The organism is Pseudomonas sp. BIC9C, from assembly GCF_034541995.1.
GTDB classification, from domain to species: domain Bacteria; phylum Pseudomonadota; class Gammaproteobacteria; order Pseudomonadales; family Pseudomonadaceae; genus Aquipseudomonas; species Aquipseudomonas fluorescens_CC.
Map to the genome: position 1 here is coordinate 460,413 of NZ_JAWDGM010000003.1, position 57,671 is coordinate 518,083.

Below are 57,671 nucleotides of genomic sequence, written 5' to 3' on the forward strand. Positions count from 1 at the left end.
GCGGGCCACCGGTTTCGACCCGGTTGCAGCTGAAGGTGGTTCGGCTGCCGTTGAAGCCGTTGGCGCTGCTCACGACGCTGGTATCTCCAGCTTCGTTGGCGAAGAGCTGGCCAAGTCCGATCGTCCGGAACTGACCGCTGCCAAGATCGTCGTTTCCGGCGGCCGCGGCATGCAGAACGGCGACAACTTCAAACACCTGTACGCCCTGGCCGACAAGCTGGGCGCTGCCGTGGGTGCTTCCCGCGCCGCGGTCGACGCAGGTTTTGTACCGAACGACATGCAGGTCGGTCAAACCGGCAAGATCGTTGCTCCACAGCTGTACATCGCCGTCGGTATCTCCGGCGCGATCCAGCACCTGGCCGGCATGAAAGACTCCAAAGTGATCGTTGCGATCAACAAGGACGAAGAAGCGCCGATCTTCCAGGTGGCCGATTACGGCCTGGTGGCGGACCTGTTCGAAGCCATCCCTGAGCTGGAGAAGCTGGTCTAATCCGGCTGCTTCACTTATAAAGAGCCCGGCCTTTTGGCCGGGCTTTTTTTTGCCCTTCATTCTGTAGGAGCGAGCTTGCTCGCGATGAACTCAAATGCGCCGCGTTTTTCCAGAATGAACGCGTCATCGTTAACGTACATCGCGAGCAGGCTCGCTCCTACAGGGGGCATAACCGGGTATTAATCGAGTGTGAAGCCATGGATCTGCGCTGTGTGTGGAGCTTGCTGGGATTGACGCTATTGCCGTCGCTGTCTTTCGCCGCAGGCAAATGCGAACGCCTTGTGGTAACCGGCAGTCCGGACGCGCCGCCGTACCTGTGGCAAGACCCGCAGAATCCCGGACACCTGATCGGTGCCAGCGCCGATTTGCTTCAGCAAGTGGCGGGAGAGTTAGGGCTCAAGGTCGAACTGCTTTATGCCGGCAAACGCGCCCAGGCCCTGGACGAAGTGCGCAGCGGGCGCATGGACATGCTGGCGGACGCAGCATTGACGGTCAGCGAGCTGGAAACCCTGGATTACATCCATCCACCCTTGCTGGAAAACGACTATCTGGTCTGGACGCTCAAGGACTCGACGCTGGTCTACAACCAGGTGCAGGACCTGCACGGCCATCCCGGAGCCGTGTCGGAAAAGGCCCGATTGACTCCGCAATTCAGCACCTTTGCCGGACAGCAGTTAACCCTCGTACGCACGTCCAGCCTGACCCAGGCCTTTCAGAAACTGCTGTTGGGTGAGGTCGAATTCGTACTCGCAGGACGTTACTCGGGCATGGCGACCGCACAGACGCTGGGCATGGCCGGTGATTTGGTCGCTCGCTCGCAACCGGTCGACAAGCCTGGCCTGTACCTGGCGATTTCCCATGACTCGGCCTGCAACGATCCGTGGTTGCGCGGACAGTTGGCCAAAAAGATGACAGAATTGCCCGCGTCCGGACTGACGGAAGCCGTGCTGATGCGCAATATCGAGCGTTGGAAGGCACAGCGCTCACAACCGCAGCAACCCTCGCAACAACCCGTCAGTACCCCAAAACAGTAGGGATATTTAGTGAGTATTCGACCTCTTTTCGCTGCCATGGCCTTTGTGCTCCTGGCCGGTTGTGCAACCGATCCTGCGCCGAATGAACAGATTCGCCTGACCGAACAGGCACTCGAACAGGCCAAGGCCGTGGGCGCCACCGCCGACGATGTGCCGGAAATGAAATTGGCCGAAGACAAGTTCAGCCGCGCCAAGGGCAACATGACTGACCAATCCTTCAAAAACGCACGCATGCGGGCCGAGCAGGCCGAGCTCGATGCGCGTCTGGCTGAAGCCAAGGTGTTGACGGCCAAGAGCGAGGAACAGTTGAACGTGCTTAACGCCCGCATCGCCCGCCTGCGCAAGCAACTGGGAGATGCCGAATGAGCCTCAAGAGCAAAGCCATCGGCGGTTTGATCCTGGCCGGCTGCGCTGTGCTGTCCGGTTGCGTCAGCCAGCACAGCGAGAGCGCGTTGCAACAGGCTGGAGCCGACTTTCAGAAGGTCAAGGAAGACTCCAATGTGCTGCGAATCGCCCCCAAGGACGTGATTCGTGCCGGTGAGTCCCTGGCCCGCGCCGATCGTCTGTCCAGCTATTGGGGCAGTGGTTCGGACGTGGTGCATTACGCCTACCTGAGCCAGCGCTACAGCGCCATTGCCCGGGAGCACACCAATCAGTCGCTTAACGAGGAGCAAGCGGCAAAACTCGAACTGGAACGGCAGCGCCTGCAACTGGCACTGCGTGAATCCAAACTTTTCAGCGTGCAGCAGCAAGGCAAATGGCTTGAAGAGCAGATCCTGGCATTGACGACCGCCCAGACCGACCGCGGTCTGGTGATGACATTGGGCGACATGCTGTTCGACACGGGCGAAGCGGAATTGAAACCGTCGGCCAACCGTGTGGTGTTGAAGATCGTGCAGTTCCTGCAACTCAACCCCAAGCGTGTGGTACGCATCGAAGGTTATACGGACAGTACCGGGGGCAAACAGGAAAACCTCAAGCTGTCCCGCGACCGCGCACAATCGGTGGCTGACGTGCTGATGGACCTGGGCATCGACGACAAGCGCATCCAGGTCGAGGGTTATGGTGACGAATATCCGGTGGACGCGAATGCGTCTGAACGGGGGCGAGCGCAGAATCGTCGGGTGGAAATTGTGTTTTCCGACGAAAAGGGACAGCTCGGCGCTGCCCGCTAGGGGTTGCGTCGCTGGAAAACCCGGGCTGCCATGCAGCGCCGGGTTTTTTTTGCCTGCCGATTACCGCACAAAACAGTACAGATTTTGCTGACACTGCACTGTACGGTCGACTATTGTGGCAACTGTCCCCGTACACTTCTAAACTGTTCCGGTATTGTTTCACACAAGAATAAAATGCCCGTGAAATCGAGTGCTGCGTCATGACCAATCTTTTGCTCTATCAACGTATTGCTCAACAACTGGCCGAAGACATCCGCCGTGGGGTCTATCAGCCGGGAGAGCGCGTGCCTTCGGTGCGCAAGATGAGCTCGCAGCTCAATGTCAGCCATGCGACGGTGTTGCAGGCGTATGCCAATCTCGAAGATCAGGGGCTGATCCGCGCCCGGCCGCAGTCGGGTTACTACGTGCACCAGACGCCGGCACTCACCGCACCGACGCCGGACATCGCCCGGGTCGAGCGCCCCGGCCTGGTCACCCGCAGCAGCATCATTCAACAGGTCCTGGTCGAGTCCCGTCGTGAAGGCGTGTTCCCACTGGGCGCCGCAGTGCCCAGTGTCGACTATTTGCCGGTACGGGCACTGCATCAGCAATTGGCCAAAGTCACCCGTTTCCATAGCCCGCGGGCCTTCAGTTACATGTTCAGCCCCGGATTCGAGCCGTTGCGCCGACAGGTGGCGATCCGCATGCGCGATGCCGGTGTGGTGGTCGATCCGTCGGAGGTGGTGATCACGCACGGCTGTGTCGATGCGCTGCAGATGTCTTTGCGCGTGCTGACCCGTCCGGGCGATCTGATTGCGGCCGAGTCGCCGACTTATTACGGGTTGCTGCAATTGGCCGATCTCTTGGGCCTCAAGGTCATCGAGATCCCCAGTGATCCAGCCACGGGCATGAGTCTGGAAGCCTTGCAACTGGCAGCCAACCAATGGTCGATCAAGGCGTTGGTGCTGACCACCCGACTGAGTAATCCATTGGGCGGCACCATGCCTGAAGAGCGGCAGAAACAACTGCTGCGCCTGGCGTCGGACTTCGATATCCAGATTGTCGAAGACGATATCTACGGTGAACTGATGTTCGAGCAGGGGCGCACCAAGTCCCTCAAGGCCTACGATCGGCTGGACCGGGTGATCTATTGCTCAAGTTTCTCTAAAACCCTGTCGCCGGGAGTGAGGATCGGCTGGATGATTGCCGGCAAGTATCAGCAGGAAATCCAGCGCTTGCAGACCTTCAGTACGCATTCTGCGTGCAGCGTGACCCAGATGGGTATCGCCGCTTACCTGGAAAATGGCGGGTACGATCGGCATCTGCGCTTCATCCGCCAGGAATACCGCAAGAACCTCAGTGCCTTCCAGTTGGCGGTGCAGCAGTATTTCCCGGAAGGCACGCAGATGACCCGGCCTACCGGCGGTTTCATTCTGTGGGTCAGTCTGCCGGGGCGGGTCAACACCCAGGAGTTGCACGTGCGGGCCTTGCAGCAGGGCATCAGTATTGCGCCGGGACTGATCTTCAGTAATACCGAGCAATTCAATCACTGCATTCGCCTCAATTGCGGCACACCATGGAACCGCGAAGCCGAGCGTGCGTTGATGACCCTGGGCATGCTGGCCACCCAACTCTGCCAGGAGATGGCAGGCGGTTTGTAACAGGCTGCTACTGTGCTTGTCTTGTGGGCTGCAACAGGCGAGCATAGGCACCTCTGCCGTTTGCACCCACTGTGGGATACATGAAACCGATTTTTCCTGCCGCCTGGCTATTGCTCTGCCTGTTTGCGAGTATTCAGCCGGCATCCGTCGTTGCCGCCACCGAGCAGGAACAGGCTACCGGCAGTTTTCACGTAGCACCGATAAAAGCCGAACCTGCAAAAAAAGCCTCATCGGCCAAAAAACCGGCGGCGTCCGCGAAAAAACATCCACCCATTGCCTCCAAATCGAAACCGGCCAGCGAAGTGGTAAAGACTGAGCTTCCATCCGCCAAGCTGGACCTGAGCTTGCCCAAGGATATGGTTCAAGAACTGAAGCCGGTCGGGACGGTACCGTTGACCACGCGCGAACCGCTGTTGCCCCAGATGTTCGGTGACAAAAGCGCCAGCAGTCCGTTCCAGCTCAACGGACGTCTGCTCAGCAATGAAATGCAGCTGCAACTGCGCAATGAAGAGCGCCGCGAGGTTGAAGGCGCAGCACTGGATTTCGAGTTCAAACAGTAAGTCGTCAAGATCCGCGAGCCGCGGGGCAGACACTTTGTCGGAGACTGCCCGGTCATGCTCGTTTGCGTTGAAAAACCCGCTCGCAGGTAATTTAAAACAACTGTTTTAGCGGGTACTCTGTGCCCCGTCCTTTAACACATTGCTCGTCGCGAGGAGCTTGTCGTCATGAAATGCCGTGAGGGCTGTGGCGCGTGTTGCATTGCCCCTTCCATCAGTTCACCGATTCCCGGTATGCCCAATGGCAAAGCGGCGGGGCAGCGTTGCCTGCAACTTTCCGCGGATAACCTGTGCAGCATTTTCGGCCAACCGGAACGGCCGGCGGTGTGTTCCGCCTTCGAGGCCGACCCCGAGGTGTGCGGGAGCAGCAGCGAGGAAGCCATTCGGCTGATCGGCTGGTGGGAGCAAATGACGGCGGCGTGATGTGTTCTACGAACGGAACTTCAACAATAAGGAATAAGACTATGGGTTCGCTGCATCGTATTGCTGTGCTGTGTGGTTTGACGGTTGTGCTGGCTACCTCGGCGGCCCAGGCCGAAGACTGGAAAGTCAAAAAAGACGAAGACGGCATCAAGATCTCCCTGAGTGAAGTGGCCGGGTCCGACTACAAGGCCTACCAGGGCGTCACGCTGATGAAGACCACCGTGGCCAAGCTGCGTGCGTTGCAGGACGACGTGTCTGGAGCCTGCGCCTGGATTCACGAATGCAAAACCCAGAAGCTGCTCAAGCACGAAGGTAACCAGAGCTGGACCTACACTCAGTTCAACACTCCGTGGCCGGTTACTCCGCGCGATTCGGTGCTGCACGTCACCACCACCGAAGGTGCCGACGGCAGCCTGACCCGCAAGCTCGAAGGCGTACCGACATATATTCCTGAAGAAAAAGGTTTCGTCCGGGTCGCCAAGGTCGACGGTTTCTGGAAGTTCGTACCCAAGGGCGACCAGATCGAAGTGACCTATCAGGTGCACACCGAACCGGGCGGCAGCGTACCGTCGATGGTGGCCAACAAGTTCGTGGTGGACGCCCCGTTCAATACCTTGAAAGCCCTCAAGGAACGCGCCGAGAAGTAACGGTGTCGCTTTTTTGAGGTAACTTCGTAACGCCCCGACTCGATCGGGGCGTTTGCGTTTTTTGACCGGTGCGCAGGCTTTAATTTGTTTCCGGATATGCGTTGCACGAAATTTTCACCAACTCTCCAAGACAATTCGCCGGCTCTCCCGTAACGCGCTGCGTATTGCTGAATTCAGGATGAAAGAGTCGGGATGAGGGTAGTTATCAATGGCAATGCTGCCGTTGATCGTGCAACATTTGCGCACCGCGCAAACCCCAAGGCCTTGTACGGGCCGAAAAGAGGGCAAGGCGCAGCTGTATTTTTGAAACTTCAACTTCCAATGGGTCCTAAAACGACATGGCAATCCCGGACGCCCTGAATCAGCAGCGAGCCTCTAGTCGCCTGCTGCAACCGACCGTCAAATCGCATCTGGCCTACACGCTGTTGTGTGCCCTGGTCATGATGGTCATGTTCAGCCTGCTGCGCGTCGCGCTGCTGGTTTACAACCGCTCGATGATCCTCGACACCCCGGCCTCTACCTTCCTCGAGGCATTCGCCAACGGCCTGCGTTTCGACGTGCGTCTGGTGGTCTATCTGAGCATTCCGTTGCTGCTGGCATTGTTCAGCGCCCGGGCCATGGCCGCACGCGGGCTGTTCCGTCTCTGGCTGACGATCGTCTCCAGCATCGCGCTGTTCCTGGGCCTGATGGAAATGGACTTCTACCGTGAGTTCCACCAGCGCCTCAACGGCCTGGTCTTCCAGTACGTCAAGGAAGATCCGAAAACCGTGATGAGCATGCTCTGGTACGGTTTCCCGGTGGTTCGCTACCTGCTGGCATGGGCCGTGGGTACCTGGATCCTGAGCCTGGCATTCAAGGGCGCCGACCGTGCGACCCGTCCCCGTGGCCCGTTCAGTGGTGGCAGCATCGGCACGCGCCAGGTTGCACCGTGGTACGCGCGTATCGCGGTATTCGTGGTGTGCCTGCTGATCTGCGTGGTCGCCGCTCGAGGCACTTTGCGTCAAGGCCCGCCATTGCGTTGGGGTGACGTCTACACCACCAACTCGAACTTCGCCAACCAGTTGGGCCTCAACGGCACCCTGCAGTTGATTGCCGCAGCGAAGAGCCGGATGTCCGAAGAACGCGACAACATCTGGAAGGCCACCCTGCCTCAAGAGCAAGCCCAGCAAGTTGTGCGTGACATGCTGGTGTTGCCCGACGAGAAGCTGGTCGAAGCCGACATCGCCGCCGTACGTCGTGACTACACGCCGCCGGCCGACAAGACCCTGCCGATCAAGAACGTCGTCGTGATCCTGATGGAAAGCATGGCCGGTCACTCGGTGGGTGCCTTGGGCGGGCCGGGCAACATCACGCCGTACCTCGACAAATTGTCGAAGGAAGGCTTGCTGTTCGACCGCTTCTTCTCCAACGGTACCCATACCCACCAGGGTATGTTCGCCACCATGGGGTGCTTCCCGAACCTGCCGGGTTTCGAATACCTGATGCAGACCCCGGAAGGCAGCCACAAGTTGTCTGGCCTGCCGCAGTTGCTCAGTGCCCGCCACTATGACGACGTGTACGTCTACAACGGCGATTTCGCCTGGGACAACCAGTCGGGTTTCTTCAGCAACCAGGGCATGACCAACTTCATCGGCCGTAACGACTTCGTTAACCCGGTGTTCTCCGACCCGACCTGGGGCGTGTCCGACCAGGATATGTTCGATCGCGGCCTGCAAGAGCTCAAGGCGCGGGAAAACGGCAAGCCGTTCTATGCCTTGCTGCAAACCCTGTCCAACCACACGCCATACGCCTTGCCGACGCCATTGCCGGTCGAGCGCGTGACCAATCGCGGCAGCCTGAACGAGCATTTGACCGCCATGCGTTATGCGGACTGGGCTCTGGGCCAGTTCTTTGAAAAGGCCCGCAAGGAGCCGTATTTCAAGGAAACCCTGTTTGTCATCGTCGGTGACCACGGTTTCGGCAACGAGCAGCAGATCACTGAAATGGACCTGGGCCGCTTCAACGTGCCGATGTTGATGATCGCGCCGGGCATCCAGGAGAAATTCGGCCAGCGCGACCACACCGTGGGCACCCAGATCGACATCGTACCGACCATCATGGGGCGTCTGGGCGGTGAAGTTCGCCAGCAATGCTGGGGCCGCGACCTGCTCAACCTGCCTGAAGGCGATAAGGGTATTGGTGTGATCAAACCTTCGGGTAACGAACAGACCACGGCCATCCTCAGCGACGACCGGATCCTTGTGTTGCCGAAGGAAAAGGACATGGCGCCAAAGTTGTACCAGTACGAAATGGGCGCTACGCCGCACGCCGAGATCATCGTGGATGCACCAGGTACCGCCGAGTTGAAACTCAAGCTCGAAGCGTTCCTGCAAACAGCGACCAAGAGCCTGCTGGACAACACCGCCGGTGTAGTTCACGGCACACCGAACTAAGTATTCAGTCAAGTCTTGCTGCCTGACCTCAGGCAACAAAAAACCAGAATCCGATGCCTGCACAGGCATCGGATTTTTTTATGCCTGCCGGGTGGCGATATACCGCACCCAAGGGCAATACCTGTCAACTCTGACAGTAGACAGCCTTGGGGTTTGGGGATTTCATACAGGTGCTTCGGGTACCTGATCCAGCGTTTGCAACCGCGACGTTGAGAGCGGGCAGCGTTGCAAGGATGAGTGTCTGTCAGTTCCTGTCTCTATGGCTTTCGTGCCATGTCTTGGTCATGCAGTGGAACCGCATTGGAAGACATTCCAATAGAAACACCGGGGTTGGCTTTGGCTCTTTTTTGGCCAGCCACTTCGGTTCAGGTGGTTCGCCGCAGGACACTGAATCAGCAGATTTGTCCAACGGGTGAAACACTTGACTGACGATTGAGGCTTGCTTCATGAATAAGTCTGTCGGTGTGCTTCGTTTGCTGTGTCTAGCGGGTCTGGTGGCGCTCGCTGCTGTCATCGCTTTAGTGGTGTTCACCAGAACATCAGAGTCAGCTCCCTCACCTCAGTCCTGTACTGCACCCGCTTATGCAAAGGACACGCCCTATGAACAAGGGCAACAGGTACAGCACGCCGGCCGACAGTTTGAGTGCTGGAAAGATGACGAGGCACCGCTTGGCGTTGGCAGTTGGCAATGGTGCCGGCAAGCGATCTATGAGCCACTCCTTCCAACCAACCACTGGAAAGACGCGTGGAAGGACCTCGGCGAATGCGGTGGCTTCGAGGGCAATCGCTTGACGCTGAGTTTTTCCACCCTCAGCGGCAAAGCCCCCCTGAAACCGGCAGTGCCCGGCGTCGCTCGCGCTGATCAGAGGGTCACCGGGACTTTGCGCTGCAAAGCCGAAGAGATTGCGATCAGCGCGAAGGCCAACGAGACGATCCACCTCGATAATCTGAAAGCTTGCGACTACCAACTGGTGATGAACAGCGCTGATGGATACATCCCGCTGAACACCCCGCGCATTGTGTCGTTCAAGGAGGCGCAGGGGACGGAGCAAACCGTGACGGTGAAGTATCGGCCTCCGGTGGATGTGAGCAAACTCAGTGGTTTGCCGGGGATAAAAATCGAGCTGTTTGCCGAGGGGCTTATTCAGCCCAGGCAGATGGCCATGGGCAAGAACGTATTGTATGTCGGCTCCAGCGCAATCCCTTCGTACGTCTATGACGGAAAAATCGGCGACATGATCTACGCGTTGCCACTGGATGGGGCGGGTAAACCGACGGGCATTCATGTCATTGCCAGCGGTCTGGAAGAGCCTCACGGCGTGGCGTATCGCGACGGTGATCTGTATTACTCGACCACGGGTGGTCTGTATCGCTTGCGTAACGCGGACGATCATTACAAAGACCCGAAACCCGAACGGGTTTTCAAATTTCCGGCAGACGACAACCTGTTTCCCTTGCCTCCTCTGTCGTCCGGCTCGAACACTCGCATCTGGCACATGAAACACCCCTTGCGCTTCAATCCGCTCGATCCATCGGACAAGTGGCTTTATACGGCGGTCGGCATTCCGTGCAACTTGTGCATGATTCCTGCCGACAAGCGCTATGGGACGGTCTTGCGCTACTCCCTGGAAACGGGGGCGTCCGAGATTCTGGCCACGGGGGTGCGTAACTCTGTCGGCTTCGACTGGAACCCCAAGGACGGCAAAATATGGTTCAGCGACAATAATCGCCAAGGCTTCCCCAACCCTGACGAGGTCAATTTTGTCCGGGGCCCCGGGTTGCATTTCGGCGTGCCTTACCGGTTTGGCAAGGACACGCCCGGATTCACCCGGGAGGAGTTCCTGAACCCGGGTGTGATCCAGCCACCGCTGGTGCCCGGTGCCATTGTGTCCGACAAGTCGCTCGAGCAGATCAACCCCGCTGATTATGTGCCGGCAGCTTTTGAGTCGGGCACCAACACGGCGCCGCTCGGGGTCAAGTTCTGGTCAGGTTACCCGGCCGATGCGGATACCCAACGTTTGCTGGTTGCCGTGCATGGCGCTGGCTCCACCGTCCGTCCAGGCATGGACATACAAATGCTGACCATCCAGGGCGGTACGCGCGTGGTCAACCAGATCCCGCTGATCAATGGATTTGTGCAGGACCCGGATCGATTTGATGTCTATTGCCTGGATAACTCGTGCATTGGGCGCCCCGTCGAGTTTCTTGAGCTGGCGGATGGCAGCCTGCTGATCAGCGACGACGTCGCCGGGGTCATCTATCGCGTGCGCTATGACGCAACCGGGTTGCCGCAGACCGAATTGGCGTTACGTCCAATGCAGTCGCCCCCTGGCCTGGAAAACGAGATGATCAGTGGTTACCTGATTGCCCCCGACGGCAATAGCCGGCTGGTGCAAGTGTCGTGGAATCCGGCAGACAATGAGTCCACGCTGTTTCTCAAAGGACTGGCGTATGGTGAGTACCAGTTGCGCCTCAATGACGTGAAAAACTGGATTCCTGAGGTTCGCAACACCTCCGTTACGCTATCGCAAACCAGCAAGAGTCAGACCATCAACCTGCGTTACCGCGAGCGGCCGATCAAGCTTGAAGTCAAGATCACGATCCAGGCACCGGCTAAACCTGCTTCAGTCACCGATGGCCAATGGCACATCAGCCTGGTCAATGAGGCCCGGAGCAATGCCGAGCCACAGGTCATAAACATTCCATGGGGCGAGAGTACGACGCAGCTCCTTGACTACGGCAAGTACAAGGTTATCTACCCGTTTTACTCGAAGGAAAAACCGGAACCGGAACTGGAGCCGGTGGTGATCGATGAGTCCAGTCAGGACCGGCAGCTACCCCTCATAACTTACCAACATGTTGAGAGCCTGGGCGAGTCGGTCCTGGCGTGGGCCTGTACCAAGTGCCATGCGGTCGAGTACTTCAACAGCGCGAGTAAGGCCTTGCTCTGGAGCGTGGCGGGTCGGGAAGCGTTGGTCAAACAAATCAAGACCATGCCGGTTTCAGGGCATTGCGACACCACCTGTGCGACTGAAATCAGTAATCACTTGTTCGATGTCGTCTGGAAACCTTACCTGGATCAGGGCGAATCCTATGGCGCGCGACAGTTGCGATTGCTGACGCCAAGTGAGTATGCCGCCAGTGTCCGGGACATTCTGGGTGTCGAAGTCAATCCTGAGAAGCTGCCGGCCGACAAGTCGGAAAAAGACTTCAAATACCCAGGGGAAGCGAACATGGGCGTTCTGCAGGCAGAGGACGTCAAACTGTTTTACGACATGGCATTGTCGGTGGCAGAAAAGGTTTCGCCATCGCGGTTGAGCGCGCTGGCAACCTCCCGGACAGGCACCGATCTGGTCACGTCCCTGGGCTATCAGTTGTTCCGACGGCCTGTGACTGACGCCGAGCGTTTGCGTTACCAGAAAATACATGATGAGCAAGGGGCTCCGGCTGTGATTGCGGCTCTATTGCTGTCGCCGCATTTTCTCTATCGCTCGGAGTTGGGAGTGGAGTCAGCATCGGCAAGCAAGGTGTATCAGCTCACACCGTTCGAGGTAGCAACGGCACTCTCCTACGGGTTCCTGGGCACGACGCCGGATGTAGAACTGTTGGCCAAAGCGCAGCGCAATGAACTGCAGACCTCACAACAGATCTCGGCGGAAATTCAGCGAATGCTGCAAACGGACCGTGGCATCGAACAGTTCAACCGCTTCGTCAGCTACTACATCAAAACCGCACGCGGCGTTCAGGAAAAACCGGGACTGACCAAGCCAATGATCGAGCTCATGGCGCAGGAGCAGTATCTGTTGAGCAAAAGCATGCTGCTGGATTCAGGCACCCTGAGTAAGTTGTTCAACCCCGGTTACACCTACCTGAATCAGGAACTGGCTGCGCATTACGGCATCAGCAGTGTCACGGGCAGCACGATGCAAAAGGTCACGGTGGACGAAAAACGGGGCGGGTTGCTGCATCTGGGTCTGACCCAGGCTGCCACCTCAGACCTGGTGAGCACCTCATTGGTCAAGCGTGGAATCATGATTCGCGAGCAGATGTTCTGCCGTGAGTTCGGTACCCCGGTGGAAGCCGATCCGACAGAACCGGTTTATCCGTCTCGTGCCATTACCACCCGTGAGCATTGGGATCTGGTCAACGGCGAGCAGGCTTCAGGGGGACGCTGCTGGCAATGCCATCAATACATGAACGACACCGGGTCGTCGATGGAGCATTACGACGCGGCCGGTCGTTATCGCACTCAGGAAAAGGCCCACAACTACCACCAGTATCCGCAGATGTTGCCGATCAAGGCCTCCGGTCCGTTCATCAGTTTGGCCGGCACCGAGCAGATCGATGACGTCCGGGATGTCGCCAGAATTGTCCCACGCAACCCGGCATCACAGTTCTGCATGGCCGACAGCTACTTCCGTTTTGTGTTCGGCAACAAATCGGATGAAGCGACCTCCGGGACAGTGAAGGCGATTGCCGATGGCTTGAAAACTTCAGGCTCCCTGGCAGAGATGTTGCGAACCCTGGGGACTTCCAAGGCGTTCATCTACAAAACCGAGAGGAACTGATCATGGGCATTTTGAAAAGTCGTCGGCGTTTTCTCGCGGGCCTGGCTGCGGCAGGTGTCTACGGTCCCTTGACTCAATTCGGTCTGGCGCGCATGGCATTGGCCGGGCAAACCCAGCAAGCCCGGTTGAAAATTGTGTTTGTGGTGGTGCCCGATGGACTGGCGGTGGATTCCTACAATGGCGGTCCATTTGGTGATGGGCGCGGATTGTGGCATCCCACTGCACAGGGGATGGATACCACGGCTTTTACATTGAATGAAGTCAGTGCAGAGCTGGCCGCCTACCGCAACCAATCGCTGTACCTGCGCGGGATTATTTTGGGGCCGGGGAACTTGGGTCATAGTGGCTGGAACTGGGTATTGCGTGATAGCGCACAGAGTCAATCGTCTATTGACGTGTTGCTGGGGCAAGTGCTGCCGGGCACTGAGCCGTCCCACCGAAGTCTGTTTGCCGGCCCCCACGCCGGAATCGATGGAACGCCCTGGTTTGTGTCGTTTCAGGGAAGTACGATTCGTACCCCTTACCGTGACCCAATGCTGATGGCTGAATCGTTGTTCAAGTCGCCCGCTCAGACTCGGAGCGCACTACAGCCTGGGGCCGGTGCGCTGCTGGAGGCATCCCTGGTGGATATCCAGGAAGTCAGAGGCAGACTCTCCGCCGGTGAGCGGCAAAAGCTTGATACCCATCTCGACTCGGTGGAGCAGGTCATCAAGGACCTGGAGGAAACACGGCCGCCGGTGGGGGCATGTGAGCCTGTGACACTCGAGCCCCTGGATTACAGATCGGCAATGCACCGCACCCGCATTCAGGCTGATCACCACAAAGTGGTGGCCACTGCCTTGGGGTGCGGGATAACCCGAGTCGCCACCCTTCAGATCGGGCGCTCGGCAGAGTCGCTCAATATCGTTGATGTCAGTCCCGACAGTAATCCCCACGAGTGTGCTCACCGTGGCTCCGGGGAAGAATTCTGGAGGGGAACACGGCAATGGTACGTTAGGCAGGTCAAACTGTTTATGGATGAACTGGCCCGGTACCAGGACCCGCACGTGCCCAGTGACAATCTGCTCCAACATACACTCGTCGTACTCACCAGCGAGATGGCCGATGGAGCCCCTGAGCACACGGTCGATATGCCAATGGTACTGATGGGAGGGGCGAGTGGGCTGCTCAAAAGCGGGGACGGTGCAGGGCGGTATTTCAATATCACGCCGCAAGCCGATCGTCAGCACCACACGGGGAACCCGGTGATCGGCAAGAGTTTCGTCGACATCCAGCGTGTCTGGGCAACCGTTGCCAAGGCCGCCGGAACCAGCGTGCCTTATGGCGGCAATATCGATCCCCTCAGCGGGATATTCACTAACGTATGAATCAAAACAACGATGCCAGTCGGATTGACTGACTGGCATCGTCTTTTTCGCTGGTTCCTGTCTGCTTCTCAGACCTTCATAACTTGCCGAGCAACAACAGGATCAGTATCACCACCAACACCACGCCAAGGATTCCGGATGGGCCATAACCCCAACTTCTGGAGTGCGGGAAGACCGGCAAACCACCGATCAGTAACAGGATCAGAATGATGATCAGTATTGTGCCCATGTCTGTTTCCTTGTCGAAAATGCAGTGGATTGACCATGCCAATCAAGGTCAGCGGGAATGAAGTAAATTCGAGCTGCTTAAAAAGTCTGACTCTCGCGCTCGCAGGATAATTCCAGATTTTTTTCAAGTATTTCGAACAGGTCTTTAACTTCTTGTTGTTGCATTAGTTACTTCAGACGCTCCCGTGGTTTGCTCGGGCCATTCAGCAATCTGATGGAGCGTGGGTCGGGCAATGTCCTTCGCTACACTCGATGCATCTTCCGAGAACAACAAGGCTGTTTGCTATGCAAAATCGCATGATGATCACTGGTGCAGGCTCTGGCCTGGGTCGCGAAATCGCGCTGCGCTGGGCGCGTGAAGGCTGGCAACTGGCCTTGTCGGACGTCAGCGAGCCCGGCTTGCAGGAAACCCTCAAGCTGGTTCGCGAGGCCGGTGGTGATGGTTTTATCCAGCGCTGCGACGTGCGCGATTACAGCCAGCTGACGGCGTTCGCCCAGGCCTGCGAAGTCAAGCTCGGCGGCATCGATGTCATCGTCAACAACGCGGGTGTAGCCTCTGGCGGCTTCTTCAGTGAGTTGTCCCTGGAGGACTGGGACTGGCAGATCGCGATCAACCTGATGGGCGTGGTCAAGGGCTGCAAGGCTTTCCTGCCGCTGCTGGAGAAAAGCAAAGGCAAGATCATCAACATCGCGTCCATGGCCGCGCTGATGCAAGGCCCGGCGATGAGCAACTACAACGTGGCCAAGGCGGGCGTGGTGGCACTGTCCGAAAGCCTGCTGATCGAGCTGGCGCATCAGGAAGTGGGTGTGCATGTGGTGTGTCCGTCGTTCTTCCAGACCAACCTGCTGGACTCGTTTCGCGGCCCGACACCGGCCATGAAAGCCCAGGTCGGCAAGTTGCTGGAGGGCTCGCCGATCAGCGCCGCCGATATCGCCGACTACATCTACCGGCAGGTCGCGGCCGGCGAGTTCATGATCCTGCCCCACGAACAGGGCCGCATGGCCTGGGCGATCAAGCAGAAGAACCCGCAGCTGCTCTACAACGAAATGACCGCCATGGCCGACAAAATGCGCGCCAAGGCCAGGCAATCCGCAAGCTGATCTTGCTCACAGGCAACGCTGTGGTTAGGGTGGCCGCCATCGGCCATCCTCGCGAGACGCTTGCATGCTCAATTACCTGTGGTTTTTCCTCGCCGCGCTGTTTGAAATTGCCGGTTGCTTTGCCTTCTGGATGTGGCTGCGCCAGGGTAAAAGCATGTGGTGGGTGGTGCCGGCGCTCCTCAGCCTGACCCTGTTCGCCCTGTTGCTGACCCGTATCGAGGCCACCTACGCCGGCCGCGCCTACGCCGCTTATGGCGGCATCTACATCATTGCGTCCATCGGCTGGTTGGCCGTGGTCGAGCGAATTCGTCCTCTGGGGTCGGACTGGCTCGGCGTGGCGCTGTGTGTGCTCGGCGCAAGTATCATCCTGTTCGGGCCGCGATTTTCCGCGTCCTGACGGATCGTCCCTACAATCATCCGGCCTGTCAGACCTCTCCGTAAGCATGGTGTGTCGTGGCTGTCAGTCCGGACTGGTTTACTGCCGCAGCATTGCAGGCCTGCGGCAGGCCGCGCAACTTCAAGGGCCAGAAAAAAACTGGCGAAAACCAAGGGACGCTGAAGGCCTCAGTCAAACAGGTGCTTGGGCACGTCGTGCTTGAGCATCAGTTGGCATTGCTCGCTTTCCGGGTCGAAGACAATCAGTGCCTGCCCCTTGGTCAAGGCCTGGCGCACGCGCAACACACGGGTTTCCAGTGGCGTGTCGTCACCATTGTCCGTCCCGTCGCGGGTCACGAAATCCTCGATCAGGCGGGTAAGGGTGTCGACTTGAAGTTGGTCGTAGGGGATCAGCATAGGCACCTCGGTTCAATCAATGGCGCGATGCTACGGCGATTGGGTGATTGCGACTAGCCTGAGGCGAAAGTGTGGTCAATCAGGCCCCGTCGCGAGCAGGCTCGCTCCCACAGTTGATCGGGTTCTTCCATAGGAATGCGGGCAAATGTGGGAGCGAGCCTGCTCGCGATGGCAATCGCCCGGTCAGTAAAAATCCTAAGGTCAACTCTCCGACTGTTGCCCCACCAGGCTGTCCACCGACGGCACCCATGTATCGCTTTCCATCTGGGGCTCGTGTTCGAGCTGATGGTTGAAGCGGTCCAGTGACTCGACGGCGGTATCGACTACTTGCCCCGGATCAGGCGCCGCAAGGCAAACCGATTGGGATGACAGGCTTCGGCCACGCTTCTGGGCAACGGCAGGGGCTCATTGTCCAGCCACGCCGCCAGCAGTTCCCCGGACAATGGCGCCGTGATCAATCCGCGCGAACCGTGCCCGCTGTTGACGTATAAACCGTCGAGCCATGGGCATGCGACGTTGGGCACCTGCCGCGCATCCTTGCCCAGCGCGGCATAGGCTTCCGTGAACGACTGCGCGTCGGCCAACGGGCCGACGATCGGCAGGTAGTCAGGGCTGGTGCAGCGAAAGGCGGCGCGACCCCGGAGGCTTTCAGGGTCGAGGCGGTCGATCGCCAGGCGGGTGACCAGATCGTGGGAAATCTCTTCGAGCATGGCCAGGTTGCCCAGGTGTTCTGTGGTGGTCGGCGTCAGGTCATCGCTCTTGAAATCGAAACTGGCCCCCAAGGTGTGTTCGCCCAAACGGGCGGGGGCGACATAGCCTTCGGCACAGACCACCGTGCCCAGGGCCCGACTTTGCGGGGTTTGCGCCAGGCGGGTGATTTGCCCGCGGATACGCTTGAGCGGCAACCCGGCACTTTCGGGAAAACGCTGGATATCGGCGGCACCGGCGAGCACCACGACCGGTGCGCTGGCGAGCAAGCGCTCGCCATCCCAGGCCTGCCACTGGCCATCGGCCTTGCGCAGTTCGAGCACATCGCGATGTACATGCAGTTGAACGTTTGCATGAGCGGCTTGCCATTGGCACAACGCCGGTGGATGCACCCAGCCGCCTTCGGGATAGAACAGGCCGCCGTGCGCCAGCCCGATTCCGGCCACCGCCTGTGCCTCAGGTTGATCCAGCAGGTGCAGCAAGTCCGGCGCAAACGCTGCCGTCAATTGCAATTGGCGTTCGGTTTCCTTGGCGTTGAATGCCAGTTGCAGCACACCGCAATCATCCCAGTCGCTGCCACGCTGCAAGTGTTCGAGCAGTCTGCGGGTGTAGCCAAAACCGCTGACGATCATTTGCGACAGCGCCGTGCCATGGGCCGATAACTTCAGGTAGAGCACACCCTGTGGGTTGCCCGAGGCTTCCCGGGCAATGGCGTCGCGGCGTTCCAGCAATGTCACTTGCCAGCCCCGCGCGGCGAGGCTGGCGGCGCTGGCACAACCGGCCAGCCCGGCACCGATCACCAGTGCCTGACGCTCGCCGGTCAGCGGTGCAGGTCGGGCAAACCAGGGTTTGTCGGGCGCCGGGGCGGCCACGTCTTGGGGCCAGCCGAGGAACTCGCCGCGCAGGATTTCCCATTTGTGGCCGATGCCGGGGGTGCGTTTCATCTTGAAGCCGGCGGCGTTGAGCAGGCGTCGCACCCAACCCGTGCTGGTGAAGGTGCTGATGGATGCACCGGGCGCGGCCAGGCGCGCCAGTTCGGCAAACAGTTCGGCGGTCCACATGTCGGGGTTTTTCGCCGGAGCGAAACCGTCGAGGAACCAGGCGTCGATTCGGGCATCGAGTTGGGGCAGTTGTTCCAGCGCATCGCCGATCAGCAGGGTCAGGGTGACGCGGCCGTTGTCCAGCGTCAGGCGCTGAAATCCCTGATGGATCGCCACGTACTGCGCCAGCAATTGATCGGCAAACACCTTGAGTTCCGGCCACAGCGCCAGGGCACGTTGCAGGTCGGCCGGGCTCAACGGGTATTTTTCGACGCTGACAAAATGCAGCCGAGCCCCGGCCGCCGCGTGTTGCTCGAACACCTGCCACGCACACAGGAAATTCAGCCCGGTGCCGAACCCCGTTTCACCGATGACCAGCCGCCCCCCCTCGGGCAAGGCCGCAAAGCGTTCGGCCAAGCGGTTCTGCTCGATAAAGACATAGCGGGTTTCGTCCAGCCCCGACTGGTCGGAAAAATAAACATCGTCGAACACTCGCGAATACGGGCGACCTTGGTCGTCCCAGTCGAGCTGGGCGTGGGGCAATACAGGTTTCATGGCAGGCTCTGTAACGGCAAGGTCGCCATTCTAGCCGATCGACGGCGTGGTCAAGCTCTTTGTGGCGAGGGCGACCCTCAGGAAAATCTCTGCTGGCCTTCAGTTCAATCCGCTAGGCTTGCTCACATCTGGAAGGGAGCCGCTCATGTTTGAATCTGCCGAAATCGATCACGCCATCGACAAAGACACCTATGACGCCGAAGAACCGGCCCTGCGCGAAGCGTTGCTCGAAGCGCAATTCGAGTTGCAGCAGCAACGCCGGTTTCCGGTGATCGTTTTGATCAACGGTATCGAAGGCGCCGGCAAGGGCGAGACGATCAAGTTACTCAACGAGTGGATGGACCCGCGCTTGATCGAGGTCCGCACGTTTGATCAGCAAACCGACGAAGAGCTGGCGCGGCCACCGGCCTGGCGTTACTGGCGGATGCTCCCGGCCAAGGGCCGCATGGGGATTTTCTTCGGCAACTGGTACAGCCAGATGCTGCAGGGACGGGTCCATGGCGAGTTCAAGGATCCACGACTCGACCAGGCGATCAATGCCGCCGAGCGCCTGGAAAAAATGCTGTGCGATGAAGGTGCGCTGATCTTCAAGTTCTGGTTTCACCTCTCCAAGAAGCAAATGAAGGCACGCCTCAAGGCGCTGGCCGACGACCCGTTGCACAGTTGGCGCATCAGCCCGCTGGACTGGCAGCAGTCGCGAACCTACGACAAATTCGTGAAGTACGGCGAACGCGTCCTGCGCCGTACCAGTCGCGACTATGCACCGTGGCATGTGATCGCCGGGGCGGATGCACATTATCGGAGTCTGGCCGTGGGGCGGATTCTGCTGGAGGGGCTGCACGGCGCATTGCAGCGGCCGACGATCCATCCGGAAAAGGTCAGCGCCGCGCCAGTGATCCCCAGTGTCGATCAGGTGAACCTGCTTGACAGCCTGGACCTGACCCGGCAGCTGGACAAGGAAGATTACGAAGAACAGCTGATCACCGAACAGGCGCGGTTTTCCGGGTTGATGCGTGACAAACGCATGCGCCGCCATGCGCTGGTGGCGGTGTTCGAGGGCAACGACGCGGCCGGCAAGGGCGGGGCGATTCGCCGGGTAGCGGCAGCGCTTGATCCGCGCCAGTACAGCATCGTGCCGATTGCCGCTCCCACCGAGGAAGAGCGGGCGCAACCGTATCTGTGGCGTTTCTGGCGACACCTTCCGGCCCGGGGCAAGTTCACCGTGTTTGACCGCTCCTGGTATGGCCGGGTGTTGGTGGAGCGCATCGAAGGTTTTTGCAGTCCGGCAGACTGGCTGCGCGCCTACAGCGAGATCAACGATTTTGAAGAACAGGTTACCGACGCCGGAGTGATCGTGGTCAAGTTCTGGCTGGCCATCGACAAACAGACGCAACTGGAGCGCTTCCAGGAACGCGAGGAAATCCCCTTCAAGCGCTTCAAGATCACCGAGGACGACTGGCGCAACCGTGAAAAGTGGGACGACTATCGTGCGGCGGTCGGCGACATGGTCGACCGCACCAGCACCGAGATTGCGCCATGGACTCTGGTGGAAGCCAACGACAAGCGTTGGGCGCGGGTCAAGGTCTTGCGCACCATCAACCGGGCACTGGAGGAGGCTTTCGAAAAGTCCGACCGACGTGAACGCAAGAAGTACAAGGGTAAGAATTGAGGCGATGGTTACGCATACGCGGGGTGAATGATTGTCGCAGTCGGTAATTGGGTCGGCTTATGCTCGGTCCACTCTCAACCGATAACAACAATGAGGTATGCCATGCGTGAAGTGGTGATCGTCGACAGCGTGCGGACCGGCCTGGCCAAATCCTTTCGCGGTAAATTCAATATGACCCGCCCGGACGACATGGCGGCCCATTGTGTGAACGCGCTGTTGGCGCGCACCGGTATCGACCCTGCCAGCGTCGAGGACTGCATTGTCGGCGCCGGCTCCAACGAAGGCGCACAGGGCTTCAACATCGGTCGCAACGTCGCGGTGCTGTCGCGCCTGGGCATCGGCACGGCCGGCATGACCCTCAATCGTTTCTGCTCCTCGGGCTTGCAGGCGATTGCCATTGCCGCGAACCAGATCGCCTCGGGTTGCAGTGACATCATCGTCGCCGGTGGCGTTGAGTCCATCAGCCTGACCATGAAAAGCGTCAACACCGATAACCTGATCAATCCGCTGCTCAAGGAGCAGGTGCCGGGCATCTACTTCCCAATGGGCCAGACCGCCGAGGTCGTTGCCCGTCGCTACAACGTCAGTCGCGAAGAACAGGATCTGTATGCCCTGCAAAGCCAGCAACGCACCGCCCAGGCGCAGGCTGCCGGCCTGTTCAGCGACGAAATCGTGCCGATGGCGGTGAAATACCAAGTCGAGGACAAGGCCACGGGACAAGTGCAGATTCTCGACGGCGTTGTCGATCGCGACGATTGCAACCGCCCTGATACCACCCTGGAAAGCCTGGCCGGGTTGAAACCGGTGTTCGCCGACGATGGCTCGGTAACGGCCGGCAACTCCTCGCAGCTGTCGGACGGCGCGTCCATGACCCTGGTGATGAGCCTGGAGAAAGCCCTGGAACTGGGGCTCAAGCCGAAAGCGTTCTTCCGCGGCTTTACCGTGGCCGGTTGCGCGCCGGACGAGATGGGCATCGGCCCGGTGTTTTCGGTACCGAAATTGCTCAAGGCCAAGGGCTTGCGGATTGACGACATCGACCTGTGGGAACTCAACGAGGCATTCGCCTCGCAGTGCCTGTACAGCCGCAACCGGCTGGAAATCGACAACGCCCGGTACAACGTCAACGGCGGCTCGATTTCCATCGGTCACCCGTTCGGCATGACCGGATCGCGCCAGGTCGGGCATCTGGTTCGCGAATTGCAGCGACGCAATCTGCGCTACGGCATCGTCACCATGTGCGTGGGCGGCGGGATGGGGGCAACCGGGTTGTTTGAAGCAGTGCGGTAAGCCTCGATATTTCTCGTGCCAGCAAGATAGCCATCGCGAGCAAGCTCGCTCCCACAGTGTTCAACTGCGATCACAAATGTTGTGTACGCCACCAAACCTGTGGGAGCGACGGTGCGGCGATCCGACCTGCTCGCGATGGGCGCACCTCGGTTGTAAAAATCCCCTCAAAGATTACGACCCACACAGTTTCATTCGCGGCCAGACCGAAACTGTCCCTGTGTACGCCACCGCTGCGGGCCTAGAATGACGGCTCCTGTACTTTGGCATTGGGGTTCACATGCACGTTTCATCGGGTCGCTGGGTCTACGGTCTGTTCCTGGCCTTGTTGACCGCGTTGTTGTGGGGAATCCTGCCGATCAAGCTCAAGCAGGTATTGCTGGTGATGGACCCGGTGACGGTGACCTGGTTTCGCCTGATGGTGTCCGGCGGCTGTCTGTTCATTTACCTGGCTGCGACGAAACGCCTGCCCAGCCGTAAAGTACTTGGCCCGCGTGGGGGCTGGCTGGTGCTGATGGCGGTGCTTGGCCTGGTGGGCAATTACGTGTTGTATCTGATGGGGCTCAACCTGCTCAGCGCCGGCACGGCGCAACTGGTGGTGCAGATGGGGCCGATCATGCTGCTGATTGCCAGCGTGTTTGTGTTCAAGGAACGCTTCAGCCTGGGGCAGGGGATTGGCCTGTTGGTGCTGCTGATCGGTTTTGCGCTGTTTTTCAACCAGCGCTTGAGCGAACTGCTCACATCGTTGACCGATTACACCGCCGGCGTGCTGCTGGTGCTGCTGGCGTCCACGGTCTGGACCTTCTATGCCCTGGGGCAGAAGCAATTGCTGACGGTGTGGAATTCGCTGCAGGTGATGATGGTGATCTACCTGTTTTGCGCGCTGCTGTTAACGCCGTGGGTGCATCCGCTCGAAGCCTTGCAATTGAACCCGTTGCAGGGTTGGTTGCTGCTGGCGTGCTGCCTCAACACCCTGATTGCCTATGGCGCGTTTGCCGAGGCCCTGGCCCATTGGGAAGCCTCCCGGGTCAGCGCGACGCTGGCCATCACGCCGTTGGTGACCTTTGCGGCGGTTGCCATGGCTGCATGGCTGTGGCCTGACTATGTGCACGCCGAGACGGTCAATGGTTTGGGTTACGGCGGTGCGGTGCTGGTGGTGCTGGGGTCGGCGCTGGTGGCGTTGGGGCCGTCGTTGATTGCCGGGTTGAAGGCGCGGAAGGTGCGGATGGCAGCCAGTTAGACCGCGTCATCGTTCATCGCGGGCAAGCCACGCCCCACAGGTTCTGAGTCGTTCGTTAATTTTGTGGACGACGCAAAACCTGTGGGAGCGGGCTTGCCCGCGATGACGGACTATCAGGCGCTACAGACTCAGCCCTTGGCGCCAGCCTCCAGCATGTTCTGCGGCCTTACCCACGCATCGAACTCTTCGTCGGTCAGATACCCGAGCTGCAACGCCGCCTCGCGCAAGGTCAGTCCTTCGTTGTAGGCCTTCTTGGCGATCTCCGCCGATTTGTCATAGCCGATGTGCGGGTTGAGCGCCGTTACCAGCATCAGGCCACGCTCCAGGTGTTCAGCCATTTTTTCCGCATCCGGCTCCAGACCGGCCACGCAATGCTGCTGGAAGTTGCTGCAGCCATCACCCAGCAAACGGATCGATTGCAGCAGGTTATGGATAATCACCGGTTTGAACACGTTCAGCTGCAAGTGGCCTTGACTGGCTGCAAAGCCGATGGCGACGTCGTTGCCCAGTACCTGGCAGGCCAGCATCGACAAGGCTTCGCACTGGGTCGGGTTGACCTTGCCCGGCATGATCGAACTCCCGGGCTCATTGGCCGGCAGCTTGACTTCGGCGAAGCCGGCGCGCGGACCGGAGCCCAGCAGGCGCAGGTCATTGGCGATTTTCATCAGGGTCACGGCGAGGGTTTTCAGCGCGCCGGACAGCGTGGTCAAAGGCTCATGGCCGGCCAGTGCGGCGAACTTGTTCGGCGCGGTGATAAAGGGCAAACCGGAGAGGGCGGCCAGTTCTGCAGCGATGGCTTCACCGAAGCCGTGGGGTGAATTCAGCCCCGTGCCGACCGCCGTTCCGCCCTGGGCCAGCTCGCAGACCGCGGGCAGTGCGCTGCGGATCGCCCGCTCGGCGTAATCGAGTTGCGCGATGAAGGCCGAGATTTCCTGGCCGAAGCTGATCGGTGTCGCATCCATCATGTGGGTGCGGCCGGTCTTGACCAGTTTCATATGGCGGGCGGACAGCTCGGCCAGCCCGCCGGACAGTTCGCTGATCGCCGGCAGCAAGTGCTGTTGCACGGCCTGGGCGGCCGCGATATGCATGGCGGTGGGGAAACAGTCGTTGGAGCTCTGGGAGCGATTGACGTGATCGTTGGGGTGCACCGGGGACTTGCCGCCGCGCGGGTTGCCGGCCAGCTCGTTGGCACGACCGGCGATCACTTCGTTGACGTTCATGTTGCTCTGGGTGCCGCTGCCGGTTTGCCAGACTACCAGCGGAAACTGGTCATCGTGGTCGCCGGCGAGCACTTCGTCGGCCGCCTGCTCGATCAGACGGGCGATATCGGCGGGTACGTCGCCGTTGCGATCATTGACCCGTGCCGCGGCTTTCTTGATCAGCGCCAGGGCATGCAACACGGCCAGCGGCATGCGTTCGTTGCCAATGGCGAAGTTGACCAGCGAGCGTTGCGTCTGAGCGCCCCAATAGGCTTCATCCGGGACTTCAACCTCGCCGAGGCTGTCGGTTTCGATACGGCTCATCTTGCTCACTCCTGTAGGTCCGATTGCGCAGTTTAGGCCGTGCTCGACGACCGTGGTTCCATCAGTCTGGATTTGACCATTCAACCCCTCTAAATCAGGCGCGACAAGGCTTGGGGTTGAGCGACACACTTTTTTAGGCGCAGAATGGACGCCCTTGGGGTCTTACCTCGCCAGCTAGAAAAGGAAACTCGATGACTCGTCTTCGTGCCATCTGTACCGCCGTTGCTTTGGTCTGCGCCAGCGGCCAGGTTCTTGCCGACACCGCCAGCCATAACGCCAGTGCCGAGGCTTTCCTGACCATGGCGCACGCTGACAAACTGGGCACCCCGGTGTACATGCAAGTACAGCAGATGTTTGCCCAGCGTTTCGAACAGAGCAAAGCGCCTGAGTCGAAAAAAGCCTTGCTGGAAACCTACCAGGCCAAGGCGAAGGCCGCTCTGGACCAGGCCATTGGCTGGAACAAGCTGAAACCGGACATGGTCAACCTCTACACCACCAACTTCACCGAGTCCGAGCTCAAGGACCTGGTGGCGTTCTATCAGTCGCCACTGGGCAAGAAAGTCCTGGAAAAAATGCCCCAGCTGACCCAGCAATCGGCCCAGATGACCCAGGCCAAGCTGGAAAGCGCGGTGCCTGTGGTCAACAAGCTACTGGCTGACATGACCGCCGAGCTGACGCCGAAAGACGCGGCCGCTCCAGCCAAGAAAAAGCCTTAAACGGAGTTCGGTATGACCATGCAACAACGCATCGAATCGACGCTGGCCTTGCTTGAGCCGGAGCATCTGCAAGTGCTGGATGAGAGCCATATGCATAGCCGTGGGTTACAGACCCACTTCAAGGCTGTGGTCGTCAGCACACAGTTCGAAGGCCTGAACCGGGTCAAGCGCCACCAGAAAGTCTACGCCACGCTCGGCGAGCTGATGGGCGAGTTCCATGCGTTGGCGCTGCATACCTACACGCCGGAGGAATGGGCCCGGATCGACGCCGCCCCGGCCTCGCCGACCTGTGCTGGCGGCAGCAAGCACTAAACCCCGGTTTTTTGCTAGAATCCGCAACGCGCCGCTAACCCGGCGCGTTTTTTTTTCGCATCCGGTTCACCCCTTACGAGGGTAGCCACCTGGAGATTTACCCATGACACAACAGATTGTCGTGGCGGCACTGTATAAGTTCGTCACCCTGGAAGATTACGTCACCCTGCGCGAGCCACTGCTGCAGGCGATGGTCGACAACGGCATCAAAGGCACGCTGCTGATTGCCGAAGAAGGCATCAACGGCACCGTGTCCGGTAGCCGCGAAGGCATTGACGGGCTGATGGCCTGGCTCAAGAACGACCCGCGCATGGACGATATCGACCATAAAGAGTCGTACTGCGACGAGCAGCCGTTCTACCGCACCAAAGTCAAACTCAAGAAAGAAATCGTCACCCTCGGGGTGGAAGGCGTGGACCCGAACAAAAAGGTCGGCACCTACGTTGATCCGCAAGACTGGAACGCGCTGATCAGCGACCCGGAAGTGCTGTTGATCGACACGCGTAACGATTATGAAGTCTCGATCGGTACCTTCGAAGGCGCCATCGACCCGAAAACCACCAGTTTTCGCGAATTTCCGGACTATATCAAAGCCAACTTCGACCCGGCCGTGCACAAGAAGGTCGCGATGTTCTGCACCGGCGGCATCCGTTGCGAGAAAGCGTCGAGCTACATGCTCAGTGAGGGTTTTGGTGAGGTCTACCACCTCAAGGGCGGCATCCTGAAGTACCTCGAAGAGGTGCCGCAGGAAGAAACCAAATGGCAGGGCGACTGCTTTGTGTTCGACAACCGCGTAACGGTTCGCCATGACCTGAGCGAAGGCGACTACGATCAATGTCATGCCTGCCGCACACCGGTCAGCGTCGAAGACCGCGCGTCAGAGCATTACGTGGCCGGCATCAGTTGCCCGCATTGCTGGGATAAGCTGAGCGAGAAGACCCGTCGCAGCGCCATCGACCGGCAGAAGCAGATCGAACTGGCCAAGGCTCGTAACCAGCCTCACCCGATCGGCTACAACTATAAGCAAGCATCCTCCGAGGCCTGAACCATGTCTGCACGTCTGCTCTATGTGATGGACCCGATGTGTTCCTGGTGCTGGGGGTTTGCCCCGGTGGCCAACGCACTGGTCAAGCAGGCGCAAGCCGCAGGCGTGGATGTGCACTTGATTGTGGGCGGTTTGCGCACTGGCAGCGGTGCAGCGCTGGAACCGTCTACCCGTCGCTATATCCTTGAACATTGGCAGGCAGTCACCGAGGCCACCGGGCAGCCGTTCAAGCTCGAAGGCGCGTTGCCCGACGGTTTTGTCTATGACACCGAACCTGCCTGCCGGGCATTGGTGACGGCCCGCAGCCTGGCGCCGGATTGCGCGTGGAAACTGCTCGGGCTGATTCAGCACGCGTTTTATGCCCAAGGTCGCGACGTCACGCAGGCCAGCGTGTTGGTGGAACTGGCGGAGCAGGCCGGTTTGCCACGCATCGAGTTCGCCGGTGCGTTCGATCGGGCCGATATGCACGCGGCCACTGCTGCCGATTTCACCTGGGTCCAGGACCTGGGCATTGCCGGTTTCCCCACACTGCTGGCTGAACGTAACGGCCAACTGGCGTTGCTGACCAATGGCTATCAGCCTTTGAGCGAGTTGACCCCGCTGCTCGGCCGCTGGCTGGAGCGTGCTGCCTGTGCATGATCTGCCCGAGGATGTCGCTACCGCTAAACGTGTCGACCGCCTGAGCTGGGCGGAAATCCGTCGCCTGGCCCTGCATCACAAGAAATCCCTGTGGATCGCCAACGGCGTGGCCGTGCTGGCGACCTTGTGCAGCGTGCCGATTCCCTTGCTCCTGCCGTTGCTGGTGGACGAGGTATTGCTGGGGCACGGTGATGCCGCGCTGAAGATCATGAACCACGCGCTGCCTGAAGGCTGGCAGAAAGCCGCGGGCTACATCGGCCTGATGTTGCTGGTGACCTTGACCCTGCGTTGCACGGCGTTGCTGTTCAACGTGGTGCAGGCGAAATTGTTCGCCGGGTTGGCCAAGGACATCGTCTACCGCATTCGCATACGCCTGATCGAACGGCTCAAGCGTATCTCGCTGGGTGAATACGAAAGCCTGGGCAGCGGCACGGTGACCACGCATCTGGTCACCGACCTCGACACGCTGGACAAATTCGTCGGTGAAACCCTCAGCCGTTTCCTTGTGGCCATGCTGACCCTGGTCGGCACTGCCGGCATTCTGATGTGGATGCACTGGAAGCTGGCGTTGCTGATTCTGTTGTTCAACCCGTTGGTGATCTACGCCACGGTGCAGTTGGGCAAGCGGGTCAAGCACCTGAAGAAGCTCGAGAACGACAGCACTTCGCGCTTTACCCAGGCGCTGACCGAAACGCTGGATGCCATCCAGGAAGTTCGCGCCGGCAACCGCCAGGGGTTTTTCCTCGGCCGCCTGGGCCAGCGTGCCCGGGATGTGCGCGATTACGCGGTGAATTCGCAGTGGAAAACCGACGCATCGAACCGGGCCAGCGGATTGCTGTTCCAGTTCGGCATCGATATTTTCCGGGCTGCGGCCATGCTCACGGTGTTGTTCTCCGACCTGTCCATCGGCCAGATGCTCGCGGTGTTCAGCTACCTGTGGTTCATGATCGGTCCGGTGGAACAACTGCTGAACCTGCAATATGCCTACTACGCTGCCGGCGGTGCGCTGTCGCGGATCAACGAACTGCTGTCCCGCGCCGACGAACCCGAGTACCCGGGCGGAGTCGACCCGTTCAACGGTCGCGAAACCGTCGGGATCGAGGTTCAGGGATTGAGCTTCGGCTACGGTGACGAACTGGTGCTGAGCCAGATGAATCTCTCCATCGCCCCCGGCGAAAAAGTCGCGATCGTCGGTGCCAGCGGCGGCGGCAAGAGCACACTGGTGCAACTGCTGTTGGGCTTGTACACGCCATTGGCCGGCACCATTCGTTTCGGTGGTTCAACCCAGCAAGAGATCGGCCTGGAAACCGTGCGGGAAAATGTCGCCGTGGTCCTGCAACATCCGGCCCTGTTCAACGACACCATCCGGGCCAACCTGACCATGGGCCGTGAGCGCAGTGACGAGGCCTGCTGGCAGGCGCTGGAAATCGCCCAACTGCACAACACGGTCCGGGATTTGCCCAACGGCCTGGACAGCATCGTCGGTCGCTCCGGCGTGCGCTTGTCCGGCGGGCAGCGCCAGCGCCTGGCCATTGCGCGGATGGTGCTGGCCGAACCGAAAGTGGTGATCCTCGATGAAGCGACTTCGGCGCTGGATGCCGCCACCGAGTACAACCTGCACCAGGCACTGGCGCGGTTCCTGAGCAACCGCACCACATTGATCATTGCTCACCGTCTTTCGGCGGTAAAACAGGCCGACCGTGTGCTGGTATTCGACGGCGGGCAGATCGCAGAGGATGGTGATCATCAGCAACTGATTGCCGACGGTGGTCTGTACGCCAAGCTTTACGGTCATTTGCAGCGAATGTAGCAAGACGACATCAAGGTTGCAGGGCGCCACTTCAAAACTATAAAAAACATTATCGCGACCGAATTCGATGGCCGCGATACTCCCTCCGGGCATAGCTTGTCGCTTGCCGGGACCGAAATCGCAACCTAGTCTAGCTAAAGCGATTTCGTCCGGAAGACGAGCTAGCGGTGCTAAATCAAGGGACCTCATGAATCAAACGCGGACTCTCGGAACGCCACGGTTGTTGGGCATCGTCTGGCCATTTATCGCCGTTGTGTTGTTTCAAGCCTTATTGGGTGGCGTTAGCCTTTATGTGCTGTCGGCGGTTCGCGGCTATGTTGCGGGCGAAAGCCTCTGGTCCAAGGGCCAGAAAGACGCCATCTATTACCTCAATCTCTACGCCGACAGCGCCGACGAAGCGATTTTTCATAAATACCAGAACGCCATTTCCGTGCCTCAGGGCGGGCATGAGTTGCGTGTGGCGCTGGATAATCAGCCGCCGGACATCGAGGCCGCACGTGTGGCGATCCTCAAGGGCGGCAATCATCCTGACGATGTCGCCAGTCTGATTTGGCTGTACCTCAACTTTCGTCACTTCAGTTACCTCGAAAAAGCCATCGACCTCTGGACCGTGGGTGATGCCTATCTGGTCCAGCTCGATGACATAGCACGGGAAATGCATCAGCACATCACCTCCAGCCCGGCCTCCGGTGCGGATGTGCAGCGCTGGAAGGAGCAGATTTTCGCCATCAATGACGGCGTGACGCCGGCAGCGAAAGCGTTCAGCGATGCCCTGGGCGAAGGTTCGCGGGTGATTCTGCGTCTGTTGTTGGTGACGAATCTGGCCACCGCCCTGGGCCTGATTGCATTGGCCTTGATGCGCACTCATAAGCTGCTCAAGCAGCGCCATGCCTTCGCCGATGCGCTGCAACTGGAGAAGGAGCGGGCGCAGATCACCCTGCAATCAATTGGTGACGGAGTGATCACCACGGACGTTTCCGGTGCGATTGCCTACATGAATCCGGCGGCCGAGGCGTTGACCCACTGGAAGGCCGAGCAGGCGACAGGATTGCCGCTGGCGGCGCTGTTCAACCTGCTGGATGAAAATGCGCAGACCGATGGTTTCACCCTGATCGAGCATATTCTCAGCGGCCAGCTCAGTGGCGGCAGTGAGCACTCCAGGCTGATTCAACGCCTGGACGGCAGCACGGTGTCGGTCACATTGGTGGGCGCGCCAATCCGCAATGCCGGTAAAGTCAGCGGGACGGTGCTGGTGCTGCATGACATGACCCAGGAGCGGCAATACATCGCCAATCTGTCGTGGCAGGCGACCCACGATGCCTTGACCGGCCTCGCTAACCGCCGCGAATTCGAATATCGCCTGGAACAGGCGCTGCACAACCTGACCCGCTACTCGGGTCGCCATGCCCTGATGTTCCTCGATCTGGATCAATTCAAACTGGTCAACGATACCTGCGGCCACGCGGCGGGCGATGAACTGTTGCGGCATATCTGTGCCTTGTTGCAGTCGGGGCTGCGTGAAGGCGATACCCTGGCGCGCCTTGGCGGCGACGAGTTCGGCATCCTGCTGGAGAACTGTGCACCGGAAGCGGCGGAGAAAATTGCCGAGAGCCTGCGCCAGACTGTGCAGAATCTGCATTTCGTCTGGAAGGGCCGGCCTTTCGTCACCACTGTCAGTATCGGGCTGGTCCATGTCGCACAGAATCCGACGACGCTCGAAGCCTCGCTGCGTGCTGCCGACATGGCATGCTACATGGCCAAGGAAAAGGGCCGGAACCGGGTCCAGGTCTATCATCCGGATGACTCGGAGTTGTCCCTGCGTTTCGGCGAAATGGCCTGGGTGCAGCGTTTGCACATGGCGCTTGAGGAGGACCGCTTTTGCCTGTACGCCCAGGAAATCGCCCCCTTGGGTCATATCGGTCAGGACGGCGGGCACATTGAAATTCTTCTGCGGTTGCATGATGAAGCCGGGCGGATGATCTTGCCCGACAGCTTCATTCCGGCCGCTGAACGCTATGGCCTGATGAGCTCGCTTGATCGTTGGGTTGTGCAAAACGTGTTCAAGATCATTGCCCAATGCCGAGCCGAGCAAGGTCATGGGCCGTTGGCCATGTGTGCGATCAATCTGTCAGGCACGACGATCGGGGATGAGGCATTCCTGGACTTCCTGCGCGAACAGTTTGTGACGTATTCGATTCCGCCTGAAATGATTTGTTTTGAAATTACTGAGACCAGTGCTATTTCAAATCTTGGCAGCGCCATTCGATTCATTAATGAACTCAAAGGCTTGGGATGCCATTTTTCACTGGACGATTTTTGTGCCGGAATGTCCTCATTCGCCTACCTGAAACATTTGCCTGTAGACTTCCTGAAGATCGACGGGAGTTTCGTCAAGGATATGCTGGACGACCCGATTAACCGCGCCATGGTCGAAGTGATCAATCACATCGGCCATGTGATGGGTAAGCGCACGATTGCCGAGTTTGTCGAAACGCCCCAGATCGAGCAGGCATTGCTGGAAATCGGGGTGGATTACGCTCAAGGGTATGTGATTGAACGCCCGCATCTGTTTACCAGCGATAGCTTGCTAAGTCGTCCTGCCAGGCCTCAGCCTCTGTTGTTCAGGGCACCTGGCACGTTCCGTTGAAACTCCTGTCGGTCTTACAATCACAATCCAAAGGAGCTCGACAGTGATCGACACATTCAACCGAACCGGACCGCTCATGGAAGCTGCAAGTTACCCTGCCTGGGCCCAGCGCCTGATCCAGGACTGCAGCGAGAGCAAGCGCCGGGTTGTCGAACACGAACTGTACCAACGCATGCGAGACAACAGACTCAGTGCGAAGACCATGCGCCAGTACCTGATCGGTGGCTGGCCAGTGGTCGAACAGTTTGCGTTGTATATGGCACAAAACCTGACCAAGACCCGCTTTGCCCGTCATCCCGGCGAAGACATGGCCCGTCGCTGGCTGATGCGTAATATCCGCGTCGAATTGAACCACGCCGATTACTGGGTGCACTGGAGTCGCGCGCACGGTGTCAGCCTGGAAGACCTGCAGGCACAGCAGGTTGCACCGGAGCTTCACGCCCTGAGCCATTGGTGTTGGCACACCAGTTCAGCTGACTCGCTGATCGTAGCGATTGCTGCCACCAACTACGCCATCGAAGGTGCGACCGGGGAATGGTCGGCGGTCGTTTGTTCCAACGGTATCTACGCCACCTCGTTCCCCGAGGAAGATCGCAAGCGTGCGATGAAGTGGCTGAAGATGCACGCCCAGTACGACGATGCCCATCCATGGGAAGCCCTGGAAATCATTTGCACCCTGGCGGGCACCAACCCGAGCAAATCCCTGCAGGTGGAGTTGCGCCAGGCTGTTTGCAAGAGCTACGACTATATGTACCTGTTTCTTGAGCGTTGCATGCAATTGGAGCATGCAGAGAGAGCGCCGGTCTTTCGTGAACGGATGGCACTGGTCGAAGGCTGATTCATAAATCACGCAATAAAAACTGTGGGAGCGGGCTTGCTCGCGAAGGCGGAATATCAGTGACATCCATGCCACCTGATACACCGCCTTCGCGAGCAAGCCCGCTCCCACATTGTTTTGTGTTGTGGCTGAAAAATCAGCCCGCCATCTCCAGCCGGTTACGACCTTCGCGCTTGGCCACATACAGCGCGCTGTCTGCCCGTCGCAACAGGCTTTCGGCAGACTCGCCGGGCAACAGGGTCGAACAGCCGAGGCTGACCGTCAGCAAGATCGCATGACCATCGGCCAGGTATTCTTCAGATTGCACTGCAAACCGCAGCCGTTCACCGACCATGGCCGCGGCCTCGCGGCTGGTGTTCGACAGCAGTATCAGGAACTCTTCACCGCCATAGCGAAACACCATGTCCACGTTGCGCAGCTGGTGTTTGATCGAGGCAGCGACCGCCTTGAGCACATCATCGCCAGTGCTGTGGCCATGGATGTCATTGACTTGCTTGAAATGATCGATGTCCAGCATCAGCACCGACAACGGTTGCAGATGGCGCCGGGACAGCTCGATTTCCCTTTGCAGCGTCTGGTCCATGGCGATGCGGTTGCCGGTGCCCGTCAGCGGGTCGCGCAGTGCGCTTTGGGTGGCGGTACGGTAAAGCAGCGCGTTGCGCATCGGGAAAAGCAGCGCGGCCAGCAGTGATTCGAGATTGCCCTGTTCCTGTTCGCTGAAACGCTGATTGCGGCGGAAAACCAGCTCGCCCAGGTGCTCGCCTTCGTGGCTAAGGCTGTAACTGATGGAATGGTGGCCGCGCTGGCCGAACTCCAGGCGCAGGTCGCTGCTCTTGTGCTGGTAGCACAAGGCGTCCAGCGGCACCAATCGTTGAATCTCGCGATAGAACGTTCCGAGAATGCGTTGCGGCTCCAGACTGGTTTGCAGCTGCAGGCTCAGTTGCTGGCGCATTTGCGCAAGACTGACAGGCCTTTCCAGAAGAGGCTGCTGCTGACCAAAGCCCAGGCGCTGCAATTTGGCACTATCGAAGTCAATTGCGTTGGTCTGGGAAGGTGGTTTCATAAGGCGTGCGCCCCTAAGCAGTAAGGCTGTCTTACAAGCAGGGTGAGAGCGGCTTAGGGCTGCGCGTCGTACTGGTCCGTCAGTCCCGTAGGACATTTCGTACAAGTTTAATCCGCTTTGTAGAAGATGAGTAACTTCTCCACTCAAGCTTCACCCCCCCGTCTGCTTTCACGTTGCGTGTTTGAGCAAACTTAGAGCGAAAGTCGTGCCATTCGGTTCATCTTAATAAAATATGTGTTAAATCAATTGGTTGCTTCTTGTCTTTGACCTGCAAGGCGCTTCGTGTGACGTTTGTTTGACAAGTGCCTGGCCTGAATTGGAGAGCCTTCGAGTGCCGCGGCGGGAAGCCGGCGCGGCAGCAGAAAAGCGACGTACGGTCGTTACTGGGCGTTGAACGCCTGACCATTGATACCGGTGCTGTCCGGGCCCATCAGGTAAAGGTAGACCGGCATGATCTCCTCGGGCGTCGGATTGTTCAGTGGGTTTTCACCGGGGTAGGCCTGGGCGCGCATGCTGGTGCGGGTAGCGCCCGGGTTGATGCTGTTGGAGCGTACCGGGGCCACGGTATCGACTTCGTCAGCCAGGGTTTGCATCAGGCCTTCAGTGGCGAATTTTGAGACGCCGTAAGCGCCCCAATACGCACGTCCCTTGCGGCCGACGCTGCTGGAAGTGAACACTACCGAGGCATCCTGCGACAGCTTGAGCAGCGGCAGCAGCGTATTGGTGAGCATGAACATGGCGTTGACGTTGACTTGCATGACCCGCATGAAGTTTTCGCCGGACAGCTGTTCGATCGGCGTGCGCGGGCCAATGATCGAAGCGTTGTGCAACAAACCGTCAAGATGGCCGAATTCGGTTTCGATCATCGCTGCCAGCTCATCGTATTGATGGGGCAGGGCGGTTTCGAGGTTGAACGGGATTACCGCCGGTTGTGGGTGGCCGGCGGCTTCGATTTCGTCGTAGACCTGGGTCAGGTTGGCTTCGGTTTTGCCCAGCAGCAGCACGGTGGCGCCGTGGGCGGCGTAGGTTTTTGCCGCTGCGGCGCCGATGCCGCGACCGGCGCCGGTGACCAGGATGACCCGGTCCTTGAGCAGTTCAGGGCGGGCGGAATAATCAAACATAAAAACCTCGACAAATCAGAATAGGGGCGACGCGATCCTTGTGGGAGCGAGCTTGCTCGCGATGGTCGTCAACGATTACGCGACAAGCCTGACACCCTGCGGCGTTCTCGGGTTTTTCGCGAGCAAGCTCGCTCCTACAAAAAAGCGGTTCGGCTTAGCAGCTACACAGGGCGCTATCGAGCACCTTGCGCAACTCCAGCGGATGATCGACCACTACGTCCGCTCCCCAGTGTCGCGGGTTGTCATCCGGGTGGATGTAGCCGAAGGTCACCGCAGCAGTCCTGGTGCCGGCATCGCGGCCGGACTCTATGTCGCGCAGGTCATCGCCGACGAACAGCACGCTGGCCGGATCCAGGTCGAGCATCTTGCAAGCGAGGATCAGCGGCTCCGGGTCTGGTTTGCTGTTCTTCACGTGATCCGGGCAGATCAGCAGCGCCGACCGCTCGGCCAGCCCCAGCTGTTGCATGATCGGTTCGGCGAAACGCAGTGGCTTGTTGGTGACCACGCCCCAGATCAGGTTGGATTTCTCGATATCGGCGAGCAATTCAGCCATGCCGTCGAACAGCTTGCTGTGAACGGCGCAACCCACGAGGTAGCGTTCCAGGAACTCCTGGCGCAATTCCTCGAACCCCGACGATTCCGGGTCCATGGCGAAGGTCACTGCGACCATTGCCCTGGCACCGCCGGAAATCTCGTCGCGGATGTGCTTGTCGTTCATCGGCGGCAAGCCGCGGTCGGCACGCATCGCCTGACAGATCGCAATGAAGTCCGGCGCGGTGTCGAGCAGGGTGCCGTCCATGTCGAAAAGAACTGCTCTGATAGGCATCGGCTTACTCCTCGCGCAGGGTCTGGATCATGTAGTTGACGTCCACGTCGGAGGCCAGCTTGTAGTGCTTGGTCAGCGGGTTGTAGGTCAGGCCGATGATGTCCTTGACGGTCAGGCCGGCCATGCGGCTCCAGGCGCCGAGTTCGGAAGGGCGGATGAATTTCTTGAAGTCGTGGGTGCCGCGCGGCAGCAACTTCATGATGTATTCGGCGCCGACGATGGCGAACAGGTACGCCTTCGGGTTGCGGTTGATGGTGGAGAAGAACACCTGGCCACCGGGCTTGACCATGCGGAAGCAGGCGCGGATGACCGACGACGGATCCGGCACGTGCTCGAGCATTTCCAGGCAGGTGACCACGTCGAATTGCTCGGGCATTTCCTCGGCCAGGGCTTCGGCGGTGATCTGCCGGTATTCGACGTTGACGCCCGACTCCAGCTGATGCAACTGGGCAACCGCCAACGGCGCTTCACCCATGTCGATCCCCATGACGGTCGCGCCGCGCTGGGCCATGGCTTCGCTGAGGATGCCGCCGCCGCAACCGACGTCGAGGACCTTTACCGGCCAGATTGACCCGCTCGTCAATCCAGTTGACTCGCAGCGGGTTGATGTCGTGCAGCGGTTTGAATTCGCTTTCGCGGTCCCACCAGCGATGGGCCAGGGCTTCGAATTTGGCGATTTCGGCGTAGTCGACGTTGCTCATGGTTTAAGTCCTCTAAAACTTGAAAAATCCTGTTGCCCCGGATTGTGCTCCAGGGTGCTTACGATTCGGTACGGCCGCTGATGCGCTGGCCCCAGGCCTTCGCAACAGTGCCTAGCTGTTGTTCATCAAGACGTGTCAGGCGACGGTCATCGAGCAACTGCTTGCCGGCCACCCAAAGGTGTTTCACGCAGTCGCGGCCGGTGGCGTATATAAGCTGCGAAACCGGGTCGTAGACCGGTTGCTGGGCCAGGCCGGAGAGGTCGAAAGCCACCATGTCCGCCGCTTTGCCGATTTCCAGCGAGCCGACCTGGGCTTCGATACCCAGTGCCCGGGCGCCGTTGAGGGTGGCCATGCGCAAGGCGCGATGCGCATCCAGCGCGGTGGCCGAGCCGGCGACAGCCTTGGCCAGCAGGGCTGCGGTGCGGGTTTCGCCGAGCAGGTCCAGGTCATTGTTGCTCGCCGCGCCATCGGTGCCGACCGCGACATTGACCCCGGCCTGCCACAAACGCTCGACCGGGCAGAATCCGCTGGCCAGCTTCAGGTTCGACTCCGGGCAATGAATCACATTGCTGTTGCTTTCTACCAGCAGCGCCAGGTCTTCATCGCTGATCTGGGTCATGTGAACCGCCTGGAAGCGCGGCCCCAGCAAGCCCAGGCGCGCCAGGCGGGCCAGTGGGCGTTCACCGCGCTGCTCGACCGATTGCTGCACTTCGAACGCGGTTTCATGCACATGCATGTGGATCGAGGCGTCCAGTTCCTCGGCGATCACCCGGATTTTTTCCAGGTTTTCGTCGCCTACGGTGTAGGGTGCATGGGGGCCGAAGGTGATCTTGATGCGCTCGTGGTGCTTGAGATCGCCAAACAGTTCAACGCCCTGACGAATGGCTTCGTCCGCGGTAGCGGCGCCTGGAATAGGGAAGTCGAGGATCGGAATCGCGATCTGCGCGCGAATGCCGCTGTTGTGCACGCGCTCGCTGGCAACCTTCGGGAAGAAATACATGTCAGAGAAACAGGTGATGCCACCTTTGATCTGCTCGGCGATGGCCAGGTCCGTACCGTCGCGCACGAAATCCTCGTCGACCCACTTGGCTTCTGCGGGCCAGATGTGGTTTTCCAGCCAGGTCATCAATGGCAGGTCATCGGCCAGGCCACGGAACAGCGTCATCGCCGCGTGCCCGTGGGCATTGATCAGGCCGGGGCTGAGCAACATGTCGGGCAACTCGCGGGTTTCGGTTGCGTTAAGCTTCAGCGCGGCGGAACGTGGGCCGATAAACACGATGCATCCATCACGGATGCCCACGCCATGTTCCTTGAGGACAACACCAGCGGGTTCGACGGGTACCAGCCAGGTCGGCAGCAATAACAGGTCGAGCGCAGCGGCAGTGTTCGGCATCGAGGGTCGGTTCCAGTGCTTTTGTAAAGGATGGCGAAGTATACCCGAGCGTCTTCGCCGGGGGATCGCTATAATCGGCGGCTTTTGTTCATGAGTGCGGGGTGAGGGATGCGCGATCGACTGTTGGCTGCGGAAAAGGTAAAGGCCATCGATTGGCGTGATGGCGCTCTCCATCTGCTGGATCAGCGCATTTTGCCGTTCGAGGAAACCTGGATCGCCTACACCAGTGCAGCCGGTGTGGCCGAGGCCATTCGCTCGATGGTGGTGCGTGGCGCGCCGGCCATCGGCATTAGCGCCGCTTATGGCATCGTGCTCGCGGCTCGTGCCCGGATTGCCGAAGGTGGCGACTGGTACGCGGCGCTGGAAGAGGATTTTGCGCTGCTGGCCGATTCCCGTCCCACTGCGGTCAACCTGTTCTGGGCGCTGGGGCGCATGCATGATCGGCTCGATCGCCTGAAAGACAATGCCGATCCGCTGGAGGTGCTGGAGGCCGAGGCCATCGCCATTCACGAAAGTGATCGCGAAGCCAACCTGACCATGGCGCAATTGGGTGTCGACCTGATCCGCAAGCATCAGGGCAATGCCCAGGCGATCCTGACCCACTGCAACACCGGCGCACTGGCCACGGGCGGCTTTGGCACGGCGCTGGGGGTGATTCGTGGTGCATACATCGAGGGCATGGTCGAGCGGGTGTATGTCGACGAAACCCGCCCATGGCTGCAGGGCTCGCGGCTGACCGCGTGGGAACTGGCCAATGAAGGCATTCCCGTGACCCTCAATGTCGATTCCGCCGCGGCGCATATCATGAAGACCAAGGGCCCTACCTGGGTCATCGTCGGCGCTGACCGGATCACCGCCAATGGCGACGTGGCCAACAAGATCGGCACCTATCAACTGGCGGTCAACGCCATGCACCACGGCGTGCGCTTCATGGTGGTGGCGCCGAGCTCGACCATCGACATGAACCTGGCCAGTGGCGATGACATTCCGATTGAGGAGCGTGATGGTCGCGAGTTGCTGGAGGTCGGTGGCAAGCGGGTCGGCGCGGATGTCGAAGCGTTCAATCCGGTGTTCGATGTGACACCGGCGGACCTGATCGATGCGATCGTCACCGAAAAAGGCATCGTCGAGCGCCCGGATACGGCGAAGATGGCGCAGTTGATGTGCCGTAAGCGCCTGCATTGATCTGTCTGGCGCCTGATAAATCGTCATCGCGGGCAAGTCGGATCGCCGCACCGCCGCTCCCACACTGTTCTTTGGCGTTCAAAAAAACTGTGGGAGCGGGCTTGCCCGCGAAGAGGCCCTAAAACCAACAAATCAGCTCGAATCAGTCACGAATTCTTCATTCAACACAGCTCTAAGCCCCTCTCGTCCCCTTCAAGCCTGTCATCGGTCAACTAACTACTCTCCATGCGCATCTAGGGGATAGGTGCGTGGCGGCTCTTGTGATAACATCCGGCGGTTTCCAGGGTTGCCCGAAGTGGCGACCCGTACTGCGCAGATCCATGGCATAACTCGTTGATTTGTCGTAAGTCGGTGCATGGCACTAAGCCTGTATCGACGAGCTTCGTTGGTCCTGACGAAGTTTCACCAGAAAAAGGAATCAGGCTTCTCATGGGCGAACTGGCCAAAGAAATCCTCCCGGTCAATATCGAAGACGAGCTGAAGCAGTCCTACCTCGACTACGCGATGAGCGTGATTGTCGGGCGGGCACTGCCGGATGCGCGCGATGGCTTGAAGCCCGTGCACCGGCGCGTGCTGTTCGCGATGAGCGAGCTGGGCAACGACTTCAACAAGCCGTACAAGAAATCTGCCCGTGTTGTCGGTGACGTGATCGGTAAGTATCACCCGCACGGTGATACCGCGGTGTACGACACCATCGTTCGGATGGCGCAGCCATTCTCCCTGCGCTACCTGCTGGTAGACGGCCAGGGCAACTTCGGTTCGGTGGACGGCGACAACGCCGCGGCCATGCGATACACCGAAGTGCGCATGACCAAGCTGGCGCACGAGCTGCTGGCTGACCTGCACAAGGAAACCGTGGACTGGGTGCCGAACTACGACGGCACCGAGATGATCCCGGCGGTCATGCCGACCCGTATTCCCAACCTGTTGGTCAACGGCTCCAGCGGTATCGCCGTGGGCATGGCGACCAACATTCCGCCGCACAACCTCGGTGAAGTCATCGACGGTTGCCTGGCGCTCATCGACAACCCCGAGCTGACCGTCGATGAACTGATGCAATACATTCCCGGTCCGGACTTCCCGACTGCCGCGATCATCAACGGTCGCGCCGGTATCATCGAAGCCTACCGCACCGGTCGCGGTCGCATTTACATGCGCGCCCGCTCGATCATCGAAGACATCGACAAGGTCGGTGGTCGTCAGCAGATCGTCATCACCGAACTCCCTTACCAGCTGAACAAGGCGCGTCTGATCGAGAAGATCGCCGAGCTGGTCAAGGAGAAGAAGCTTGAAGGCATCACCGAACTGCGCGACGAGTCCGACAAGGACGGTATGCGCGTGGTGATCGAGCTGCGTCGCGGCGAAGTGCCTGAGGTCATTCTCAACAACCTCTACGCCCAGACCCAGCTGCAAGCGGTGTTCGGTATCAACATCGTCGCGCTGATCGACGGCCGTCCGCGGATCCTGAACCTCAAGGACCTGCTGGAAGCCTTCGTCCGTCACCGTCGTGAAGTGGTTACCCGCCGCACCGTGTTCGAGCTGCGCAAGGCGCGCGAGCGTGGTCACATCCTTGAAGGTCAAGCGGTAGCCCTGTCGAACATCGACCCGGTCATCGCCCTGATCAAGGCGTCGCCAACGCCATCGGAAGCCAAGGAAGCGCTGGTCAGCACCCCTTGGGAATCCTCGGCTGTGGTGGCGATGGTCGAGCGTGCCGGCGCCGATTCGTGCCGTCCGGAAAACCTCGATCCGCAATACGGTCTGCGCGACGGCAAGTACTTCCTGTCGCCAGAACAGGCGCAAGCCATTCTGGAACTGCGTTTGCACCGCCTGACCGGTCTGGAGCACGAAAAACTGCTGGCCGAGTATCAAGAGATCCTCAACCAGATCGGCGAGCTGATCCGCATCCTCAACAGCGCCACGCGCCTGATGGAAGTGATCCGCGAAGAGCTGGAAGTGATCCGCGCCGAATACGGCGACGTGCGTCGCACCGAGATCCTCGATGCCCGTCTCGACCTGACCCTGGGTGACATGATCCCGGAAGAAGAGCGCGTCGTGACCATTTCCCACGGTGGCTACGCCAAGACCCAGCCGCTGGCTGCGTACCAGGCCCAGCGTCGTGGCGGTAAAGGCAAGTCGGCAACCGGCGTGAAGGATGAGGACTACATCGCTCACCTGCTGGTTGCCAACAGTCACACCACGCTGCTGCTGTTCTCCAGCAAGGGCAAGGTGTACTGGTTGAAAACCTACGAAATCCCAGAGGCGTCCCGCGCTGCCCGTGGCCGTCCGCTGGTCAACCTGCTGCCGCTGGACGACGGTGAGTACATCACCACCATGCTGCCGGTCGAGGAATACACCGAAGGTCACTACATCTTCATGGCCACCGCCAACGGCACCGTGAAGAAGACCCCGCTGGAATCCTTCAGCCGTCAACGCAGTGTCGGCCTGATCGCGCTGGAACTGGACGAAGGCGACGTGCTGATTTCCGCGGCCATCACCGACGGCGAACGCGAAGTGATGCTGTTCTCCGATGGCGGCAAGGTCACCCGCTTCAAGGAGTCCGATGTTCGCGCCATGGGCCGTACCGCCCGCGGTGTGCGCGGCATGCGCCTGCCGGAAGGCCAGAAGCTGATTTCCATGCTGATTCCAGAAGAAGGCAGCCAGATCCTCACCGCTTCCGAGCGTGGTTTTGGCAAGCGCACGGCGATCACCGAGTTCCCTGAGTACAAGCGTGGCGGTCAGGGCGTTATCGCCATGGTCAGCAACGAGCGTAACGGCCGTCTGGTCGGTGCGGTTCAGGTGCTCGACGGCGAGGAAATCATGCTGATTTCCGACCAGGGCACCCTCGTGCGCACCCGTGTCGACGAAGTGTCCAGCCTGGGTCGCAACACCCAGGGCGTGACCCTGATCAAGCTGGCCAACGACGAAACGCTGGTCGGGCTGGAGCGGGTTCAGGAGCCGTCGGAAGTCGAGGGTGAAGAGCTGGAAGGCGAAGAGGGTGAAGGGTTTGTCGGTGAAGTCGTGATCGACGACGTTGCCGAAGACCAGCAACTCGATGCCGCTGCTGACGAAGAACCACAAGAGTAAGTGGATATGAGGGGGCGGATGAAAATTCGCCCCCTTGTTGTTTGTCCGTAAAGAAATATCGACACCTCCGGAGATCCCTTGTGGGAGCGAGCCTGCTCGCGATGCAGGCGCTGCGGTGCGTCTGAAGTATCGCGGTGATGCAATCGCGAGCAGGCTCGCTCCCACAAATCCCTGTTCAACAGGGATCCGGTGTCGGCTGATAATGCGATTTATTGCGTGATACCCCCAAATCAGAGCGAGATTGGATGTGAGCAAGAGAGCCTATAACTTCTGTGCCGGTCCTGCGGCGCTTCCCGAAGCTGTCCTGCAGCGCGCCCAGGGTGAACTCCTCGACTGGCACGGCAAGGGTCTGTCGGTCATGGAAATGAGCCATCGCAGCGATGAGTTCGTGTCCATTGCCACCAAGGCCGAGCAGGATCTGCGTGATCTGCTGAATATCCCCTCGAACTATAAAGTGCTGTTTCTGCAAGGTGGCGCCAGCCAGCAATTTGCTCAGATTCCTCTGAACCTGTTGCCGGAAAACGGCTCGGCCGACTATATCGACACCGGTATCTGGTCGCAGAAAGCCATCGAAGAAGCTTCGCGCTACGGCCACGTCAATGTTGCCGGTACCGCCAAGCCTTACGACTATTTCGCCATTCCCGGCCAGAACGAATGGAAGCTGTCGAAAGACGCGGCCTATGTCCATTACGCGCCGAACGAAACCATCGGCGGTCTGGAATTCCAATGGATTCCGGAAACCGGTGATGTTCCGCTGGTCGCCGACATGTCTTCGGACATCCTGTCGCGCCCGATTGATGTTTCGCGTTTCGGCATGATCTACGCCGGTGCCCAGAAAAACATCGGCCCGAGCGGTATCGTCGTCAACATCGTTCGCGAAGACCTGCTGGGCAAGGCTCGTTCCCTGTGCCCGACTATGCTCAACTACAAGATCGCGGCCGATAACGGTTCGATGTACAACACTCCGCCGACCCTGGCCTGGTACTTGTCCGGTCTGGTGTTCGAGTGGCTGAAAGAACAGGGCGGCGTCGAGGCCATCGGCAAGCTCAACGAAGTCAAGCAGCGCACGCTGTACGGCTTCATCGATGCCAGCGGCCTGTACAGCAACCCGATCAACAAGTCGGACCGCTCGTGGATGAACGTGCCGTTCCGCCTGGCTGACGATCGTCTGGACAAGCCGTTCCTGGCGGGTGCCGACGAGCGTGGCCTGTTGAACCTCAAGGGGCACCGTTCCGTGGGCGGCATGCGCGCCTCCATCTATAACGCCGTCGACATCAACGCCGTCAACGCGCTGGTTTCGTACATGGCAGAGTTCGAGAAGGAACACGGCTAATGTCTGAGCAAGAACTCAAGGCACTGCGTCTGCGCATTGATGCCCTGGACGAAAAGGTCCTGGAGCTGATCAGTGAGCGTGCGCGCTGCGCCCAGGAAGTCGCGCGAGTAAAGATGGCCTCGCTGGCCGAAGGCGAAGTGCCGGTGTTCTATCGTCCCGAGCGCGAAGCTCAGGTGCTCAAACGTGTCATGGAGCGTAACCAGGGGCCGCTGGGCAACGAAGAGATGGCGCGGTTGTTTCGTGAAATCATGTCTTCCTGTCTGGCGCTCGAGCAGCCGCTGAAAGTGGCTTACCTCGGCCCAGAAGGCACCTTCACCCAGGCGGCGGCCATGAAACACTTCGGCCACGCCGTGATCAGCAAGCCGATGGCGGCGATCGACGAGGTGTTCCGTGAAGTGGCGGCCGGTGCGGTGAACTTTGGCGTGGTGCCGGTGGAAAACTCCACCGAGGGCGCGGTCAACCACACCCTCGACAGCTTCCTCGAACACGACATGGTGATCTGTGGCGAAGTCGAGCTGCGCATCCACCATCACCTGTTGGTCGGTGAAAACACCAAGACCGACAGCATCAGCCGCATTTACTCCCACGCCCAGTCACTGGCCCAGTGCCGCAAGTGGCTGGACGCCCATTACCCGAATGTCGAGCGCGTGGCGGTGTCCAGCAACGCTGAAGCGGCCAAGCGGGTCAAGGGTGAGTGGAACTCGGCGGCGATTGCCGGCGACATGGCGGCCGGCCTGTACGGGCTGACCCGTTTGGCCGAGAAGATCGAGGATCGCCCGGATAACTCCACGCGCTTCCTCATGATCGGCAATCAGGAAGTGCCACCGACTGGCGACGACAAGACATCCATCATCGTCTCGATGAGCAATAAACCGGGTGCGCTTCATGAATTGCTGGTGCCGTTCCACGACAACGGCATCGATCTGACACGAATCGAGACTCGTCCGTCGCGCAGCGGTAAATGGACCTATGTGTTCTTCATCGATTTCGTCGGCCATCATCGCGACCCGCTGGTCAAAGGTGTGCTGGAGAAAATCAGACAGGAAGCAGTAGCACTCAAGGTGCTGGGTTCCTACCCGAAAGCAGTTCTCTAAGGGGCGGTAGCATATGAGTGGCAATTTCCTCGCTCTGGCACAGCCGGGCGTGCAACAACTTTCGCCTTACGTTCCGGGCAAACCCGTGGACGAACTGGCGCGTGAGCTGGACCTCGATCCGGCCAGCATCGTCAAGCTGGCGAGCAACGAAAACCCGCTGGGCCCCGGCCCCAAGGCGCTGGCGGCCATCCGCGAGGCGCTGGCCGAGCTGACCCGCTATCCGGACGGCAACGGTTTTGCGCTCAAGACACTGTTGGCCGAACAGTGCCGTGTCGAACTCGATCAGGTCACGCTGGGCAATGGTTCCAACGACATCCTGGAACTGGTCGCGCGTGCCTATCTGGCACCTGGCCTGAATGCCGTGTTCAGCGAGCATGCGTTCGCGGTCTACCCGATTGTCACTCAGGCTGTCGGCGCACAGGCCAAGGTCATCCCGGCCAAAGACTGGGGGCATGACCTGCCAGCCATGCTGGCGGCCATTGATGCCAACACCCGCGTGGTGTTCATCGCCAACCCGAACAACCCGACCGGTACCTGGTTCGATGCTGAGGCGCTGGACGAATTCCTGCAGGATGTTCCGGAGCATGTGCTGGTCGTACTGGACGAGGCTTACATCGAGTACGCCGAAGGCAGTGATCTGCCGGATGGCCTGGACTTCCTGGCGGCCTATCCGAACCTGCTGGTTTCCCGCACCTTCTCCAAGGCCTATGGCCTGGCGGCATTGCGCGTGGGTTATGGCTTGTCCACGGCGGTGGTCGCGGATGTGCTGAACCGTGTGCGCCAGCCGTTCAACGTCAACAGCCTGGCTTTGGCCGCTGCCTGTGCGGCGTTGAAGGATGAAGAGTATCTGGCGCAGAGCCGTCAGTTGAATGAGTCCGGCATGCAGCAACTGGAAGCCGGTTTCCGTGAGTTGGGATTGAGCTGGATTCCATCCAAGGGCAATTTCATCTGCGTCGATCTCGGTCAGGTCGCAGCCCCGGTGTTCCAGGGCTTGCTTCATGAAGGGGTGATCGTGCGTCCGGTGGCCAACTACGGCATGCCGAATCACCTGCGCATCACCATCGGTCTGCCGGCAGAAAACAACCGCTTCCTTGAAGCGCTGAGCAAGGTTCTGGCTCGTGGTTGATGTCATTGCGCTGCAATCTGATGAACCTATGATCGGTCGCCTGGTGGTGGTCGGTCTTGGGTTGATCGGCGGTTCGTTTGCCAAGGGTTTGCGTGAAAGCGGTCTATGCCGAGAAGTGGTCGGGGTGGATCTCGATCCGCAATCGCGCAAACTCGCGGTCGAGTTGGGTGTGGTGGATCGCTGCGAGGAAGACCTGGGCGCTGCTTGTCAGGGCGCCGACGTCATTCAGCTGGCGGTGCCGATTCTGGCCATGGAGAAAGTGCTCGCGCGTCTGGCCGGCATGGATCTGGGGCAAGCGATCCTAACCGATGTCGGCAGCGCCAAGGGCAATGTGGTGCGCGCTGCCACCGAAGCATTTGGCAGTATGCCGTCCTGCTTTGTGCCGGGGCATCCGATTGCCGGTTCGGAGCAGAGTGGGGTGGAAGCCTCCAACGCCGAGCTGTTCCGTCGCCACAAAGTGATCCTCACGCCGCTGGAGCAAACCGATCCGGCTGCCCTGGCGGTGGTCGACCGTCTGTGGCGCGAATTGGGCGCCGATGTCGAGCACATGCAGGTCGAACGTCACGACGAAGTATTGGCTGCGACCAGTCATTTGCCGCACTTGCTGGCGTTCGGCTTGGTCGACTCACTGGCCAAGCGCAATGAAAATCTTGAGATCTTCCGTTACGCTGCGGGCGGTTTCCGCGATTTCACGAGAATCGCCGGTAGCGACCCGGTCATGTGGCACGACATCTTCCTCGCCAACCGCGAAGCTGTCCTGCGCACACTCGATACATTTCGCAGCGATCTCGACGCCTTGCGCGACGCGGTCGATGCAGGGGATGGGCACCAATTATTGGGCGTTTTCACTCGCGCCCGGGTTGCCCGCGAGCATTTCAGTAAAATCCTGGCCCGCAGGGCCTATGTGGACGCTATGAATTCCAACGATCTGATTTTCCTGGCTCAACCTGGTGGCCGCCTGTCCGGTCGGATTCGCGTACCAGGTGACAAATCGATTTCCCACCGTTCGATCATGCTCGGTTCCCTCGCTGAGGGTGTCACCGAAGTCGAAGGTTTCCTTGAGGGTGAAGATGCCCTGGCGACCCTGCAGGCTTTTCGTGACATGGGCGTGGTCATCGAAGGCCCGCATCACGGTCGCGTGACCATTCACGGCGTTGGCCTGCATGGTCTGAAGCCCGCGCCGGGCCCGATCTATCTGGGTAACTCCGGTACTTCGATGCGTCTGCTGTCTGGCCTGTTGGCTGCGCAGAACTTCGACAGCACCCTGACCGGCGACGCCTCGCTGTCCAAGCGTCCGATGAATCGCGTGGCCAATCCACTGCGTGAAATGGGCGCGGTGATCGAAACCGCCGCTGAAGGTCGTCCGCCGATGACCATCCGTGGTGGCAACAAGCTCAAGGGGCTGACCTACACCATGCCGATGGCCAGTGCCCAGGTTAAGTCCTGCCTGCTGCTGGCCGGTCTGTATGCCGAAGGCAAGACCACGGTGACCGAGCCGGCTCCGACCCGCGACCATACCGAACGCATGCTCCGTGGCTTCGGCTACCCGGTAACGGTCAACGGTGCGACCGCATCGGTCGAGTCCGGCAGCAAGCTGACCGCGACCCACATCGAAGTCCCGGGTGATATTTCGTCCTCGGCTTTCTTCCTGGTGGCGGCATCGATCGCCGAAGGTTCCGAGCTGGTGCTGGAGCACGTCGGTATCAATCCGACTCGTACCGGTGTGATCGACATCCTGCGCCTGATGGTGCCGACATCACCCTGGAAAACCAGCGTGAAGTCGGTGGCGAGCCGGTCGCCGACCTGCGTGTGCGGGCAGCTAAACTCAAAGGTATCGAGATTCCGGAGGCGCTGGTGCCATTGGCCATCGACGAATTCCCGGTGCTGTTCGTGGCCGCGGCCTGTGCCGAAGGGCGCACCGTGTTGCGTGGTGCCGAAGAGCTGCGGGTCAAGGAGTCGGATCGCATCCAGGTCATGGCCGATGGTTTGCTGGCGCTGGGCGTCAAGTGCGAGCCAACCCCGGATGGCATCATCATCGACGGCGGCCAGATCGGCGGCGGTGAAGTGCACGGTCATGGTGATCACCGTATCGCCATGGCGTTCAGCGTCGCTTCGCTGCGCGCCAGTGCCCCGATCCGCATCCATGATTGCGCCAACGTCGCGACGTCGTTCCCGAACTTCCTGGCGCTGTGCGCACAGGTCGGTATTCGCGTGGCGCAAGAGGCTCAGTCGTGAACAACATTGCACCGGTCATCACCATCGATGGGCCAAGCGGTTCGGGTAAGGGCACGGTAGCCGGGATTCTGGCCAAGCGCCTGGGCTGGAACCTGCTGGACTCCGGTGCGTTGTACCGATTGCTGGCCTTCGCCGCGCATAACCATGGTGTCGACCTGACCAATGAAGAGCTGCTGAAGAAACTCGCCGCTCATCTGGATGTGCAGTTCATCGCGGCGACGGACGGTCAGTTGCAACGCATCATCCTGGAAGGTGATGAAGTCAGCGATGTCATTCGCACCGAAAGCGTCGGTTCCGGCGCTTCCCAGGTGGCTGCGCTGCCCGCTGTACGCGAGGCGCTGCTGCAGCGCCAGCGAGCTTTTCAGGAAGCGCCGGGCCTTGTCGCGGATGGACGCGACATGGGCACCGTGGTGTTTCCCGACGCGCCGCTGAAGATTTTTCTGACCGCCAGCGCCGAGGAGCGGGCGCGCCGTCGATATTTGCAGTTGAAGGGCAAGGTCGAGGGTGTTAGTCTGTCGAGTCTGCTAGATGAGATACGTGCGCGCGATGAGCGTGACACCCAGCGAGCGGTAGCCCCGCTCAAACCGGCGGCTGACGCCATACAGCTGGATTCCACGGAATTGTCCATCGACCAGGTGCTGGAACGCATCATGAGCGAGATCGCCATCCGCGATATCGCCGGGTGACCAAGAAGGCCGCAGGGGACCAGTCATAGTCCTGCGGTGGCTTCTTTTAAATGAAACTAACCCACACCGTCTGGGGTGTGGAGATGGGCGTATTCTTCGCCCTCATCAACAGGAATTAAAATGAGCGAAAGCTTTGCGGAACTCTTTGAAGAAAGCCTAAAGACCCTGAACCTTCAGGCAGGCTCCATCATCACCGGTGTTATCGTTGATATCGATTACCAGGCTCGCTGGGTAACCGTTCACGCTGGCCTGAAGTCCGAAGCACTGATCCCGCTGGAGCAGTTCTACAACGACGCTGGCGAACTGAACATCAACGTCGGTGACGAAGTTCACGTTGCTCTGGACTCGGTTGAAGACGGTTTCGGCGAAACCAAGCTGTCCCGTGAAAAAGCCAAGCGCGCTGAATGCTGGATCGTTCTGGAAGCAGCCTTCGCAGCCGAAGAAGTGGTCAAGGGCGTTATCAACGGTAAGGTTAAAGGCGGCTTCACTGTCGACGTTAACGGCATCCGTGCGTTCCTGCCAGGTTCTCTGGTTGACGTCCGTCCAGTGCGCGACACCACGCACCTGGAAGGCAAAGAGCTGGAATTCAAGGTCATCAAGCTGGACCAGAAGCGCAACAACGTTGTCGTTTCTCGTCGCAGCGTCCTGGAAGCCGAGAACTCCGCCGAGCGCGAAGCTCTGCTGGAATCCCTGCAGGAAGGCCAACAAGTCAAAGGTATCGTCAAGAACCTCACCGATTACGGCGCATTCGTCGATCTGGGTGGCGTCGATGGCCTGCTGCACATTACCGACATGGCCTGGAAGCGTATCAAGCATCCTTCCGAAATCGTCAACGTTGGCGACGAGATCGATGTCAAGGTTCTGAAGTACGATCGCGAGCGTAATCGTGTTTCCCTGGGCCTGAAGCAACTGGGTGAAGATCCATGGGTTGCTATCAAAGCCCGTTACCCGGAAAGCACTCGCGTTACCGCTCGTGTAACCAACCTGACCGACTACGGCTGCTTCGCTGAGCTGGAAGAAGGCGTTGAAGGTCTGGTACACGTTTCCGAAATGGACTGGACCAACAAGAACATCCACCCTTCGAAAGTCGTACAAGTCGGCGACGAAGTGGAAGTTATGGTTCTGGACATCGACGAAGAGCGTCGTCGTATCTCCCTGGGCATCAAGCAGTGCAAATCGAACCCATGGGAAGATTTCTCTGGTCAGTTCAACAAGGGCGATAAAATCTCCGGCACCATCAAGTCGATCACCGATTTCGGTATCTTCATTGGTCTGGACGGCGGCATCGACGGTCTGGTTCACCTGTCCGACATCTCCTGGAACGAAGTGGGCGAAGAAGCCGTTCGCCGCTTCAAGAAGGGCGACGAGCTGGACACCGTTATCCTGTCGGTTGACCCAGAGCGCGAGCGCATCTCCCTGGGCATCAAGCAACTGGAAAGCGATCCGTTCTCCGAGTACGTTCAAGAGAACGATAAAGGCGCCATCGTTAAAGGCATCGTGAAGGAAGTTGACGCTAAAGGCGCCATCATCACTCTGGCCGACGATATCGAAGCGACTCTGAAAGCCTCCGAAATCAGCCGTGACCGCGTTGAAGACGCGCGTAACGTTCTGAAAGAAGGCGAAGAAGTAGAAGCCAAGATCATCAGCGTTGACCGCAAGAGCCGTGTAATTCAGCTCTCGATCAAGTCGAAAGACGTTGAAGATGAGAAAGAAGCAATCCAGAGCCTGCGCGACAAGCCAGTAGCTACTGATGCTCCTGTGGCCACCACTCTGGGTGACCTGCTGCGTGCACAAATGGAAAAACAGAACTAAGTTCTGATTTTCTGTAAAAAAAGGGCGACTTCGGTCGCCCTTTTTTGTGCCCTGGATTTGGTGAGCTGCGCCCGGCTTTAGCTGCTCGAGTCGTGAACCAAAGCTGCTGAAAAAATGTCTGATTGTTTAGTCAGATCAAGCGCTTATTTGCAGCTAGTCTTTAGCCTGAGACTAATGATCGCCCGGTGGGCTTTCTGGCAAAAGGACGTGAATGAACAAGCTGATTGTCGCAGTAGCAGTGCTGGTGCTAGCGGGTTGTACTACCAATGCCAAAACTCACGCGGTGCGCGGGGTAAGTGGAGTTGAGGTTGATTGTTCAGGGCTCGGTTCGAATTGGGACAGGTGTTACAAGCGTGCGGCCAAGGAGTGCAAGGGGGCGGGCTACAAGGTTGTGGCGAGGTCTGATGATCTCAAGGAAGAGGAGGAGGTCTTTCCCTTCGGATTCAACCCGGCAGGTTTCCTGACACGCACTATGTTGGTGGTTTGCCGATGAGGTTGTGATGGCTCAAAGGTCTTCCCTCTTCCAGGGGAAAAACATTTTGGGGTAGGGATATGGATGGCAAAACTCGGGCTGTTCAAAATCATGCGGCCGTGCTAAAACCTTTGGAGCGCTGATCTAGCTGCTTGAAAAAGAAGGGAAAAATATGACGAAGTCGGAGTTGATCGAACGAATTGTCACCCATCAAGGGCTGCTCTCATCCAAGGATGTGGAGTTGGCCATCAAGACCATGCTTGAGCAAATGTCCCAATGCCTGGCTACTGGAGATCGTATCGAGATCCGGGGGTTTGGCAGCTTCTCCCTGCACTACCGCGCACCACGGGTCGGTCGTAATCCGAAAACCGGCCAGTCTGTCAGTCTCGACGGCAAGTTCGTTCCGCATTTCAAGCCAGGTAAAGAATTGCGTGATCGTGTAAATGAGGATGAGGAGGGTTTAGGTGGCGATGAGTTGGCGAGATAAAAGTCGCATCAAGCGATTCATGATCACAGGGCTTGTCTTGTTGATATCAATTGCATGCCTGCTTTTCGTGCTGGAAAACCAGCAGCTTGTCGTCATTTCCTTTTTCGGTTTTCCGTCACCCCAGCTACAGATATCAATGTTTGGAGTTGCTTCGTTCCTGGTGGGAATGATCTTTGGAGGGGGGGTTGTAGTGGCTCACTTCTTGGGTGGGAAGAAGCGCGGAAGATAGGCTGAGTATTGATTTTTCCTCGTATTTTTAATGTGCTCATCCGAGGGTTGAATATAGTGTTTTCGTGAGTTGAGTAAAGAGGCGCTGTCGTTTCCTCTTTATCTGCCCGGACTTACGTTGATGGCTCTCAAGTGCTCTGGCTTTTGTAGTTAACGTAACCGCTTAAGTGAATAAGGCTAACAATATATGCGTGTTGATTCAAAAAAAGATAATGGGCTAGAAGATTTTGAGTTTCAGAGGTTTGTTCGTGCGATTTTTCGGCAAAAACTTGTTGTCATCGGTTTTGTTGTTTTAGGTGCTGCGTTCGCAGCGAGCTATGATTTCCTTGTTTCTCCTGTCTATGAGGCGAAGGCATTTGTGATGCCGCCGTCTCAGAATGATATATCCAACTTTAACTACGGTCGAATGAGAGAGTCAGAGTTAGTTCCTTACACTGTTAAGGATGTCTATGATATCTATACGCGGTATTTGCAGGCAGAGTCGCTTCGTCTGGAATTTTTTAACGAAGTGTATGTGCCGAGTTTGTCCTTGGAGGAGCAAAAAAAATCCCGGGATGTCATTTATTCAAGGTTTTCTCAGGTGCTGCGTGTAGTTCCGCCACTTAGGGATAACTCTGACAGGTATTCGGTTGTTGTGCAGACTACCGATCCTGAGAAGGCCAAAGAGTGGGTCACTGCCTATGTGGCGCAGGCTGGTGAATTGGCCAAGAACGAAATGATCAAGAACGTTTCAATTGAGTCTGAGGTTCGGGCTCGTAATCTGGAGCAGCAGATAAGTTCTGCCAGGGAAAAAAGCAGCAAGGCCAGAGAGGATTCGATTGTCAGGTTGAGTGAGGCGCTGCGTATCGCTGAGTCGATCGGCCTGGAGAAGCCGCCTGCGATCACAGTGAACCAATCAGTTATTGCGGGTGGGGAGGCTGGTCAGCTTACGTACATGCGCGGCTCGAAAGCGCTAAAGGCGGAAATTGAAAATTTGCAGGCTCGCAAGTCCGATGATCCTTTTACAGATCATTTGCGTGATCTTCAGGATCGATACTATTTCTTCAAGGGATTGAAAACAGAGGCAGCATCGGTATCTGTCTATCGGCAAGACGGGGCGGTGGAATTGCCAGACAATCCAGTGAAACCCAACAAGCCGCTGATCCTTGTATTGGGTGTTATTGCTGGCCTGATCACGGGTATTGCTTTCGTATTGCTTCGTGGGTTGTTTGTTGTAAAACCGGAATAGCTGAGTTTCAGTTCTTTGTTTTATATGCATGAGTGACGAGTCGCCGAGGGGGGGCATTACTATATTTGGGCTGCATGTAGGCTACGTGTCTGGTCAGTCGAAATGGATCGGTTTCTTGTTGGGACTTTGGTTCCGGTGACTTTCCTGGTGTCAGTTCTGACAATAATTTTTCGAAGGTGAACTCCTTTTTCCCGGGCACCGCATGGTTTTTTCGGGTGTGGGCTTGAGTGTGTGTACGGCATCGTGATATGCAGGTCGCACGAAAACTGGCTGTTGCGCTGCGGTGGCTTGCTGCGCATCCTTGGCCCTCGGTACGTGCAGGCGAGCGGGGTTGGGCGTTCGAGCTCTGCCTTGGCTTTCTGAAAATTGTTATGGCTCCCCTAGACACTTTCGGTATAATTTCTAATTTACGCAGCTCTGATGTTTGTTTCTAAAGCGCAAAATTTGCGCGCTTTTTTACGATCGACTTAATATTGATGAATGGCAAGGGAAAACAATGCTTAAACTCGAAGATGTGAAGTTGGCCATAGTGGGTCTCGGTTATGTGGGCTTGCCGCTGGCGGTTGAGTTTGGCAAAAAAATGCAAGTGGTCGGATTTGATATCAGCCAGCGTCGAATTGAAGCGCTAAAAGCAGGTCATGACGCTACTCTTGAAGTGTCTGATTGTGAGTTGCGTTCCGCATCAGGTTTAAGTTTTAGCTCTGTGCTGGATGAGTTGTCTGCGTGCAATATATTTATTGTTACCGTTCCAACCCCGATTGATGAACATAAGAGGCCTGATCTGTCTCCTTTGGTTAAAGCCAGCGGGTCGATTGGCCGTGTTTTGAAAAAGGGCGATATCGTTATTTATGAGTCTACGGTCTATCCTGGCGCAACTGAGGAAGACTGTGTTCCAGTGCTGGAGAAAGTATCCGGACTGAAGTTTAATGTTGATTTTTATGCGGGTTATAGCCCTGAGCGGATAAATCCTGGCGATAAAGAGCATCGTGTTACTACCATCAAGAAAGTAACTGCCGGGTCCACTCCAGAGGTCGCTGATCTGGTCGATGCTTTGTATAATACAATAATTGTCGCTGGTACTCATAAGGCCAAGAGTATAAAAGTTGCCGAAGCGGCAAAGGTTATTGAGAATACGCAGCGCGATTTGAATATTGCCCTGATCAACGAGTTGGCACTTATTTTTAATAAAATGGGTATCGATACTCAAGCGGTTCTGGAGGCGGCGGGAACGAAGTGGAACTTCTTGCCTTTCCGTCCAGGACTGGTAGGTGGTCACTGCATTGGTGTGGATCCCTATTACCTGACTCACAAAGCACAGTCCATTGGTTACCATCCCGAGATCATTTTGGCGGGTCGTCGTTTGAATGACAGTATGGGTGCCTATGTAGTATCTCAACTTGTCAAGGCGATGCTGAAACGTAAGATTCATGTTGATGGTGCGCGCGTCTTGATCATGGGGTTGACGTTCAAAGAGAACTGCCCGGACCTGCGTAATACTAAAGTCATCGATATTGTGAATGAACTCGCTGAATTCAATATTGTTGTTGATGTTTATGATCCGTGGGTAGATGCTGCGGAAGCAATGCACGAGTACTCGATCACTCCTATCGACCAGCCAAAGATTAATTCTTACGACGGTATCATTCTGGCTGTCGCACACAATGAATTCTCTGCGATGGGGGCTGAACAAATTCGGAGCCTGGGTAAGGCGGAGCACGTTCTCTATGACCTCAAGTACCTACTGGATGCCTCTCAATCAGATCTGCGTCTCTGAACATCAGGGTCTGTAAAGGCCCTGATTCGTTACCGCCGGAAAAAACAAAGTCGAGAATCAAATGACCCGTTTCGAAGAAGTTAAAGCTGAAATTCAACAATCCCCAAAGGTTTGGTTGGTTACGGGGGTGGCCGGGTTTATTGGCTCCAATTTATTGGAGACACTGCTGCAATTAGATCAGCGGGTTGTAGGTCTCGATAACTTTGCAACAGGGCACCAGCGTAATCTCGACGAAGTGCAATCGGTAGTGAGTCCTGAGCAATGGGCACGCTTCGTACTGGTAAACGGCGATATCAGGAACATTGACGATTGCAGAAGTGCAATGACTTTTCGTGCGGCCACTGATATTCCGGTGGACTACGTTTTGCATCAGGCAGCATTGGGCTCTGTTCCTCGCTCTATCAATGATCCAATTACAACGAACAGCACCAATATCGACGGTTTTTTGAATATGTTGGTTGCGGCGAAGGATGCGAAAGTAAAAAGCTTTACGTATGCTGCGTCCAGTTCTACCTATGGGGATCATCCCGGACTTCCCAAGGTTGAAGGTGTGATTGGCAAGCCACTTTCCCCTTATGCGGTAACGAAGTATGTAAACGAATTGTATGCTGAGGTTTTTTCCAGTACATACGGTTTCAATACCATTGGGCTTCGCTATTTTAACGTATTTGGCAAGCGTCAGGATCCGAATGGCGCTTATGCAGCCGTGATTCCCAAGTGGACAGCGGCCATGATCAATAACGAGGAAGTTTTCGTAAATGGTGATGGTGAAACAAGTCGAGACTTCTGTTTTGTAGAGAACGCAGTTCAAGCCAATATACTGGCTGCCTGTGCCAGGCCGGAAGCAAAGAATAATGTTTACAACGTCGCCGTCGGTGACAGGACAACATTGAATCAGGTTTTTGCCTGTATCAAGGATGCTTTGGCTCGCGTTGATCTCAACTCTACATCGGATATGGTCTATCGGGATTTTCGAGCGGGCGACGTAAGGCACTCGCAGGCGAATATTGATAAGGCAAAAAATCTGTTGGGCTATCAGCCACTTTTCACAGTTGGTGAAGGTATGTTGAAGGCAGCAAGCTGGTATGTCTCGTTTTTTGCAAGAAGTTAAAGCTAGTGATTAAAGAGATCTGCGCAATCACTGTCCTTGCAAACAAACTTTGCATGTTTGTATTGTTATTCAGCTTGGCGCGAATTTTAGGCGTCGAGCTGTACGGTGTATTCTCTTACCATTACGCGATCGTAACAGGCATCGCGACAGTGGTAGGGGAATGCTTGAGCGTAGCGTTGAGTCGCTACGCGGTCTTAAATGCCGAGCAAGTAAATTACAGCACTTCCTTGGGTCTCATGTCATGGGGCGGCATCGTTGTGGGTGCCCTCTGTGTCATCGTCTTTTAATTTTCCCGGCGCCTGCTTCTACTTACGAATTGAACTCTGGTTACTTGCTGATCGGCGCGTTTTTTCTAGGTTTCGCTTGTGTTTGCAATTTGACTATAACCGGGTTGATGTTTTCCCTTAATACCTCAGGGAAATGGGCTGCTGCACTGGCCGCTCATGGTCTGCTTGGATTGCTGCTGGTAGTTTCCATTGCGAAGATTGGAGGAGAAATAGAGGGTGTCGTTCTAACCCTCGCATTTTGTACGCTAATTGCTCCTGCATTTGGATTCTTTACCATAAGGAAAGATAAGTTAAGTCATGAGGGGAAGGGGGAGCTAGAGTCTTCATATTTTCGACAAATGATGACATTGCTTTCACGCTCAGGGGCTCCGACTATTGTCGGTAGTATGCTTCTCGGGGCACCTGTTCATATTATTTGTTTGATGATATTCGCCAACTCAAGCTTGAACGTGTCTGAGGTTGGTTATTTTAATCTGTTCTTTCTTTTTTATATTTTGGTAACTGTACTTCCAAGCTCGCTTACGTCCTATGCCATTGTAAAACTGGCAGGACACCGGAATAGTGCCAGCAAGTTGTACTTGTTGCTCGGGCTGTCAATTTCAATTTGTTTGCCTTTGATTTTGGTCTTGTCGCAGAGCTACTGGTTGTGCTTGCTCGGTAGTAGTTTTTGCAGCAAAAACGATCTTCTGGCTTACGCAGTACTGGCGGGTGGCATAGGACTTACGACTACAATCGTCACTCAGATATTGCATAGTAAAAACATGACCAGGATTGTTTTTCTGGGTAGTTGTGTTTATGCGTTCGTTTATTTGTCGCTGACGATAGTCGCGGGGTTAAAAGGCAATATGTTGGCGGTCGACCTTTTCAGGTCTTTTGTGCTGGCGCTGGCAACTCAAATTTCTGTACTAGCGGTCCTGGGTGGCCGCAAGTTGGTGCAGTGATAGGTTTCTTGAATGTGAGCCATGTGTGTAAAGATCGCATGGCTGATAATAATATTGGGGCCAGCATTCAGTCTGGTTTACGGTTCAGTTGCTTTGCTTTTGTTGGTCAAGGTTAATGGTTATATTATTGGTTTCGACGTGCTTACTGATTTTGCTAACGCAATGCGTTCTGTGCCTGATATCCAAAAAATACCTGGTCGCATTGTACGCCGTTTGTTACTCAGTGCCTTTCCTTGGTCTTGTCAGTTGCCTGTGGGGTAACACGATTACGCTTTGGCCCATTGGGGACTATGATTTTTATCTGGATGATTTATTAGTATTCCGACTTTCGCTGGTCTGGCTCCTTGGGGTTGCTGGTGGGCTAGTTGGCTATTTACTGTCATTGTTGGTGCCGTCCAGAAGTTTGTCCCCACAGCAGGAAACTTTTTTTTTCGCGATGGACTTCAAGTTAGCGGGATTGATCTTCCTTGCGCTTTCAGTCTTTTTTATTAGCTTCAGGCTTGTAAACGCGGACGCAATGCTTGAAATGTTCGCGGGTATCGAGTCAGTGGTGGTTTTTTCCATCATTGCGATCATTGCTTTGGCGTTTTCCTACCCATCCAGACTGATGTTTTTTTTGTCCGCAACACTAGTGTTTTCTTATTGTATCGCCAACGCAATGACGGGGGATCGGGATTTTGTTGTCCTGGTTGTCGCTGCTATTGTGGGGCTGATGTTTCGCTATAATCAATTTATTAAGTTTAAAACTCTGTTGTTCGTTGCTGTATTCATGGCCCTTCTGCTCGTCAGTGGTGTTGTTGTCTCAATGAGTCGTATGGATGTGGACTTAACGTCGGATAACATTACACAGTATTTTTTGTTTAACTCTTGGAATGCGATAATTTTACCGCTTGTTCAGCAGTTAACCAATTTCTGGGATGGAGAGCACCTACGTTACGGTCAGACCTACCTCGACATGTTTCTTTCGCTGGCGCCATCCCCTTTCTATTCGTCTTTCGGTATGG

The 57,671-nt window shown here is 57.9% G+C and carries 45 protein-coding genes and 2 pseudogenes (2 of these 47 cut by a window edge); 38 read left to right on the forward strand and 9 right to left on the reverse strand.

Annotated features, from left to right (window positions below):
- From RS887_RS16750 to RS887_RS16800, 11 genes are all read left to right on the forward strand, one after another.
- On the forward strand, positions 1–490 hold the 3' portion of the coding sequence (locus RS887_RS16750) for an electron transfer flavoprotein subunit alpha/FixB family protein (protein ID WP_008004325.1). 440 nt of this gene lie to the left of the window's left edge; the window shows 490 of its 930 coding nt (coding positions 441–930); its start codon lies beyond the left edge, outside the window; its stop codon occupies positions 488–490.
- 197 nt (positions 491–687) lie between these two features.
- Positions 688–1,524: a substrate-binding periplasmic protein gene (locus RS887_RS16755; protein ID WP_322616206.1), complete on the forward strand. Its 837-nt coding sequence runs from the start codon at positions 688–690 to the stop codon at positions 1,522–1,524.
- Positions 1,525–1,533: 9 nt separating this feature from the next.
- Positions 1,534–1,890 carry a DUF4398 domain-containing protein gene (locus RS887_RS16760; protein ID WP_322616207.1) on the forward strand — a complete coding sequence of 119 codons (357 nt, stop codon included), beginning with the start codon at positions 1,534–1,536 and terminating at the stop codon, positions 1,888–1,890.
- A complete protein-coding gene (locus tag RS887_RS16765) occupies positions 1,887–2,699 on the forward strand; it encodes an OmpA family protein (RefSeq protein ID WP_322616208.1) in 813 nt (270 codons plus the stop codon). Before RS887_RS16760 ends, RS887_RS16765 begins: the two co-directional genes overlap by 4 nt.
- Positions 2,700–2,899: 200 nt before the next feature.
- Positions 2,900–4,339: a PLP-dependent aminotransferase family protein gene (locus RS887_RS16770; RefSeq protein ID WP_007973699.1), complete on the forward strand. Its 1,440-nt coding sequence runs from the start codon at positions 2,900–2,902 to the stop codon at positions 4,337–4,339.
- Positions 4,340–4,419: 80 nt separating this feature from the next.
- Positions 4,420–4,899, forward strand: a complete 480-nt coding sequence (locus tag RS887_RS16775) for a translation initiation factor 2 (protein ID WP_322616209.1) — start codon at positions 4,420–4,422, stop codon at positions 4,897–4,899.
- A 165-nt stretch (positions 4,900–5,064) separates the two neighbouring features.
- Positions 5,065–5,319: a YkgJ family cysteine cluster protein gene (locus RS887_RS16780; protein ID WP_322616210.1), complete on the forward strand. Its 255-nt coding sequence runs from the start codon at positions 5,065–5,067 to the stop codon at positions 5,317–5,319.
- 41 nt (positions 5,320–5,360) lie between these two features.
- Complete coding sequence (locus tag RS887_RS16785; RefSeq protein WP_322616211.1) at positions 5,361–5,966, forward strand: START domain-containing protein; 606 nt, start codon at positions 5,361–5,363, stop codon at positions 5,964–5,966.
- A 338-nt stretch (positions 5,967–6,304) separates the two neighbouring features.
- Complete coding sequence (locus RS887_RS16790; RefSeq protein WP_322616212.1) at positions 6,305–8,398, forward strand: LTA synthase family protein; 2,094 nt, start codon at positions 6,305–6,307, stop codon at positions 8,396–8,398.
- Between the two features lie 446 nt (positions 8,399–8,844).
- Complete coding sequence (locus RS887_RS16795; RefSeq protein ID WP_322616213.1) at positions 8,845–12,966, forward strand: DUF1592 domain-containing protein; 4,122 nt, start codon at positions 8,845–8,847, stop codon at positions 12,964–12,966.
- A 2-nt stretch (positions 12,967–12,968) separates the two neighbouring features.
- Positions 12,969–14,333: a DUF1552 domain-containing protein gene (locus RS887_RS16800; RefSeq protein WP_322616214.1), complete on the forward strand. Its 1,365-nt coding sequence runs from the start codon at positions 12,969–12,971 to the stop codon at positions 14,331–14,333.
- A 76-nt stretch (positions 14,334–14,409) separates the two neighbouring features.
- Here RS887_RS16800 and RS887_RS16805 read toward each other — a convergent pair whose 3' ends face one another.
- Positions 14,410–14,562: a DUF3309 family protein gene (locus RS887_RS16805; RefSeq protein ID WP_322616215.1), complete on the reverse strand. Its 153-nt coding sequence runs from the start codon at positions 14,560–14,562 to the stop codon at positions 14,410–14,412.
- Positions 14,563–14,846: 284 nt separating this feature from the next.
- On the opposite strand from RS887_RS16805, the gene RS887_RS16810 reads away from it, so the two are divergent.
- Together RS887_RS16810 and RS887_RS16815 are read left to right on the forward strand one after the other, a co-directional pair.
- Positions 14,847–15,662 carry an SDR family oxidoreductase gene (locus RS887_RS16810; protein WP_322616216.1) on the forward strand — a complete coding sequence of 272 codons (816 nt, stop codon included), beginning with the start codon at positions 14,847–14,849 and terminating at the stop codon, positions 15,660–15,662.
- Positions 15,663–15,726: 64 nt separating this feature from the next.
- A complete protein-coding gene (locus RS887_RS16815) occupies positions 15,727–16,059 on the forward strand; it encodes a YnfA family protein (protein WP_322616217.1) in 333 nt (110 codons plus the stop codon).
- A 167-nt stretch (positions 16,060–16,226) separates the two neighbouring features.
- Here the strand turns inward: RS887_RS16815 and RS887_RS16820 are convergent, their stop codons facing one another.
- Together RS887_RS16820 and mnmC are read right to left on the reverse strand one after the other, a co-directional pair.
- Positions 16,227–16,454 carry a YheU family protein gene (locus tag RS887_RS16820; RefSeq protein WP_008017754.1) on the reverse strand — a complete coding sequence of 76 codons (228 nt, stop codon included), beginning with the start codon at positions 16,452–16,454 and terminating at the stop codon, positions 16,227–16,229.
- A gap of 323 nt (positions 16,455–16,777) precedes the next feature.
- Positions 16,778–18,757: a bifunctional tRNA (5-methylaminomethyl-2-thiouridine)(34)-methyltransferase MnmD/FAD-dependent 5-carboxymethylaminomethyl-2-thiouridine(34) oxidoreductase MnmC gene (gene mnmC, locus RS887_RS16825; protein ID WP_322616218.1), complete on the reverse strand. Its 1,980-nt coding sequence runs from the start codon at positions 18,755–18,757 to the stop codon at positions 16,778–16,780.
- Positions 18,758–18,902: 145 nt separating this feature from the next.
- Here mnmC and pap point away from each other — a divergent pair, with 145 nt between their 5' ends.
- The 3 genes from pap (at position 18,903) to RS887_RS16840 (ending at position 22,950) form a co-directional block, all read left to right on the forward strand.
- A complete protein-coding gene (gene pap / locus RS887_RS16830; protein WP_322616219.1) occupies positions 18,903–20,426 on the forward strand; it encodes a polyphosphate:AMP phosphotransferase in 1,524 nt (507 codons plus the stop codon).
- 102 nt (positions 20,427–20,528) lie between these two features.
- Positions 20,529–21,713: a thiolase family protein gene (locus RS887_RS16835; RefSeq protein ID WP_322616220.1), complete on the forward strand. Its 1,185-nt coding sequence runs from the start codon at positions 20,529–20,531 to the stop codon at positions 21,711–21,713.
- Between the two features lie 277 nt (positions 21,714–21,990).
- Entirely contained in the window at positions 21,991–22,950 is a 960-nt protein-coding gene (locus RS887_RS16840; protein ID WP_322616221.1) for a DMT family transporter, read from the forward strand.
- Positions 22,951–23,078: 128 nt separating this feature from the next.
- On the opposite strand, the gene RS887_RS16845 is transcribed toward RS887_RS16840, so the two are convergent.
- Entirely contained in the window at positions 23,079–24,473 is a 1,395-nt protein-coding gene (locus RS887_RS16845) for a class II fumarate hydratase (protein ID WP_322616222.1), read from the reverse strand.
- A gap of 191 nt (positions 24,474–24,664) precedes the next feature.
- Between RS887_RS16845 and RS887_RS16850 the strand changes: the two genes are divergently transcribed.
- The 7 genes from RS887_RS16850 (at position 24,665) to RS887_RS16880 (ending at position 32,480) form a co-directional block, all read left to right on the forward strand.
- Positions 24,665–25,189, forward strand: a complete 525-nt coding sequence (locus tag RS887_RS16850; protein WP_322616223.1) for a DUF2059 domain-containing protein — start codon at positions 24,665–24,667, stop codon at positions 25,187–25,189.
- Positions 25,190–25,201: 12 nt separating this feature from the next.
- On the forward strand, positions 25,202–25,501 hold the full coding sequence (locus RS887_RS16855) for a BolA family protein (protein WP_111281784.1): 300 nt from the start codon (positions 25,202–25,204) through the stop codon (positions 25,499–25,501).
- A 103-nt stretch (positions 25,502–25,604) separates the two neighbouring features.
- On the forward strand, positions 25,605–26,546 hold the full coding sequence (locus RS887_RS16860; protein ID WP_322616224.1) for a rhodanese-related sulfurtransferase: 942 nt from the start codon (positions 25,605–25,607) through the stop codon (positions 26,544–26,546).
- Positions 26,547–26,582: 36 nt separating this feature from the next.
- The gene (locus RS887_RS16865) at positions 26,583–27,185 is read left to right on the forward strand and encodes a DsbA family protein (RefSeq protein ID WP_322616350.1); all 603 of its coding nucleotides are present in this window, start codon (positions 26,583–26,585) and stop codon (positions 27,183–27,185) included.
- On the forward strand, positions 27,178–28,995 hold the full coding sequence (locus tag RS887_RS16870; protein WP_322616225.1) for an ABC transporter ATP-binding protein: 1,818 nt from the start codon (positions 27,178–27,180) through the stop codon (positions 28,993–28,995). The genes RS887_RS16865 and RS887_RS16870 overlap by 8 nt, the downstream gene beginning before the upstream one ends.
- A 187-nt stretch (positions 28,996–29,182) precedes the next feature.
- A complete protein-coding gene (locus RS887_RS16875) occupies positions 29,183–31,642 on the forward strand; it encodes an EAL domain-containing protein (protein ID WP_322616226.1) in 2,460 nt (819 codons plus the stop codon).
- A gap of 76 nt (positions 31,643–31,718) precedes the next feature.
- Positions 31,719–32,480, forward strand: coding sequence for a TenA family transcriptional regulator (locus tag RS887_RS16880; RefSeq protein WP_416339975.1), 762 nt, complete (start codon positions 31,719–31,721; stop codon positions 32,478–32,480).
- A 136-nt stretch (positions 32,481–32,616) separates the two neighbouring features.
- Here the strand turns inward: RS887_RS16880 and RS887_RS16885 are convergent, their stop codons facing one another.
- From RS887_RS16885 to RS887_RS16905, 5 genes and pseudogenes are all read right to left on the reverse strand, one after another.
- Complete coding sequence (locus tag RS887_RS16885) at positions 32,617–33,543, reverse strand: GGDEF domain-containing protein (protein WP_322616228.1); 927 nt, start codon at positions 33,541–33,543, stop codon at positions 32,617–32,619.
- A 380-nt stretch (positions 33,544–33,923) separates the two neighbouring features.
- Positions 33,924–34,664, reverse strand: a complete 741-nt coding sequence (locus RS887_RS16890) for a YciK family oxidoreductase (RefSeq protein WP_322616229.1) — start codon at positions 34,662–34,664, stop codon at positions 33,924–33,926.
- A 154-nt stretch (positions 34,665–34,818) separates the two neighbouring features.
- The gene (gene mupP / locus RS887_RS16895) at positions 34,819–35,490 is read right to left on the reverse strand and encodes an N-acetylmuramic acid 6-phosphate phosphatase MupP (RefSeq protein ID WP_322616230.1); all 672 of its coding nucleotides are present in this window, start codon (positions 35,488–35,490) and stop codon (positions 34,819–34,821) included.
- 4 nt (positions 35,491–35,494) lie between these two features.
- Positions 35,495–36,191, reverse strand: a pseudogene (gene ubiG, locus RS887_RS16900) (bifunctional 2-polyprenyl-6-hydroxyphenol methylase/3-demethylubiquinol 3-O-methyltransferase UbiG).
- Between the two features lie 58 nt (positions 36,192–36,249).
- Positions 36,250–37,584: a TRZ/ATZ family hydrolase gene (locus tag RS887_RS16905; protein WP_322616231.1), complete on the reverse strand. Its 1,335-nt coding sequence runs from the start codon at positions 37,582–37,584 to the stop codon at positions 36,250–36,252.
- Positions 37,585–37,692: 108 nt separating this feature from the next.
- On the opposite strand from RS887_RS16905, the gene mtnA reads away from it, so the two are divergent.
- From mtnA to RS887_RS16980, 15 genes and pseudogenes are all read left to right on the forward strand, one after another.
- Positions 37,693–38,769 (forward strand): S-methyl-5-thioribose-1-phosphate isomerase, encoded by a 1,077-nt coding sequence (gene mtnA / locus RS887_RS16910; protein WP_322616232.1) that lies wholly within the window; start codon positions 37,693–37,695, stop codon positions 38,767–38,769.
- A gap of 429 nt (positions 38,770–39,198) precedes the next feature.
- Positions 39,199–41,853 carry a DNA gyrase subunit A gene (gene gyrA / locus RS887_RS16915; protein WP_057400294.1) on the forward strand — a complete coding sequence of 885 codons (2,655 nt, stop codon included), beginning with the start codon at positions 39,199–39,201 and terminating at the stop codon, positions 41,851–41,853.
- 247 nt (positions 41,854–42,100) lie between these two features.
- Positions 42,101–43,186: a 3-phosphoserine/phosphohydroxythreonine transaminase gene (serC, locus tag RS887_RS16920; RefSeq protein ID WP_008017789.1), complete on the forward strand. Its 1,086-nt coding sequence runs from the start codon at positions 42,101–42,103 to the stop codon at positions 43,184–43,186.
- Positions 43,186–44,280: a prephenate dehydratase gene (gene pheA, locus RS887_RS16925; protein WP_085717203.1), complete on the forward strand. Its 1,095-nt coding sequence runs from the start codon at positions 43,186–43,188 to the stop codon at positions 44,278–44,280. The genes serC and pheA overlap by 1 nt, the downstream gene beginning before the upstream one ends.
- A 13-nt stretch (positions 44,281–44,293) precedes the next feature.
- Positions 44,294–45,406: a histidinol-phosphate transaminase gene (hisC, locus tag RS887_RS16930; RefSeq protein ID WP_322616233.1), complete on the forward strand. Its 1,113-nt coding sequence runs from the start codon at positions 44,294–44,296 to the stop codon at positions 45,404–45,406.
- A 28-nt stretch (positions 45,407–45,434) separates the two neighbouring features.
- Positions 45,435–47,641 (forward strand): annotated as a pseudogene (locus RS887_RS16935) (bifunctional prephenate dehydrogenase/3-phosphoshikimate 1-carboxyvinyltransferase).
- Positions 47,638–48,327, forward strand: a complete 690-nt coding sequence (gene cmk / locus RS887_RS16940) for a (d)CMP kinase (protein WP_007973641.1) — start codon at positions 47,638–47,640, stop codon at positions 48,325–48,327. The pseudogene RS887_RS16935 and the gene cmk overlap by 4 nt, the downstream one beginning before the upstream one ends.
- 120 nt (positions 48,328–48,447) lie before the next feature.
- Positions 48,448–50,139, forward strand: a complete 1,692-nt coding sequence (gene rpsA, locus RS887_RS16945) for a 30S ribosomal protein S1 (protein ID WP_007973639.1) — start codon at positions 48,448–48,450, stop codon at positions 50,137–50,139.
- Positions 50,140–50,350: 211 nt separating this feature from the next.
- Positions 50,351–50,632, forward strand: a complete 282-nt coding sequence (locus RS887_RS16950) for a hypothetical protein (protein ID WP_322616234.1) — start codon at positions 50,351–50,353, stop codon at positions 50,630–50,632.
- A 151-nt stretch (positions 50,633–50,783) separates the two neighbouring features.
- A complete protein-coding gene (gene ihfB, locus RS887_RS16955; RefSeq protein ID WP_322616235.1) occupies positions 50,784–51,098 on the forward strand; it encodes an integration host factor subunit beta in 315 nt (104 codons plus the stop codon).
- Between the two features lie 415 nt (positions 51,099–51,513).
- Positions 51,514–52,554, forward strand: coding sequence for an LPS O-antigen chain length determinant protein WzzB (locus RS887_RS16960; RefSeq protein WP_322616236.1), 1,041 nt, complete (start codon positions 51,514–51,516; stop codon positions 52,552–52,554).
- 496 nt (positions 52,555–53,050) lie between these two features.
- A complete protein-coding gene (gene tviB / locus RS887_RS16965) occupies positions 53,051–54,328 on the forward strand; it encodes a Vi polysaccharide biosynthesis UDP-N-acetylglucosamine C-6 dehydrogenase TviB (protein ID WP_322616237.1) in 1,278 nt (425 codons plus the stop codon).
- A gap of 61 nt (positions 54,329–54,389) precedes the next feature.
- Positions 54,390–55,439, forward strand: coding sequence for an NAD-dependent epimerase/dehydratase family protein (locus RS887_RS16970; RefSeq protein WP_322616238.1), 1,050 nt, complete (start codon positions 54,390–54,392; stop codon positions 55,437–55,439).
- Between the two features lie 160 nt (positions 55,440–55,599).
- Positions 55,600–56,667, forward strand: a complete 1,068-nt coding sequence (locus RS887_RS16975; RefSeq protein WP_322616239.1) for a hypothetical protein — start codon at positions 55,600–55,602, stop codon at positions 56,665–56,667.
- A 223-nt stretch (positions 56,668–56,890) separates the two neighbouring features.
- Positions 56,891–57,671: the 5' portion of a hypothetical protein gene (locus tag RS887_RS16980; protein WP_322616240.1), read on the forward strand. 323 nt of this gene lie beyond the right edge of the window; only the first 781 of its 1,104 coding nucleotides appear in the window; its start codon is at positions 56,891–56,893; the stop codon falls past the right edge of the window.

What these genes read in the sequence shown, in the direction of transcription:
- RS887_RS16755 (WP_322616206.1), top strand. Translation starts at nt 688, where the DNA reads ATGGATCTGCGCTGTGTGTGGAGCTTGCTGGGATTGACGCTATTGCCG.
- RS887_RS16765 (WP_322616208.1), top strand. Translation starts at nt 1,887, where the DNA reads ATGAGCCTCAAGAGCAAAGCCATCGGCGGTTTGATCCTGGCCGGCTGC.
- RS887_RS16770 (WP_007973699.1), top strand. Translation starts at nt 2,900, where the DNA reads ATGACCAATCTTTTGCTCTATCAACGTATTGCTCAACAACTGGCCGAA.
- RS887_RS16775 (WP_322616209.1), top strand. Translation starts at nt 4,420, where the DNA reads ATGAAACCGATTTTTCCTGCCGCCTGGCTATTGCTCTGCCTGTTTGCG.
- RS887_RS16780 (WP_322616210.1), top strand. Translation starts at nt 5,065, where the DNA reads ATGAAATGCCGTGAGGGCTGTGGCGCGTGTTGCATTGCCCCTTCCATC.
- RS887_RS16785 (WP_322616211.1), top strand. Translation starts at nt 5,361, where the DNA reads ATGGGTTCGCTGCATCGTATTGCTGTGCTGTGTGGTTTGACGGTTGTG.
- RS887_RS16790 (WP_322616212.1), top strand. Translation starts at nt 6,305, where the DNA reads ATGGCAATCCCGGACGCCCTGAATCAGCAGCGAGCCTCTAGTCGCCTG.
- RS887_RS16795 (WP_322616213.1), top strand. Translation starts at nt 8,845, where the DNA reads ATGAATAAGTCTGTCGGTGTGCTTCGTTTGCTGTGTCTAGCGGGTCTG.
- RS887_RS16800 (WP_322616214.1), top strand. Translation starts at nt 12,969, where the DNA reads ATGGGCATTTTGAAAAGTCGTCGGCGTTTTCTCGCGGGCCTGGCTGCG.
- RS887_RS16805 (WP_322616215.1), bottom strand. Translation starts at nt 14,562, where the DNA reads ATGGGCACAATACTGATCATCATTCTGATCCTGTTACTGATCGGTGGT.
- RS887_RS16810 (WP_322616216.1), top strand. Translation starts at nt 14,847, where the DNA reads ATGCAAAATCGCATGATGATCACTGGTGCAGGCTCTGGCCTGGGTCGC.
- RS887_RS16815 (WP_322616217.1), top strand. Translation starts at nt 15,727, where the DNA reads ATGCTCAATTACCTGTGGTTTTTCCTCGCCGCGCTGTTTGAAATTGCC.
- RS887_RS16820 (WP_008017754.1), bottom strand. Translation starts at nt 16,454, where the DNA reads ATGCTGATCCCCTACGACCAACTTCAAGTCGACACCCTTACCCGCCTG.
- mnmC (WP_322616218.1), bottom strand. Translation starts at nt 18,757, where the DNA reads ATGAAACCTGTATTGCCCCACGCCCAGCTCGACTGGGACGACCAAGGT.
- pap (WP_322616219.1), top strand. Translation starts at nt 18,903, where the DNA reads ATGTTTGAATCTGCCGAAATCGATCACGCCATCGACAAAGACACCTAT.
- RS887_RS16835 (WP_322616220.1), top strand. Translation starts at nt 20,529, where the DNA reads ATGCGTGAAGTGGTGATCGTCGACAGCGTGCGGACCGGCCTGGCCAAA.
- RS887_RS16840 (WP_322616221.1), top strand. Translation starts at nt 21,991, where the DNA reads ATGCACGTTTCATCGGGTCGCTGGGTCTACGGTCTGTTCCTGGCCTTG.
- RS887_RS16845 (WP_322616222.1), bottom strand. Translation starts at nt 24,473, where the DNA reads ATGAGCCGTATCGAAACCGACAGCCTCGGCGAGGTTGAAGTCCCGGAT.
- RS887_RS16850 (WP_322616223.1), top strand. Translation starts at nt 24,665, where the DNA reads ATGACTCGTCTTCGTGCCATCTGTACCGCCGTTGCTTTGGTCTGCGCC.
- RS887_RS16855 (WP_111281784.1), top strand. Translation starts at nt 25,202, where the DNA reads ATGACCATGCAACAACGCATCGAATCGACGCTGGCCTTGCTTGAGCCG.
- RS887_RS16860 (WP_322616224.1), top strand. Translation starts at nt 25,605, where the DNA reads ATGACACAACAGATTGTCGTGGCGGCACTGTATAAGTTCGTCACCCTG.
- RS887_RS16865 (WP_322616350.1), top strand. Translation starts at nt 26,583, where the DNA reads ATGTGTTCCTGGTGCTGGGGGTTTGCCCCGGTGGCCAACGCACTGGTC.
- RS887_RS16875 (WP_322616226.1), top strand. Translation starts at nt 29,183, where the DNA reads ATGAATCAAACGCGGACTCTCGGAACGCCACGGTTGTTGGGCATCGTC.
- RS887_RS16880 (WP_416339975.1), top strand. Translation starts at nt 31,719, where the DNA reads ATGGAAGCTGCAAGTTACCCTGCCTGGGCCCAGCGCCTGATCCAGGAC.
- RS887_RS16885 (WP_322616228.1), bottom strand. Translation starts at nt 33,543, where the DNA reads ATGAAACCACCTTCCCAGACCAACGCAATTGACTTCGATAGTGCCAAA.
- RS887_RS16890 (WP_322616229.1), bottom strand. Translation starts at nt 34,664, where the DNA reads ATGTTTGATTATTCCGCCCGCCCTGAACTGCTCAAGGACCGGGTCATC.
- mupP (WP_322616230.1), bottom strand. Translation starts at nt 35,490, where the DNA reads ATGCCTATCAGAGCAGTTCTTTTCGACATGGACGGCACCCTGCTCGAC.
- RS887_RS16905 (WP_322616231.1), bottom strand. Translation starts at nt 37,584, where the DNA reads ATGCCGAACACTGCCGCTGCGCTCGACCTGTTATTGCTGCCGACCTGG.
- mtnA (WP_322616232.1), top strand. Translation starts at nt 37,693, where the DNA reads ATGCGCGATCGACTGTTGGCTGCGGAAAAGGTAAAGGCCATCGATTGG.
- gyrA (WP_057400294.1), top strand. Translation starts at nt 39,199, where the DNA reads ATGGGCGAACTGGCCAAAGAAATCCTCCCGGTCAATATCGAAGACGAG.
- pheA (WP_085717203.1), top strand. Translation starts at nt 43,186, where the DNA reads ATGTCTGAGCAAGAACTCAAGGCACTGCGTCTGCGCATTGATGCCCTG.
- hisC (WP_322616233.1), top strand. Translation starts at nt 44,294, where the DNA reads ATGAGTGGCAATTTCCTCGCTCTGGCACAGCCGGGCGTGCAACAACTT.
- rpsA (WP_007973639.1), top strand. Translation starts at nt 48,448, where the DNA reads ATGAGCGAAAGCTTTGCGGAACTCTTTGAAGAAAGCCTAAAGACCCTG.
- RS887_RS16950 (WP_322616234.1), top strand. Translation starts at nt 50,351, where the DNA reads ATGAACAAGCTGATTGTCGCAGTAGCAGTGCTGGTGCTAGCGGGTTGT.
- ihfB (WP_322616235.1), top strand. Translation starts at nt 50,784, where the DNA reads ATGACGAAGTCGGAGTTGATCGAACGAATTGTCACCCATCAAGGGCTG.
- RS887_RS16960 (WP_322616236.1), top strand. Translation starts at nt 51,514, where the DNA reads ATGCGTGTTGATTCAAAAAAAGATAATGGGCTAGAAGATTTTGAGTTT.
- tviB (WP_322616237.1), top strand. Translation starts at nt 53,051, where the DNA reads ATGCTTAAACTCGAAGATGTGAAGTTGGCCATAGTGGGTCTCGGTTAT.
- RS887_RS16970 (WP_322616238.1), top strand. Translation starts at nt 54,390, where the DNA reads ATGACCCGTTTCGAAGAAGTTAAAGCTGAAATTCAACAATCCCCAAAG.
- RS887_RS16975 (WP_322616239.1), top strand. Translation starts at nt 55,600, where the DNA reads ATGCTTGAGCGTAGCGTTGAGTCGCTACGCGGTCTTAAATGCCGAGCA.